Raw genomic sequence first — 57,671 nt, 5'->3', positions numbered from 1 at the left:
CTAGACTTGATGAGTTTGGTGTGGAGCAAATTTATAAAAAATGGCTGGAGCTTTTAAAACTTGGAGGTGTGAAGTGAAAATTCTTTTTGTCATCGCTGCGCTTAGAAACGGCGGAGCGGAGCGCGTGCTAAACGTGCTTGCAAATGAGCTTAGCAGGGACAATGAGATCACTATCGCCGTGCTTGAAGAGGATCTTGGGCTCTATAAATTTAGTGAAAAAATAAGCATCATAAATCTTAACGTCACTGGCTCAGGAGTCGCTTTAAAATTTAAGAAAATTTTCGTCCTTAGAGCGCTTTTTAAAAAGCAAAAAGCTGATCTAATAATGAGCTTTATCGACTGGACAAACGTCGCTTGCGTGATCGCAAATGCTGGACTAAAGAGCAAACTAATAGCAACCGAGCACCACGAGCATAGCTACTTAAAAAGCAAGGTCGCAAGTGCTATGCGTGATCTTGCCTATCGCTTTGTAGATGGCTTAAGCGTGCTAAGCAAAAGTGACTACGACTACTATAAATTTGCCAAAAATCGCGAGATCATTCACAATCCACTTTTTATCGACGTGCTTGAAATTTGCGAGAAGCAAAATGTCATCTTAAGTGTGGCAAGGCTGGAGGCGGTAAAGGGCTATGATATCTATTTTGAGGCACTTAGCAAGGTGGATAAGAGCTTGCTTAATGGCTGGGAGATAAAGATCGCAGGTAGTGGCAGGCAGGAGGCGCAGCTAAAGCAAATGGCATCAAATTTAGGGCTTAATATCAAATTTCTAGGTCACATGAGTGATGTTAGTAAGCTTTACAGCGAGGCAAAAATTTTTGTTCTAAGCTCAAGAAGCGAGGGTCTTTCAAACGTGCTAATCGAGTCAGGTGCCCTTAATTGCGCTAGGATAAGTAGCGACACTGTGGGCGCAAGAGAGCTTATAAATGACGGCTTAGACGGACTTATCTTTAAAAATGGCGACGCAAATGACCTAAAAGATAAGCTTGAGATGCTTCTAAAAGATGAAAATTTAAGGGCAAAACTAGCAAAAAACGCCAGTAAAAATGCAAATTTATTTAGCATAGAAAATATCAGCAAGCAGTGGCGAGAATTTATAAAAAAGGTTGTTGGTAAGTGAAAAAATTAGCCGTTTTCTTATACTCGATGGGGCCTGGTGGGGCTGAGCGAAACGTTTCAAATTTGCTGCCATTTTTAGTTAAGAGATATGAAGTTCACCTGGTACTCATGAGCAATGTCATCGCTTACGAGATACCAAGTGAGGTAAAAATTCACTTCATCGAAAACAGTGATCCTTATGAGAAAGTATTTAAAAAGCGAGTAAGGCTCTTTTTGTCATTGCCAATGCTTGCATTTAAATATAAAAAACTTTGTGAAAATTTAGGCATTGACGTGCAGTTTGTGCTAATGAATCGCCCTTGCTATATTGCAGGAGTTGCAAGAATTTTAGGGCTAAAAACTAGGCTAGTTATCAGCGAGCGAAGCTGTCCTTCAATTTTATATAAAAACGATTTAAGCGGTAGAGTTAATAAATTTTTACTCACTCATCTTTATAAAAAGGCCGATCTCATTTTGGCAAATGCAGCTGGCAACAAAGAGGATCTGGTGAGAAATTTTGGTATGAGCGAGGCAAAAACAAAGGTGCTTTATAACGCCCTTGATCTAAAAATTATAAATTTACTAAAAGATGAGCCGCTAGAGAGTGATTTTAAGCCATTTTTCATAAACATAGGCCGTCTTGATAGCGGTAAAAATCAAGCTATGCTAATAAAAATAATCTCTTCCATAAACGACCCTCGTGCTACGCTTGGAATTTTGGGTAAAGGGCCTTTAAAAGATGAACTTCAAAATTTGATAGATAGGCTCAATGTCGGCGAGCGTGTAAAGCTTCTTGGCACCGATAAAAATCCCTTCAAACACATAAAAAACGCCTCTTGCTTGCTTTGTGCCTCGCGCTTTGAGGGCTTTTCAAACGTCCTGCTTGAAGCGCTTGCCTGCGAGAAAACCATTATCTCGACAGAACATAAAAGCGGGGCAAAGGAGCTTTTGGGCGAGAGCGAGTTTGGCATTTTGGTGCCAGTTGACGATGAAAATGCGATGAAAGAAGCGATGATAAAGGTGCTCAATACGCCTAAAATAAGGCAAAATTTTGAAAATATTGCGTATAATCGGGCTAAATTTTTTGATAGCGAAAATATAGCGAGCGAGCTTATAAAATTTTTGGAAAATCCTAATGAATAGAAATTTATTTTTTAAAAATTACTCTTTATATTTGATGATATTTATTGCCGTAGTTTTTGGCATGGTTTGTAGGCTCTACTGGGTCTTTTGGGCGAGTGAATACCCAGTCTTTTTTTGGAATAACGAGCTAATGATCAGCACAAACGATGGCTACGCATTTGCCGAGGGTGCCAGAGATATGCTAGCTGGCTTTCACCAAGAAAATGACCTTAGCTACTACGGCTATCCACTCTCGACACTGACTTATTGGATCGTGAAATTTCTGGGCGTTAAGCTTGAGACAGCGATGATTTATATGAGCGTATTTTTCTCATCGCTTGTCGCTGTACCAGTCATTTTGATCGCAAATGAATATAAACTCAAATTTGCCGGCTTCATCGCCGCACTTCTTGCTGTCATAGCAAACAGCTACTACAACCGCACGATGGCAGGATATTACGACACCGACATGCTCATCATCCCACTTAGTGTATTTGTCGTTTGGGGCCTTATTAGGGTGCTTGAAAAAAAGGACGCAAATAGCCTAATAATCGCGCCTTTAAGCGCACTTATTTATATGTGGTGGTATTCAAGTGCTTTTTCGCTTATTAGTATTTTAACGGCGTTATTTTTGTTTTACACACTCATTTTTGATAGGAAAAATCCTCTTTTTTATCTTGAAATTTCGCTGCTTTTGCTTGCCATTTCAAATCTTGATCTAACACTTAAATTTGCCATAGTATTTGCATTTTACGTGCTTTGTCTCTTTAAAAAAGAGATAATAAATTTAAAATTTGCTCTTGGTGTTTTAACTATTGTTTTTGCTGTTTTTGCGATTCGTGGCGGACTAAATCCGATCATTTTTCAGCTTAAATTTTACGTCTTTAGAGGCAGGCCAGAGCTTGGTGGCACGAGCTTTCATTTTTTTAACGTCAATCAAACTATCCAAGAGTCAAGTATAGTTGATTTTACGCTATTTTGCGAGAGGATCAGCGCAAATATCATAACATTTCTGATCTCGCTTGTTGGTGTCGCTTTATTTTGCTTTAAAAATCGCTCGTTTACAGTATCACTTGGCATGTTGGCACTTGGGTTTTTGGCATTTAAAAGCGGTCTTAGATTTACTATTTACGCTGTGCCTATCATGGCTCTTGGTTTTGGGTATTTAGTAGAGTTTGTGCTTACAAATTTAAAGCTAAAAGGTATGTTTTTGGGCCTATTAAGAGCTGCTATAATAGCACTTGCTCTCACTCCAGCACTTATTCATATCTATGGCTACAAAGCTGAGCCAGTTTTTATGCATAAAGAGGTTGAAATTTTAAATAAGCTAAAAAGCATTGCAGATCGCGAAGACTACGTTCTAGCATGGTGGGATTATGGATATCCGATTAGATATTACAGCGATGTTAAGACGCTAATAGACGGCGGAAAACACCTTGGGCGTGAAAATTTTGCCGTGAGTTTCGCGCTTGGTAGCGATGAGATGAGCTCAGCAAATATGGCAAGGCTTGATGTGGAGTATAGGGAGCGACATTTTAAAGAGCGATTTAATGGCAACTTGGTTCAAATTTTAAAAGATAAAAATGTAAGCTTGGATCAACTCTTTAGCGATATAAAAGAGGCAAATTTTAGCTTGCCCGCAAAGACAAGAGATATTTATTACTACTTGCCAGATAGAATGCTTGGTATCTTTCCGACCATTTTGCAGTTTAGTAAGATTGATCTAAAAAGTGGCAAAAATTTAAACAATGGGCTTTTTATTGTCACAAGAGCGATCTCACAAAATGAAAAAGGCATCAGGCTAAGCGGTGGCTTTACGCTAACAGGTGATGTGACAAATTTGATCTATGAAAACAACATCTTACCGCTAAGATCTTTCATAGAGACTGATTATGACGAGTCTGGCAAACTAAATGTTAAAGAGTATAAAAATAACGAACTCTCAAACATTTCTGTCATTTTTATGAGGGATTACGGCAGATTTATCATCCTTGATGAGAGTATTTTAAAGAGCACTTATATACAGCTTTTTGTGCTTGAAAGGTACGATCCAAAAATTTTTGAGCCAGTCATACTTGACGGGGCGGCAAAAATTTATAAGTTAAAGAGGTAAAAATGGCAAGGATAGGATTTTTAAGCCACGCTGATATGAGCATACACTTTTTTAGACGGCCTATTATGCAGGCTTTAAAAGATATGGGGCACGAGGTCTTTGCTATCGCTCCAAAAGGTGACTTCACAGGCGAGCTTGCAAAGAGCTTTCACACCGTCACCTACGAGCTTGACAAGGCGAGCCTAAATCCGCTAACTGTTATAAATAACTCTAAAAAATTATCTCAAATTTTAGGTGAGCTAAATTTAGACCTTCTACAAACTGGCGCTCACAAGTCAAATGTCTTTGGCACATTTGCTGCCAAAAATGCTGGCATAAAGCATGTGATAAATTTAGTTGAAGGCCTTGGCAGCTTTTATATCGATGATGATCTTAAGACAAGAGCTGTGCGTTTTGTTATGGAGAGCCTTTATAAAATTTCATTTACAAAGGCCGATGCTTGCGTATTTGTAAATGACTCGGATGCTGATTATATGATCAGCCAAAATTTGATAGAAAATAGCAAGGTTTGCCGCATAAAAAGTGTCGGCGTGGATACTATTAAATTTGACCCAGCCATCACGCAGGCGGCTGATCTTGGTGAGAAAAAAGTGATCTTAATGATCGCAAGGGCGATGTGGCATAAGGGTGTGCGTGAATTTTACGAGGCAGCAGAAATTTTAAATGGCTACAAAAACTGCGAATTTGTCTTTGTTGGCGAGGGCTTTGCTGGCAATAAATCAACCGCAGACGAGGCCTTTTTAAAAGGTAGCAAAGTACGTTATCTTGGTGCTAGAAACGATATCCCGCAGCTTTTAAAGGCTTCTTACCTGCTAGCACTTCCTAGCTACAAAGAGGGCTTTCCAAGAACGGTTTTAGAGGCGATGAGTATGGCAAAAGCAGTCGTTGCTAGCGATGTTACAGGCTGTAATGAGGCTGTAAAAGAGGGCTACAACGGACTTTTATGTAAGGTAAAAGATGCAAGCGACCTTGCTGGTAAGATAAAAATTTTGCTTGATGATGAGGAGCTTTGCGTAAAGCTTGGGCAAAATGGTAGAAGCTGGGCGGTAAGCGAGTTTGACGAGCGAGTGATCGCGAAAAAATATATAGAAATTTATAGGAAATTTATAGATGTATAGAAATTTTTTAAAAAGGGTGATTGATATATTTGGCGCTTTGTTTTTGCTCATTTTAACCTCGCCTATCATCATAGCAACGGCGATCTTTATCTACTTTAAAGTAAGCCGCGACGTCATTTTTACGCAGGCAAGACCAGGTCTTAATGAGAAAATTTTTAAAATTTATAAATTTAAGACGATGAGTGACGAGCGTGATGCAAATGGAGAGCTCTTGCCAGATGAGCAAAGGCTTGGTAGATTTGGCAAACTGATCCGCTCTCTTAGCCTTGATGAACTACCACAGCTATTTAACGTACTAAAGGGCGACATGAGCTTTATTGGACCAAGGCCGCTTTTGGTCGAATATCTGCCTATTTATAACGAAACGCAAAAGCACCGCCACGACGTGCGTCCTGGTATTACAGGCCTAGCGCAGGTAAATGGCAGAAACGCCATAAGCTGGGAGAAAAAATTTGAATACGACGTCTATTACGCTAAAAATTTAAGCTTTATGCTTGACGTAAAAATAGCCTTGCAGACAATAGAAAAGGTGCTAAAACGAAGTGGTGTAAGCAAAGAGGGGCAGGCAACGACGGAGAAATTTAATGGCAAAAACTAAAAAAATTTACATCTACGGAGCGAGCGGTCACGGGCTTGTGGTTGCTGACATCGCTAGAAGTAGCGGCTATGATGAGATAGTTTTTTTAGATGATGCTAGTGAGTTTAAATTTGGCCCAGAGCTTGAAAAAGCGGACATCATAATAGCCATCGGCCAAAACAAAACTAGAGAGATGATAAGCAAAAGAGTCAAAGCTGCTGGCTTTGAGATAGTAAATTTGATCCACAAAAGCGCAGTTGTGAGCGAAAGTGCTGTGATAGAAAAAGGCGTAGTTGTCATGCCAAATGCCGTAATAAACGCAAAAGCTCATATAAAAGAGGGCGCTATCATAAACTCTGGCGTAGTGATCGAGCATGAGTGCGTGATAGGCAAATTTGCTCACATCAGCCCAAATGCAGCCCTTGCTGGAAATGTTAGAGTGGGCGAATTTACACATGTTGGTATTGGCTCAAGCGTCATTCAAGGTATAAGTATCGGCAGCAGCTGTATCATCGGCGCTGGAAGCGTGGTTGTTAGAGATATAAAAGGTGGCACAAAGGCGTACGGAGTGCCAGCGTGCGAGCATGGCAGGATATAAATTTAAAAATAAGTGCTAAAATCGCTAAAAAATCACGAAAGGTATGAACATGGATAGGGTTTTTTTATCTCCGCCAAATATGAGTGGAAAAGAGCAGGAATATATAAAAAAAGTTTTTGAAAGCAACTATATAGCGCCACTTGGTGAGTATGTAAATAAATTTGAAGAAAGTATAAAAAACTACACTGGAGCAAAAGATGCGCTAGCACTAAGTGCTGGAACGGCGGCGCTTCACCTAGCACTTCGCGTCCTTGGCGTGAAAGAGGGCGATTTTGTGTTGGCTTCTAGCTTTACATTTATGGCTTCAGTCTCGCCTATACTTTACGAAAAAGCAACTCCAGTCTTTATAGATAGCGACGAGAGCTGGAATTTAAGCCCAGAGCTACTTAAAAAAGCGATATCAAATTTACCTAAAAAGCCAAAGGCATTAGTCGTTACTCATCTTTACGGCCAAGCTTCAAAGATGAAAGAAATTTGCGAAATTTGCCAAAACGAGGGTATCGCTTTGGTCGAGGACGCAGCTGAGGCACTTGGTGGATTTTACGCTGGCAAGGCACTTGGCACGTTTGGCGTGATGGGTGCATATAGTTTTAATGGCAACAAGATCATCACCACTTCAGGCGGCGGTATGCTAGTTGGAGATAGCGAATTTGTGGAAAAAGCTAGATTTTACAGCACGCAAGCAAGAGAGCCGCTACTTCACTACGAGCACAAAGACTATGGCTACAACTACCGTTTAAGCAACGTTCTAGGCGCTATTGGCGTGGCACAGATGGAGGTTTTAGAAAAAAGAGTTGAACAAAAGAGAAAAGTATTTGAAATTTATGAAAAAGAGCTTGGCGGTATTTTAGAATTTATGCCAGAGCTAGCAAATTCTCGTGGCAACAGATGGCTCACAACTGGCGTTTTTGCTAAAAAAGATGCGCATTTAAAGGTCATAAAAGCACTAGCTGATCAAAATATCGAGAGTCGACCACTTTGGAAGCCTATGCACATGCAGCCAGTATTTAAGGGCGCGCTAAGCTTTATTGATGGTTGCAGTGAAGATCTATTTTTAAGAGGAATTTGCTTGCCAAGCGGTAGCGATATGAGTGAGGAGATACAAGCAAGAGTGATCAAATTAGTCAAGGAAAACGCCTAAATGTTTCATACAACAAAGTTAAAAAGGCTTATATTTTTCCTTATTGGCGATGTTTTTATATTTGCCTTTTCGATATATGCGGCCTATCTTTTAAGATTTAATGCAAATATCCCAGATATCTACATCCAAGGGCTTTTTGTAACGGCAGGATTTTTGATAGTTTTTAAACTCATTTTTCTGTGGATATTTAAAATTTACAAGGTTCCGTGGAGATTTTTTGGGCTAAATGAAGCTCGCAAAATTTTCTTAGTTCACGTTTGTTCGGCGATTTTATTTACACCTCTTTTCTTTGTATTGCAAGATATGTTTGCAATGTATCCAAGAAGTGTTATTTTGATAGATATGCTTGTGTCATGCTTGCTTATTGGAATGTTCAGAATTTCAAAGCGTATGGTGCTTGACTTTTCAAACAAACCCCACAAAGGCGAGCCCTGTGTGGTTATAGGTGCTACTTCAAAGGCACTTCATGTTTTGCGTGGCTTAAAACAAGGCTATCTCGACTATTACGCAGTTGGTGTGGTGGATGGCAGAAGTGATCTTATAGATACTTATTGTGATGGATTTTTGGTGCAAGATAAAAAAGAGATACCAAGTTTAGTAAAAGATTATGATGTAAAGACAGCTATTATTGCATTGGCACTCAACCAAGATGAGCTTCAAGCCTTAGTCGATGAGCTAACAGGATATGGCATAAGAGATATGAAGTTATTTTCACTTATCGAAAACGAGCCGATCAAGGATATCTCTATCGAAGATTTGCTCGCTAGAAAGCCAAAAGACCTAAATCCTGAAGCTATCTCAAATTTTTTAAAAGACAAAAAAGTGCTTGTTACTGGAGCTGGTGGTAGCATAGGAAGTGAAATTTGTAAGCAGTGCTTAAAATTTGGAGTGAGCGAGCTTGTAATGGTTGAGCACAGTGAGTTTAATCTCTATAAAATAGGCGAAGATACAAAAGATAAAAGGACTATCAGCAAGCTTGTAAATATCACAAATTTAAAGGACTTTGAAGAAGTTTTTGCTGACTTTAAACCAGAGATTGTTATCCACGCTGCAGCATATAAACACGTGCCGCTTTGTGAGCTAAACCCTCGCTCGGCTGTCGAAAACAATATCCTTGGCACAAAAAATGCTGTCGATCTTTCAAAAAAATATGGTGTTAAAAAATTTGTCATGATCTCATCAGACAAGGCCGTACGCCCAACAAATATAATGGGCACAACTAAGCGTGTTTGCGAACTTTATGCACTAAATTCAAATGAAGCAGGTGTTTGTGAGATAGTTTGCGTGCGCTTTGGAAATGTCCTTGGCTCAAGTGGCTCTGTTATACCGAAATTTAAAGCACAAATAGCTGCAAACAAGCCACTAAGTGTTACTCACCCAGAGATTACAAGGTATTTTATGCTCACATCTGAGGCGTGTCAGCTGGTACTTCAAGCTGCCTCTATTGCAGAAGGTGGTGAGCTTTTTGTGCTTGATATGGGCGAGCCAATCAAGATTGTCGATCTGGCTAAAAAGATGTTGCTTCTTTCAAACAAAGAGCATCTGGGTATCGAATTTGTAGGACTTAGGACGGGTGAGAAGCTTTATGAGGAGCTACTTATTAACAAAGACGACGTTCAAACCAAGTACGAGTCGATCTTTGTGACGCACTCGCAGCCTTATGATCTGACGCTTTTAAATTCGCAGATTAATGAGCTTTTGGAGCTAGAAGATGATAGTGAGATCGCACCTGCGCTTAAAAAGATCGTTCCAGAGTTCAATCACGCATTAAATTTAAAAGGTTAAATTTGGTTATAAAAGATATTAAGAGATTTAGTGATACGAGATATAAGGCAAGGGCGTATATTTGCTATTTATTTAGTAGGAATTTGCCAAATAGACTGCCTGGAGTTTGTTTAGAAAATATAAAAGCTGGCTTTGACAAGATCAGCCACGAGATAGAAAATTTTGATGCATTATATATCTTAGACGAAAATGGCGTGCAGATCGAAGACTCGATCAGTCTAAATGAGAAATATAAAATTCCAAAAGGCGAAAACCGTGCAAATAAGGCATACTACTATACTGCAGTGCGCGAGAAAAGGTGTGTTTTAAGTGATCCTTATCCATCAAGTTTAAATGGAAATTTATGCGTCACGGCAAGCGTGCCTATCTATAATGAAAAAAATGAGCTTAAATTTATTGCTTGCATCGATATAAGCCTAGAAAATATCCTAAAAATGGTCGATGGTGGCTTTGTTGAGGAGCACTTTGGTAGATTTTTAAAGACTGTTTACACACTATTTTGTGCCTCACTTTTTATGATCTGTGCATTTTTGTTTTGGCACGGTGTTAAGAGCTTTATATCAAAGAGTATCGAGCATATAAATGTCGAAGAAATTTTTGAATCAACTATTATTTTAACGCTAGCCCTCGCCATTTTTGACCTTGTGAAGACGATATTTGAAGAGGAAGTTTTAGGAAAAAATCACGACGAAAATAGTGTGATTTATAAAACGATGGTTAGATTTATTGGCTCTATTATCATCGCACTTGCGATAGAAGCGCTTATGCTTGTGTTTAAATTTGCTATAACCGCGCCTGAAAATATCATAAACGCTATCTATCTAATAGGCGGTGTTGCGGTACTGATGGCTGCACTTAGCTTTTATCTTTTTAGTGTAAAAAAGCAGGATGGTAAATGATCGCGATAGTTGATTATGGCGCTGGAAATATTAAAAGCGTGATAAATGCTTTTAATTTTCTTGACAAAAAATGCACATTAGTGGATAAACCAGAAAATTTAAAAGAGTATTCTCACATTGTATTGCCAGGCGTTGGAGCTTTTGGTGAAGCGATGAAAAAGCTAAAAAATAACGGCATGGATGAAGCGATAAAAGAGGCAGTAAAAAGCGGTAAGACGTTCATAGGAATTTGCCTTGGCATGCAGCTTTTATTTGACAAAGGTTTTGAATTTGGCGAACATGCCGGACTTGGGCTGATAGCTGGCGATGTCGTAAAATTTGACGAGAGTAGATTTGATAAACCACTAAAAATACCTCACATCGGTTGGAATACGCTTGAATTTAAACAAAAAAGCCCTTTAAATTTTGGGCTAAAAGAGCTTGAATATTTATATTTTGTTCACAGCTACCACGTGGTTTGTGACGATAAATTTGCGCTTGCAAAGACTACTTATGGCTATGAGTTTACAAGTGCGGTTTGGCATGAAAATGTCTTTGGCTTTCAGCCTCATCCAGAAAAAAGTCATGAGGTTGGACTTAAAATTTTGGAGAATTTTGCGAGGTTGTGATGGAAATTTTTCCAGCGATTGATTTGAAAGAAGGACAAGCGGTTAGGCTTAGCAAAGGTCTTATGCAAAGTGCTAAAATTTATAGCAATGAGCCAAGTGAGCTTGCCAAGAGGTTTGAAGATTATGGCGCAAAATGGCTTCATGTGGTTGATCTTGATGGAGCATTTGCTGGAGAAACTATAAATTTTAAAACGATAGAAAAAATTGTAAAAGCCACAAATTTAAAGGTACAAGCGGGTGGTGGCATAAGAGATGAAGATCGCATAAAACGTTATTTGGATTTAGGTGTTAGTAGAGTGATCCTTGGTTCAGTTGCCTTGCGTGATCCAGAATTTACAGCAAAAATGGCTAAAATTTATAGGGTCGTGGTTGGCATAGACGCAAAAGATGGCTATGTGGCTGTGCAAGGCTGGGGTGAGGTTTCAAATATAAAAGCAGTCGATCTTGCAAAAAAATTTGCAGATGTGGGTGTAGAAGCTGTGATTTGCACCGATATTAACAAAGATGGGATGCTTGGCGGAGTTAATGTTGATTTTAGCTTGCAAATAGCTAGAAGTAGTAAGCTTGAGACCATAGCGAGTGGCGGAGTAAGCGGACTAGATGATATATTGATGTTAAAATCTACAAATGAAATTAGCGGCGTTATTGTTGGCAAGGCTTACTATGAAGGACTACTTGATCTAAAAGAAGCCTTTAAGCTACTTAGTTAGCATTAAAGCTTTTATAAATTTTAAATTAGCTAGAATAGAGCAATTTTTACTAAAAGGATATTATGTGAAGATTTTGGTTGTAGACGATAGTTCAACAATGAGAAGAATTATAAAAAATACTTTACAAAGACTAGGACATCAAGAAATTCTAGAGGCTGAGCATGGGCTTGAAGCCTGGAATATCTTGACTCAAAACGAAGGTATAGAGGTTCTTATTACAGACTGGAATATGCCTGAAATGAATGGTCTTGAGCTTGTTAAAAAAGTAAGAGCAGAACAAAAGTATATTGATATGCCTATTATAATGGTAACAACAGAAGGCGGAAAAGCTGAAGTTATAACGGCTTTAAAAGCAGGTGTTAATAACTACATCGTAAAACCTTTTACGCCACAAGTTTTAAAAGAGAAGCTTGAAGACGTCCTTGGTTAATGAAAGATAAATTTTACGAATTAAGTATAAAAACATCAAATTTTTATGATGAAATTTTAGAGTTAATTTTCTCTTTTGGTGTCACTTGCGTTGAAGAGTTAGATCATGAGATCATTGTCAGGGAAGAATATGATCTAGGGGATATAGCTTGGGGTATAGGTGAGTACGCAAAAGGTCTTTCTGATGCTTTAGCAATTCCAAATGATTTAAAAATTTCTCTTAATCTCAAAGAAAATAAAGACTGGCTAGGTGAATACAAAAAGGCTGTTAAACCTATTTTGGTTGATAAAATTTATGTTAGACCTAGCTGGGAAGAACCGCTTAAGGATGTAACAAACATCATAATTGACCCAGCTCTAGCTTTTGGTTCAGGGCATCATGAAAGCACAAATTCTTGTCTTCTTCTTTTGCAAAAATATTCGAAAAGTGGAAAAGCCGCTCTAGATGTAGGTTGTGGAAGTGGAATATTAAGCATTGCTTTATCGAAGCTTGGTTGTATAGTAGATGCTTGCGATACGGACGAGCAGGCCACACAAAGCTCACTTAGCAACGCTAAGCTAAATGGGGTTGAATTTAATAAAATTTGGACAGGCTCTATCGCAAATTTAGAACAAAAATATGACATCGTAGTGGCAAATATCATTGCTGATGTTATTTTTATGCTCTCAAATGACTTGAAAAAATCGCTTAAAAAAGGCGGCTATTTAGTATTGTCAGGAATTTTGAACAAGTACGAAGATAGGATTAAAGATACTTTTAAGGATTTGGAGCTAATTGAGATAAAACAAAGTAACGATTGGAGTAGCTTTGTTTATAAGGAAATAGATGAATAACCAAAATAATAACCAAAATGATAGCAATAATAACGGTTTTTTTAATAAAAATCCTATTTTTATTTTTGCTATTTTCGCAATAGTTATAGTTTTAGCTTTTAGAAGCTTTAGTGGAGATGGACTGGGAGGTTCTTTTGGACTCAACGGTAATGCTCAGAGCAAAATGATAGCTTATTCTGAATTTAAAGATATGCTAAAAAGCAAGCAGCTAAATGAAGTTGCAATCTCTGAAACAACGATAAAAGGTGTTGGCGGTGATAAAATAATATATTTATCAAAACGCATAAATGATCCAACACTTATAAGTTTGCTTGAACAAAATGGTATAACCTATAGTGTTTATAGTGAAAATAACTGGTTTGGTGATCTTTTGTTTTCATGGATTATTCCTGTTTTTATATTTTTTGCTATTTGGATGTTTATTGCTGGTCGTATGCAAAAAAATATAGGTGGTGGCATACTTGGTATCGGAAGTGCGAAAAAACTTATAAATTCTGAAAAACCAAAAGTAAAATTTGATGATGTTGCAGGTGTTGAAGAGGCTAAAGAAGAAGTTCAGGAAATAGTTGACTATTTAAAAAGTCCTGATAAATATCTAAGACTTGGGGCAAAAATTCCAAAAGGAATTTTACTAGTTGGCCCTCCAGGTACAGGTAAAACACTTCTTGCAAGAGCAGTTGCTGGCGAGGCTAGTGTACCATTTTTCTCTATGTCAGCATCAAGCTTTATCGAGATGTTTGTCGGCGTTGGTGCAAGTAGGGTTAGGGATCTTTTTGAAAATGCTAAAAAAGAAGCTCCAGCAATCGTCTTTATAGATGAGATTGATGCAATTGGTAAAAGTAGAAATTCTAGCCCAATGGGTGGAAATGATGAGAGAGAGCAGACGCTAAATCAGCTTCTTTCTGAAATGGATGGCTTTGATGCAGATAAATCCCCAGTTATAGTTATAGCTGCTACAAATAGACCTGAGGTTTTAGATGCCGCGCTTTTAAGACCGGGTAGGTTTGATAGGCAAGTACTTGTGGATAAGCCTGACTTTAAAGGACGTTGTGATATTTTAAAAGTTCACATGAAAGATGTTAAGATTGACAAAGATGTAAGCATCGAAGATATAGCAAGGCTAACTACTGGTTTGGCCGGAGCTGATCTTGAAAATATCATAAACGAGGCTGCGCTTCTTGCAGGACGCAAGTCAAAGGTATTTGTTGAGCAGACTGATCTAGTTGAGGCTGTCGAGAGATCGATAGCTGGACTTGAGAAGAAGTCTCGCCGCGTAAATCCAAAAGAGAAAAAGATAGTTACATATCATGAGTGCGGACACGCCTTGATAGCTGAAGTGACAAAAGGTGCAAAGAGAGTTACAAAGGTTTCTGTCGTACCACGTGGCCTTGCAGCACTTGGTTATACTCTAAATACACCTGAAGAGAATAAATTTATGATGCAAAAGCACGAGCTTTTAGCTGAAGTGGATGTGCTTTTAGCTGGTAGAGCGGCTGAAGAGGTCTTTATAAAAGAAATTTCAACTGGGGCTAGCAATGACCTAGAGCGTGCAACTAATATCATAAAAGCTATGGTTAGCATGTATGGTATGAGCGATGTTGCAGGTCTTATGGTGCTTGAAAAGCAACGTGCGACATTTTTAAATGGCGGACAGAGTATAAAAGACTATAGTGATAAAATGGCTGAGAAAGTCGATGACTTTGTAAAAACATTGCTTCATGAAAGATATACAGCCGTACTTGGTTTGCTAGAAATTTATAAAGGTGCTATTGAAAATATGGTTTCAGCTCTTTATGAAGAAGAGACGATCGAAGGAAAAAGAGTTAGAGAGATCATTAGAAATTATGAAGAAGAAAATGGTCTTGAGAGCAGGCTTGTAGAGCACGAAGAAGACGAAAAAGGTAAAAAAGAGGAATAAAAATGAACGGTTATATCGCAAAAGCAGGGTATAAATATATATTTATCTTTTTGATTTTGTTTGTTTTGTCTTTGCTGTTTGGGATATTGCCGCTTATTTTTACATTCTTGTTTTTATTTTTTCTATATTTTTTTAGAGATCCTGAAAGGGAGCCGTTTACAGACGACAGGCTAGCTTTGCTTTCACCGATAGATGGCAAGATAAAAGAGATTAGTATTTCAAAATTTGATGATAATGAGGTCGCCAAGATAGTCATACAAAAGCCGTTTTTTGGTGTTGGTACACTAAGGGCGGTTAGTGACGCTAAGGTCACTGATATTAAAAGAAGACATGGACTATTTTTGTGTCAAGCAATGAAAATTTCAGAGATATTAAACGAAAGAGCGATTATTCGTTTTGAAAAAGAAAATATTAGATTTGCCATGAAAATTATAGCCGGAGTTTTTAGTAGAAGTTTAGAAATTTATAATGTAAGCACACTTAAGGCCTCTAGGAAATTTGGTTTTTTAGGAAGTGGCGAGATAGTTTTATACTTGCCAAGAGATACAAAAATTTGTGTTAGCGTTGGTGAGAGTGTGAAAGCTGCTTCACTTTTAGGATACTTTGAAGAGGAAAAATAAGATGAATAATATGCAAAAAATGCAATTAATGTATATCTTGCCAAATTTATTTACGGCCGCCAGTGCTTTTTTGGGCGTTATAAGCATCATTTCATCGATACAGGGAAACTACTTTAAGGCGATTATTTACATCGTTCTTTCGCTTATCCTAGACGGACTTGATGGCCGTGTGGCAAGACTTACAAAGACAACTAGTAAATTTGGTGTAGAGTTTGACAGCCTTGCCGATTTAGTCGCATTTGGTGTGGCTCCAGCTATCTTATTTTATCTAACTATCGGTAAAAATTTTGGTAAATTTGGAGCACTTATTGCCGCTATGTTTGTGGTTTTTGGAGCGATAAGACTAGCGCGTTTTAATGTCACCACCGGTACTTATGAGCCAAATGTTTTTATCGGACTCCCTATACCAACAGCTGCCATTGTTAGCGTACTTTGGGTTGGGGTTTATTTAGATTACACATTTTTGGCTGGATTTGAGTGGTGCTTAGTATTGCTAGAGGCTGTTTTAGCGGTATTAATGGTTAGTAATATCCGCTATCCAAGTTTTAAAAAAATAAATTTAAAACAAACCCATGTTATACGAATTTTAGTAGCTCTTGTAGTCGCATTTTCAATGCTTTATCTATATCCATTTGAAAGTGCAACTTTTGTAATGAGTGTTTATGTGCTTTATGGTATTGTAAGAGCCACTATAATGTTTAGTAAAAATTCCAAAAAAAAGGAGAGCGAATGAGTGAAAATGGCGTCATAAAGTCACGAAAATTTTTACCAAAAATCGAAATCAAAAACTCTCTACTGCTACTTTGGTAGCAAATTTCTCTCTATTTATCTCATCAAATTTAAAACAAATAAAACAAAAGGAAAAAATCATGGATAAGAATAAAATTATAATTTTTGATACGACATTAAGAGATGGTGAGCAAAGTCCTGGTGCATCGATGAATACAGCTGAAAAACTTCAGATAGCACTTCAGCTTGAAAGGCTAGGAGTCGATGTGATGGAAGCTGGATTTGCAGCGGCTAGCCCGGGAGACTTTGATGCAGTAAATCAAATAGCAAAACAGGCCTCAAATATCACGGTATGTTCGCTTGCTCGTGCGGTTGAGCGTGACATAAAGGCAGCTGGCGAGGCGGTGGCTCCAGCAAAAAATAAAAGAATTCACACCTTCATAGCAACAAGCCCGATCCACATGGAGTACAAGTTAAAAATGAGCCCAGACGAGGTGATAAGACATGCTGTTAAGGCGATACAATACGCAAAAACATTTTGTGATGATGTGGAGTTTAGCTGCGAGGACGCTGGTAGAAGCGAGATAAACTTTTTAAAAGAAATTTGCGATGCAGCAATAAATGCTGGTGCAAGGACTTTAAATTTGCCAGATACCGTGGGATACCGTCTGCCAAATGAGCTACTAGATATGATCTCGCAAATGGTTGAGTTTGTAAAAGATAGGGCTATTATTTCTGTGCACAACCACAACGATCTAGGCATGGCAACAGCAAATTCGCTAGCCGCTATAAAAGCTGGTGCTAGGCAGGTAGAGTGCACGATAAATGGTATAGGCGAGCGTGCCGGAAATGCTGCACTTGAGGAGATCGTGATGGCCATAAAAACACGCCAAGATATCTTTGCTCCGCTTTATACAAGCATTATCACAAAAGAAATTTATCCGACTTCAAGGCTGATAGCTAGTATCACAGGTATCGAGCCGCAACCAAACAAGGCGATAGTTGGCAAAAATGCATTTGCGCATGAGAGTGGCATACATCAAGATGGCGTGCTAAAACACAAAGAGACTTATGAGATCATCAGTGCTGAGAGTATCGGACTAGAGAAAAATTCACTCGTTCTTGGCAAGCACAGTGGACGCCATGCGTTTAAAGATAAGCTTGCTAGCCTTGGATTTGATCTTGATAGCGAGGCGCTCAATAAGGCTTTTGAGAAATTTAAAGACTTGGCGGATAAGAAAAAAGATATATTTGACGATGACATTAGGGCGCTTGTAGCTGAGGAGATCACTAAGATCCCACAAGCTTACGAGATCACGGCGCTTCTTCAAAGTAGCGGCGGTAGCCTTGCTAGTGCTTCGGTCAGCATAAAACACAATGGCGAGATCATCAGCGACTCAGCACTTGGAAATGGCACGATTGATGCAATATTTAAGGTGGTTGACCGCATAAGTGGCATAAATGGCACGCTCAAAGACTATAAGGTTACGGCCGTTTCGCAGGGCAAAGATGCCCTTGCGAAGGTTGACGTGAAGGTCGAGTTTGAGGGCAAAAGCGCTGTCATGGGACACGGACTTGACATCGACACGATGACAGCAAGTGCCAAAGCCTATGTTGGCGCACTAAATAGCTACCTGCGTATATACAAAAACTAAATTTTTTGCTGGCTGCTAAATTTGCAGCTGGCTACTTCAAATTTAACTCTCTTTGAATAAAGCTTAAAATTTACTAGGGGGTTTCTACCTGCATGCAGTGGGAAGCAAAATTCAGACCCCTTTGTCCCCTTTTCTATAAATTTAATATTATTGAGTAAATTTTAACATTCCATTCACTCGCAAGAGTTGACTACTAAAATTTGGCTTCGCTTATCACTTAGCTCAAATTTTAGAACCGAAATTACTCGTTCATGAAATTTTAAAATTTATAAGAGTTTTTTGTAAATTTATATGTTTTGAGCAAATTTTAAAATTTTACATACTCACCTTAGCAGACCACTAAATTTAAAACCGCGATAGCCAGCTCTAATTTCAAAATTTGTTATAAATTTAGACCTACTACCCAACTATCTTTTTAACAGCCAGTGAGGCGAGATTTAGTCCAAAAGATGCGGTTACGCCCATAAAGCTTCCAAGTGGCTTGCAAATGGGCTCTTCGGTAGAAAAAACTACGTCAAAATTTCCATTAAAGCCTGATCTTTTTAGCTCGTATCTATATTTTCTAGCTAGCGGATCGACCGATGTTTTCCATACTGAGGCCACTTTTATTTTGGTTGGATCGATCCTTTTTGCACCACCCATCGAGGCTATAAATTTGCCAGGATCTACTGCATTTGCAAGGGCGATCTTAGCTGTTATATCATCTATCGCATCGATCACCACGTCAAATTTGCTAAAGTCAAAGCTAGCAATAAATTCTGGCGTGATCAGCATCTGAATAGGCATTATGCAAGGATAAATTTTGGCAAATTCATCGACTTTTACACTGCCAACGTTTTCGCTGTAAATTTGGCGATTTTGATTTGTCACATCAAAGGTGTCTTTGTCGATTAATGTGATGTGTCCGACTCCACTTCTGGCAAGCGCGTCTACGCAAATTCCACCAACACCTCCAACCCCACAGACTAGCACTTTTGCATTTTGTAGCTTACTAAAACCATCATCACCAAAAAGCCATCTTATTCTTGTAAATCTATCATCTTGCATTAAAATTTCCCCTGCAGCGCAACTAGACTCTCATAGGAAGTCATGTCAAGTTTTATTGGCGTGAGCGTCGCAAAGCCCTCATTTACCTTGCTGATGTCGCTTGGCTCGCCACCCTCGTAGTCAAGTGCTGCGTTTCCAAGCCAGTAGTACTCGATCCCTCTTGGGTTGCGATTAAGCGTAGCATGCGTAGCATAGGTGCGTTTGCCAGCTGGTACGACGGTGTAGCCTTTGAAATTTTTGCTTGTTACGGCTGGGATGTTTACATTTAAAAACTCCCTATGATTTAGCAAAATTTCACCCTCTAGCACCTTTGATACGATAAATTTCACGACCTCTTTTGCTAGATTAAAGCCAAGTTCATTTAATGAGTTATTTGCATAAAACTGCGAAAATGCAATGCTTCTAATGCCCTGCAAAACCCCCTCCATCGCTGCTCCACACGTACCAGAATAGGTGATATCTTCACCTAAATTTGCTCCGTGGTTTATACCGCTTATTACAAGGTCTGGTTTTTTGTTATAAAGTGCGTGAAGTGCGAGATAGACGCAGTCACTTGGTGTGGCGTCGTCGAGTTTAAAAAAGTTATCATCAAGCTTGATAAATCTAAGCGGTCTTGTGAGAGTTAGCGAGTGAGCGCAGGCTGATTTTTCTGAGCTTGGAGCTACGATCGTGACATTTATGTCTTTTAATTCGCTTAAAGCTTCTTTTAGGGCAAGTAGTCCAGCTGCCTCAAATCCATCGTCATTTGTTATCAAAATTTCTTTCAAATTTTATCCTTTAAAGGCTTGGATTTTATCACAGCTTTCTTAAAATTTTAAAGAATTTTTGCGTATAATGCCCCTAAAAAAAGACCAACCGAAAGTATGAAAATGAAAATTTTAGTCTCCGCTCTTGAGCCATCGGCAAATTTGCATTTAAAAGAAATTTTGAAAAATTTCGAGGGCGAATTTGAACTAATGGGAATTTTTAGCGAAGAATTTGGCACGCCATATATGAAAAGCAGCGAGTTTTCTGCGATGGGCTTTGTTGAGGTTTTGCCGCTCATTTTAAAAGCAAAAAAGGCGATGAAGGTGATGAGCGAAATGGCAAAAGAGGCCGACGCAGTGCTACTTATCGATAGCCCAGCTTTTAACTTGCCTCTTGCAAAGGCGATAAAAGAGGCTGAGGTAAAGGCAGCCGTGACATATTACATCTTGCCTCAAGTTTGGGCGTGGAAGCCAAAGCGTGTGAGTGCGGTTGAGAAGTATTGTGACAACCTTGCTTCGATCCTGCCATTTGACTCCAAATTTTATAGCCGTTCAACATATGTTGGACATCCTTTGATGGATGAGATAAGGCTTAAAAAAACAAGCCTTAGTAGTAGCGGCAAAGTGGCGTTTTTGCCAGGATCAAGAAGGTCTGAAATTTCAAGACTTATGCCAGTTTATAGGGAGCTTGCTAAGAAGATAGAGGCTAGGAGGCTACTTGTCGTACCACCATTTTTGCTTGATAAAGTGGGTGAAATTTATGGTGATACAAGCGACTTTGAGACCATCACAAACACGCCTGAGGCTTTGTATGATAGCGATTTTGCCTTTATTTGCTCAGGCACAGCTACGCTTGAAGCAGCACTCATTGGCACGCCATTTGTGCTAGCATATAAAGCAAAAGCGATAGATGTTTTCATCGCTAGGAAATTTGTAAAGATCAAGCACGCAGGACTTGCAAATATAATGTTTGACTTCATGGGCAAAGAGCCACTTCATGAGGAGTTTATACAAGAATTTGCGACAGTTGATAATTTACTTAAAGCCTATGAGTGCTGTGATAGGCAGAAATTTTTAAAAGGCTGTGATGAATTGAGAGAGTATTTGTCACATGGCAGCAGCAAAAATGTAGTAAAAATTTTAAAGAATATGGAGTAAAAAATGAGTGAACCAATGACAATATACGGATATGAAAAAATAGAAGCTGAACTAAAGGATTTAAGGCTCGTGCAGCGTCCTCAAATCGTAACTGAGATAGATATCGCAAGAAGCCACGGCGACCTAAAAGAAAACGCCGAGTACCATGCTGCTAAAGAAAAGCAAGCTTTTATCGACGCTAGGATCGCAGAGCTTGGCTCACTTCTTGCAAATGCTGAAGTGATCGACCCAAGCAGCTATGAGCATGATAGAGTTAGGTTTGGCTCAAGTGTTACGATAATGGACGAGGAAACCGAAATAGAGCATACCTACACGATAGTTGGTATTAGTGAAAGCGACATAGATAAAGGCTATATCTCGATAAATTCGCCACTTGCAAAGCAACTTTTAGGCAAGGCTGAGGGCGATGAAGTGGTGCTAAATTTACCAAAGGGTAGAAGCGACGTCGAGATCGTAAAGATCTGCTACAAGCCTATAAAATTTAATTAAAAATATTAAAAAGCGATATCACTAGAGCCAAAATTTATGCTTTATAATAGCCAGTATGCAAGCTTTTGGCTCATAAATGGATTAAATTTATATCTTTTAGTTAAGGCCAAATTTGAGTGAATTTTTATACACACCCGTTATTAAAGATGGTGCGATTTTTATATCTGACGCACATGAAAATGTAAATAGGGACGGCTTTTTAAAATTTTTGCACGCCATTGATAGCGGAAAAATCCCAAAGCCACCACAAATTTTTTTACTAGGAGATATGTTTGATTTTTTAAGCGGTGAGAGTGAATACACTATAAATTTTTACGCCGAGCATTTGAGACTGATAAATAAAATTTCAGAAAAGATAGAGATCTTTTATTTTGAGGGCAATCACGACTTTAGACTTTCAAATTTATTTAATAAAACAAGAGATTTTTGGGATGGGCATGAGGTGCAAAGCTATAAAAATGTCAAAATCTATGACATTTCTGCACAGCCTGCAAATTTTAAGACGATCAATGAAGAGCGCGTCCAGATCGCACATGGTGATATATTTTTACCTTTTATAGATAAATACGCGCTTAGATTTTTACGTGTAAGATGGTTTTTAAAATTTATGAATGCTTTGGATAAAATTTTACATTTTAAAATATCAAAAGCGATACTAGCTAGACTTACCAAGAAAAATTTAGACTACAAAATTCCTAATTTTGAAGAGTTGATGAGCAGGCATTTACGTGGCTACAACGCTAATATAATAATAGAAGGGCATTATCATCAAGGTAGGCAATTTAATATTTATGATAGATTTTATATAAATTTACCTTGTTTTGCATGCGAGCAAAGTTATTTTGTTGTAGAATACGCCCAGCAAAAATTAAATTTGCTCAAAATGAGTTTGAAAGGACATTGATGTTTGGAGATAACGTACTAAAAACGGACTCAAACGAGATGGAACTTGTTGATTTTCGTATCTTTAAAAAGACCGAAAACAAAGTATATGAAGGAATATACGGAGTCAATGTCGCAAAGGTGCGGGAGATCATTAAGATGCCAAATCTTACAGAGCTTCCTGGCGTTCCCGAGTATATCGAGGGAATTTTTGATTTAAGGGGCGTGGTGATCCCTGTCATAAATTTGGCAAGATGGATGAATATTATCGAGCCAACCGAAGGCGTAGTTATAAAGCCACGTGTTATTATTGCTGAGTTTAGTGGTATTTTGATCGGTTTTATCGTTCATGAGGCAAAAAGGATCAGGCGTATAAGCTGGAAAGATATCGAGCCTGCAAATTTTGCTTCAGGTTCTGGGGCTTTAGATAAAGGCAAAATAACAGGCGTAACAAGAATAGAAAATGATGAAGTTTTGCTTATTCTTGATCTTGAAAGCATAGTAGAAGAGCTTGGAATTTACTCACCAAAGATCGAATTTGATGTAACAGACGATCAAAAATTAAAAGGTGTTTCTTTAGTTTTAGATGATAGCTCGACTGCTAGAAAACTAGTAAAAGATGCTCTTGAGAAAATGGGACTTAGCGTGGTTGAGGCCAAAAACGGCGTTGAGGGCTTGGAGAGAATGGAAGAGCTTTATCAAAGATACGGAGAGAACCTATCAAAAGAGCTTAGAGTTATCTTAAGCGATATCGAAATGCCACAGATGGACGGATACCGCTTTGCTTCAACTCTTAAAAATGATGAAAGATTTAAAGAGGTTCCAATAGTATTTAACTCCTCATTGAGTAATGATTTTAGCGAAATCAAGAGCAAAGAAGCTGGTGGTGCTGCGTATCTTACTAAATTTGATGCGAGTATATTTTATCAAGAAGTGCTAAAAGTTATTGAAGCACATTCTAAATCTGCAAAATGAGGTGAAACATGGATGATATGAAAGAAATAATGGAAGACTTTTTAATAGAAGCTTTCGAACTTATTGAGCAGATAGATCATGACCTTGTTGAGCTTGAGTCAAATCCTGAAGATTTAGAATTATTAAATAGAATTTTCCGTGTTGCTCACACAGTAAAAGGTAGTTCAAGCTTTTTAAATTTTGATGTTTTAACAGAGCTTACTCACCATATGGAGGATGTTTTAAATAAAGCTAGAAAAGGCGAGCTAAAGATCACTCCAGACATTATGGACGTAGTTCTTGAGTCAGTTGATATGATGAAGGGCTTGTTAAGTAGCATTAGAGATCATGGAAATGATACAGCTGCTGGTATTGATATTAAAAACATTTGTACAAGACTTACTCAAATTTCTGAAGGTGAGGCCCCAACAGCAGCTCCTGAAGCTCCTATCACACCAGTAGCTGAGCCAGTACCAGAACCGGTAAAAGAGCCAGAACTAGCTGCACCTACCGAAGAAGCACCAGAGATAAGTGATGCTGAACTTTCAAAACTAAGCGACTCTGAAGTAGAAGCCGAGATAGAGAGACTTTTAAAAGTTAGGAAAGCTGAAGATAAGGCTAGGCGTGCTTCAAAAGGCATAGCTCCAAAATCTCCTAGTGAGATAGCTCCGGTTGCAAGTAGCACTTCAGCTCCAGCTGCAAAAGCAGAAAGTAAAGAAAAGGATGGAGATAAAAAAGTCCCAGCAGCAAGTAGTGGTGCAGTAGCTCAGGAACAAACTATACGTGTTGAGGTAAAAAGGCTTGACCACTTAATGAACTTAATCGGCGAGCTTGTTCTTGGTAAAAACCGCTTATTAAAAATTTATGATGACGTGGAAGAGAGATACGAGGGAGAGAAATTTTTAGAAGAGCTAAATCAAGTAGTTTCAAGTCTAAGCTTAGTAACGACTGATATACAGCTTGCTGTTATGAAAACAAGAATGCTTCCAATAGCAAAAGTCTTTAATAAATTCCCGCGTATGATACGCGATCTTAGCCGCGACCTTGGTAAGCAAATCGATCTTGAAATTTCAGGTGAAGAGACTGAGCTTGATAAGTCAATCGTAGAAGAGATCGGCGATCCGCTAGTGCACATCATCAGAAATTCATGCGATCACGGCATCGAGGATCCTGAGACAAGAAAGGCAGCAGGCAAGCCTGAAAAAGGCCTTGTTCAGCTAAAAGCTTACAATGAAGGCAATCATATCGTTGTTGAGATAGTTGATGATGGTAAGGGTCTAGATGCGGATATGCTTAAATCTAAATCGATAGAAAAAGGCATCATCACCGAACGCGAAGCTGATGCGATGAGTGAAAAAGAGGCATTTGGCCTTATATTTAGACCAGGATTTTCAACTGCGGCAAAAGTCACAAACGTATCTGGCCGTGGTGTTGGTATGGACGTTGTTAAGACAAATATTGAAAAGCTAAATGGTATCATTGATATTGAAAGTGAAGTTGGAAAAGGCACGGTTATGAAGCTTAAAATTCCACTTACACTCGCGATTATTCAATCACTACTTGTTGGAACACAAGAAGAATTTTATGCTATTCCACTTGCTAGCGTTCTTGAGACTGTTCGTGTGCCTATTGACGATATATACACGATCGATGGCAAAAATGTACTAAGGCTAAGAGATGAAGTCTTATCTCTTGTTAGACTTTCTGATGTATTTGGTGTAGAAAAAGCATTTGATGGTGGAGAGCAAACCTATGTCGTAATAATCGGTGTCGCCGAAGCAAAACTAGGCATCATAGTTGATACTTTGGTTGGGCAAGAAGAGATTGTTATCAAATCAATGGGTGATTATCTACAAAATATTCCAGGTATTGCTGGTGCTACTATTAGAGGTGATGGCCGTGTGACCTTGATTATAGATGTTGGTGCTATGATGGAGATGGCAAAAGATATCAAGGTAGACATTAGAGCCGAAATAGAAGATAGTACAAAGGCAAAGGAAAAGCCAAGTGATTATAAAGTCTTGATAGTTGATGACTCCAAAATGGATAGGACTATCATGCAAAAAGCACTTGAACCAACCGGAGTAACAATAGTAGAAGCCACAAATGGTGTTGAGGCGTTAGGTGTTATAAAATCTGGTGAGCACTCTTTTGATGCGATTTTGATTGATATTGAAATGCCAAGAATGGATGGATATACACTAGCTGGTGAAATTAGAAAATATTCTAAATATCGTAATTTGCCACTTATTGCTGTTACATCAAGGACGTCAAAAACAGATAGATTACGTGGCGTAGAAGTTGGAATGACTGAGTATATTACAAAACCATATTCAGCCGAATACCTAGAAAATGTTGTTAGAAAGAATATAAAATTAGCTTAGGGGTAAAGGATGGACAATAAACTAAATCAAGTTTTAAATAAACAAAAACAGCAGATAAATGGAACCGAGCTAAAAAATAACGAGGACATAGTCCAGCTAGTAGGTTTTGTGGTCGGAGAGGAAGAATACGCAATACCTATTTTAAATATTCAAGAGATAATCAAGCCTATTGAATACACACGTGTGCCTAGCGTGCCTGATTATGTCCTTGGTGTATTTAACTTACGTGGCAACGTTATTCCTCTTATTGATTTAAGAAAACGTTTTTCGTTAAATGTTACAAAACAAAGTACAAACACAAGATATATTGTCATGAAAGACGGAGATAACATCGCGGGCTTTGTGATAGATCGCTTAACAGAAGCTATCAGAATAGACCGAAATAGAATCGATCCGCCACCAGAGACTTTGGTAAAAGACAAAGGCATGATCTATGGCATCGGTAAACGCGATCAAAATATCCTTACGATTTTAAAGGTTGAAAGCCTTTTAAAACGTGATTTTTAGGACTCATCTTGATAAAACTTTGTGTTTTTGATTTTGATTCTACGATAATGGACGGCGAGACGATAGACATTCTCGCCGCTGCCAACAATGCCAGCGATGAGGTGGCCAGCATAACAAAACGTTCGATGAACGGCGAACTTGATTTTTTTGAAAGCCTTACTAAAAGGGTAAAATTTTTAAAAGGCATGCCACTTTCAAAGGCTGATGAAATTTGTAAAAATTTACCTATAATGCCAGGAGCTAGCGAGCTAATCGCTACTTTAAAGCAAAAAGGTATCAAGGTCGTGGTTTTTAGTGGTGGATTTCACATAGCGACTGACATCATGCAAGAGAAGCTTAAATTTGATGCAAATTTCGCAAATATTTTGCATCATAAAGATGGAGTTTTGACTGGTGAAGTTGGTGGAGAAATGATGTTTGGTAGCTCAAAAGGTGATATGATAGATCGCTTAAAAGGGCTATTAAATTTAGAAAAAAGTGAGATTATGTGCGTTGGTGACGGAGCTAACGACGTGTCGATGTTTAGAAAATGTGATCTAAAGATCGCCTTTTGCGCAAAAGAAATTTTAAAAAAAGAGGCGACACATTGTGTAGATATCAAAGATTTGCGTGAAATTTTAAAATTTATAAGGTAAAAAATGTACGACAATGAAGCTAAATTTTCTCTTTGGTGTGACTTTATAGAAAGAGATTTTATACAAAACGAGTTTAGTGATATGCTAGAAAGTGGCATTATAAACGGAGCAACAAGCAATCCAGCTATCTTCAAAACAGCATTTACTTCGCCAGCTTATAAAAAGATTATAGAAAGTAGCAATAAACGTCATCCAAAAGACCTTTATGAAATTTTAGCGACACAAGATATAAAGATCGCTGCATGTAAAATGCTAAAGCACTATGCAAATGGAGATGATGGTTTTGTTAGCATTGAGGTTGATCCAAATTTATGTGAAGATACAGCTGCCACAATAGAAGAAGGCATGAGACTTCACAGCTTAATTTCGATGCCAAATGTCATGATAAAAATTCCAGCCACAAAAGAGGGCTATGAGGCAATGAGCGCACTTATGGCAAAGGGTATTAGTGTAAATGCAACGCTCATTTTTTCTCCAGATCAAGCAAAACAATGTCTTGAGGCTTTTAGCGAAGGTTCTAAAATTTACACGAGTCGCTTTGTAAATACAACTATGCCAAAAGGTGTAGTAAGTGTTTTTGTTAGTAGATTTGATAGAAAACTTGATGATGCAATGGCTGCAAAGAGTTTGCCTACTGGACAGGTTGGAATCATGAATGCTGCAAATATATATCACATGATTGAAGATTTTGGGCTAGAAAATGTAAGAACACTTTTTGCAAGTACAGGCGTAAAAGGTGGTAGCTTAAGAGGGGATTACTACGTTAGAGAACTAATGTATAAAAACTCCATCAATACAGCACCAATCGAAACTATAAAAGAATTTATCAAAGCAAAGTCAGAGATAAAAAATGTGCCTAGTAAAGAAAATATCTTAAGCTTTTTTCAAATTATAAAAAATAATGATATAGACATAAATATTATTTATAAAGAATTGTTAAATGATGGATTGAAACAGTTTGTATCAGCATTTGATGATATTATGAAATCCCTTTAAACAAAGAACTAAGATAATAATATAAATATAAAAAGCAATCATTCCCAAGTAAGCTTTATTTGAAATTTATAAAGTATTGGATAAAATCAGCACCTATTTTTTATGAAAGGAAAACGATGTTAGAAGGAATCGTTAGAGAGAGTATCGGTAAGAAGTCTGCAAAGGCTTTGAGAAGAGATGGTTATCTAATCGCCAACATTTATGGCAAGGGATTAGAGAATATTGCAGCTGCTTTTAAAGTAAATGACTTTATTAAAGAAGCACGCAAAAAAGAGAGCCTTGCTTTTGATGTAAAAGTAGGCGGAAAAGTTTATAATGTCGTTATTGTTGATTACCAAAGAGATGTTGTTACAAGCGATCTAAAACACGTAGATCTAAAAGTAGCACTTCCTGGTGTTTTATCAAAATATATGATCCCAGTTAAGCCAGTTGGAACACCTATTGGTCTTAAAAACAAGGGCGTTTTGATCCAGTCAAAAAGACGTCTTTGTGTAAAATGTACAGCTGAAAATTTACCAAATTCATTTGAAGTAAATGTAAGCAAGCTTGACATCGACGACACTATCCTAGTTCGCGATATCAAAGCTCCAGAAGGCGTCACTATCATTGATGCCGACCGTGTTGCGGTACTTGGAGTCATAAAAGCTAAATAAAAAGGGCCTTTGTGACACTAATAGCGGGGCTGGGAAATCCTGGCCCCAAATACGAAAACACTAGACACAATATAGGCTTTATGCTTATAGACCTCCTAAAAGACTCAAATTTTAAAGATGTTAGCTCAGCCAAATTTCAAGGCGAAGTTTTTAAATTTAACGACATTATCTTACTAAAGCCAACGACCTTTATGAATCTCTCAGGTCAAAGCGTAAAGGCAGTAAAAGACTTTTATAAGCCAGATAGGATCATTGTTATCCATGACGACCTTGATCTTAGTTTTGGTGCGGTTAAATTTAAAAAAGGCGGCAGTAGTGGCGGACACAACGGCATAAAATCAATTGATGGGCTAATTGGCAACGACTACGAAAGGGTGCGTGTTGGCATTGGGTACCTTGGGGATGCTAAAAATTTCGTCCTTGGTGAATTTAGCGGTGAAGAAAAAATGGCTTTAGATGAAATTTTAGCCTATACAAAAAATGCGGTTTGTGAGCTGTTGAAAAGTGATATAAACGAAATTTCACAAAAATTTACGGTAAAAAAAGGTCTTATCAAATGAAACTATATGCCAGATATGTTGGCTGGGTCTACATAAAATCTTTTCTTATTGTATTTTTAGCTTTAGAGCTTTTTTATGTTGGTATTGATCTACTGATAAATTTAAAAGATTTGCCGCTATCTGCAAACCTTCAGCTTCTTTATGTTGGTTTTACATCTCTAAGTGCCATTGGTTATATTTTGCCGCTTTCCCTCATTTTTGCACTCATTATCTTGCATGTAAATATGGTTCGTTCAAACGAACTAATTAGTCTTTATGCTCTTGGCATTAGTAAAAATGGATTGATTTTGACACCATTTTTTATCTCTCTTTTTATTATAATTATTTATGTCGGTTTGAATTTTACTCCATTTGCCTATGCGCATGATTATCAAAAAAGTATTGCTAAAAATACGGCTTTTTCAAAAAGCACAACTGATTCGTTTTTGAAATTTGAGGGGAAATTTATTTATATCAAGGAGTTAAATTCTGCCAAGCAAAGAGCAGATGATGTTAGAATTTTTGACATAAATGGAACAAATTTACTTTCTACTACTTTTGCAGATTATGCTAAATTTAAAGACAATGAGTGGGTTTTAGAGGATGTTAATCAAACCGTTTTGCCACAAATTTTAGAGCTTGGAGAAGCTGGGTTTATCAAAACTAAAATAGAGAGTTTGGATGCTTTAAAAGGCTTTAAGCCAAAAAGCATAGAAAGTGCTGCAAGTGTTGAAAATTCGAGGTTTAATATACCTGATGCGATAAATTTTATAAAGACATTTAAAAATGAGGGCATAGGTCTTGATAGTGCAAAAACGGCCTTATATAATCTTGCTATTGCTCCATTTTTTGCCCCATTTTTACTACTTATTTTTTACTATTATTTGCCAGTAACCGGTAGGTTTTTAAACATTGCCCTTTCAACATTTATCTTTGTTGTTATAACGCTTGTTGTTTGGGGACTACTCTTTGTCCTTGCAAAATTTGCTCAGGCTTCAGTTATCCTACCGGAAATTGGCATAGTCTTGCCAGTCATTTTGCTTTTTGCATACTCCATTTATCTCATAAAATCGCATCGTTAAGCCAAATTTTGGCAACTTTTTTGTAAAATCAAGCCATTTTAACAAAGGCTATTTTATGGATTTTAAAGAGCTTGCAAGTAGATATAAAACCCCACTTTATATTTATGATTTTAATCATATAAAAAACCGCTATGAAGCACTAAAAAACGCATTTCATGCTAGAAAATCTCTGGTTTGCTACGCTGTAAAAGCAAACTCAAATTTAAGCGTTTTGAAATTTCTAGCTGGTCTTGGGGCTGGTTTTGACTGCGTCAGCATTGGCGAGGTCAAAAGGGCGCTACTAGCAGGTGCTAAGAGATATCAAATCATATTTAGTGGTGTTGGCAAGAGCGATGAAGAGCTAAAAGAGGCTTTGGAAAATGAAATTTTACTAATAAATGTCGAGAGTTTTGCCGAACTTGTAAGACTTGAAGAAATTGCAAAAAGCCTAAATAAGAGAGCCAGGATAAGCATTAGAGTAAATCCAGGTGTTGATGCAAAAACACATCCTTACATCTCAACTGGGCTAAACGAAAATAAATTTGGTGTTGATGCAACGACGGCTAAGAGAATGTACATCCACGCTAAAAATTCAGACTTTCTTGAGCCAACTGGCATACATTTTCACATCGGCTCACAGCTAACTTCTCTAGGCCCGATAATTGACGCTGCAAATATCGTTAGCGAGCTTTTAAGAGAGCTAAAAGCACTTGAAATAGATATCAAATTCTTTGACGTTGGCGGCGGACTTGGCATCATCTATAACGACGAAAAAGAGATAAATTTATACGACTACGCACAAGGAATTTTGGGTGCACTAAAGGGTCAAGATGTAACTATCGTTTGCGAGCCAGGCCGCTTTATCGTGGGCAATGCTGGCTATTTTGTCACAAGTGTTTTATATGAGAAATTTAACGGCAAAAAGAGATTTATTATCACTGACGGCGCGATGAATGATCTCATTAGACCAAGCCTTTATGGTGCTCATCACGAAATTTTTGTCTACGGCAAGGACGAAAATTTAAGCCCATGCGACGTGGTTGGCCCAGTTTGTGAAAGCGGCGACTTTTTGGCAAAAGATATAAAACTGCCAGAGTGCAAGAGTGGCGATCTAGTCGTGGTTAAAGGGGCGGGCGCCTATGGATTTAGCATGAGCTCAAACTACAATACAAGAAATAGAGCCGCTGAAGTTTGCCTGCTTGACGGAGAAGATAGGCTGATAAGAAGACGCGAGAGCTTCGAAGATGTCGTGGCTTTGGAGAGAGATTTTCTGGAGAATGGCGATGCAAGAGCTAAATGAACTTAGAAAAGAGATCGATGCGATCGATGATCTCATTTTAAATAAGCTAAATGAGAGAATGGGACTAGTTGAGCAAATCGGCAAGCTAAAACAAACTACTGGGACGCCTATATATCGCCCTGAGCGTGAGCGAGCTATCATAAACCGCCTAACAAGCCTTAGCAAAGAAAAAGCTTTAAACAAGGCTGCGATCGAAGCTATCTATCTTGAAATTTTTGCCGTTAGTAGAAATTTGGAGATGCCGCAAAAGATCGTCTATCTCGGACCTGAGGGTACTTACACACATCAGGCAGCGCAGAGTAGATTTGGTGCGATGAGCTCTTATCTGCCGCTTGCGACTATCGAAGCTGTATTTTCAAAACTTGCTCACAAAGAGGCAAAATATGGCGTCGTGCCGATAGAAAATAACACAGAAGGTGCTGTAGGCGCTACACTTGACTGCTTGGGTAAATTTAACGATGTAAAAATCGTCGCCGAGCTCTATATCGACATCCACCACAGTTTTGTCAGCATAAATGAAGATTTAAAAGAGATAAAACGAATTTACTCGCATCCGCAAGGATACAACCAGTGCCGTAAATTTTTAGAAGATCACTTACTAAACGAAGTCGAATTTGTCCCAGCAAAATCAACCGCAGCAGCCGCATATATGGCCTCTATGGATAGAAATGCAGCCGCCATTTGCTCAAAGATCGCAGCTAAAATTTACAACGTGCCGATCATCTATGAGACGATCGAAGATAATATGGCAAATAGGACGAGATTTTTGATTTTAAGTGATTTTAAAAACGCAAGAGTTGAAAACTCAAAAACCTCAATACTTGCCAAGACCGATCACAGTCCAGGACGCCTTGCTGATCTGCTCCAAATTTTTAAAAATGAAAATATCAATATCACAAAACTTGAGTCACGTCCTATAAAACAGCGCGAGTTTAAGTCAATGTTTTATCTTGATTTTGAGGGGCACATAGACGATGAAAAGGTACAAAATGCCTTTGAACTTGCAAAAGAGAGCGGTGCTGAGATTACGTGGCTGGGAAGCTATTTAAACGGAGATGAGTGATGAAATTTAATGATTTTTTAGATGATCTAGTAAATTACGAGGCTGGAAAGCCAATTGAGCTTGTAGTTAGAGAATTTGGCATCGAGGCAAAAGATGTGATAAAACTAGCTAGCAACGAAAATCCATTTGGTACGAGTAAAATGGTAGAAGAGGCGCTAAAAGATGTTGCCAAAAACGCACATTTATATCCTGATGATAGCTATTTTGAGCTAAAAGAGGGGTTGGCTAAAAAATATGATGTTAGCAGTAAAAATTTAATAATCGGCTCTGGAAGCGACCAGATCATAGAGTATGCACTACACGCAAAAGCGAACAAACAAAGCGGCGTTTTGATGGCTGGTGTGACCTTTGCAATGTATGAAATTTATGCAAAGCAAACTGGAGCAAAAATTTATCGCACAAAGAGCATGGGACACGATCTAAATGAGTTTTTGGAAATTTACAACGCCAAAAAAGATGAAATTTCAGTCATTTTTCTATGTATGCCAAACAACCCTTTGGGTGAGTGTTTAGATGCTGAAGAGATATTTAAATTTATAGAAAAGATCGATGAAAATACACTTGTGGTGCTTGATTGTGCCTACAACGAATTTGCAAAATTTAAAGATAGCAAAAAAGAGATAAGACCAAGCGATGTGGCTAAGCTTAAAAATGTCATCTATCTTGGAACATTTTCAAAGGCTTACGCACTTGGTGGCATGCGCGTGGGATACGGCATAGCAAACGAGGAGATCATAGGTGCACTTTCGAAGTTAAGAGCACCCTTTAATATAACAACTCCTAGCCTAAAAGCCGCAATTGTGGCTCTTGGCGATGATGAGTTTGTGCAACAAACCATGCAAAATAACTTTGATCAAATGAAAAGATACGAAGAATTTGCAAAGCAAAACAACATAGAATTTATCCCAAGCTATACAAATTTCATAACATTTAAATTTAATGAGCCAAAATCAAGCCAGATATGCGAAAAGATGTTAAAAAAAGGTATAATTTTGCGAGATCTAAAAAGCTATGGCCTAAATGCAATAAGAATTACTATTGGACTTGGGTGGCAAAATGATAGAGTTTTTGAAGAATTAAAGCAGATTTTAAAGTAGGAATATGGATTTTAAGGCATTACTTCATCAAATAAGTCAAATTTACCAGAAGCTTTCATTAAAACAAAAGATTGTTGCGGCTAGCTCTATTGTCTTGGTAGTGGCATTTTTGGTCTTTCTGACGCTTTATAAAAATAAAAGCGAAAATTTTGCAGGCTACAGCATCCTTTTTGAAAATATCAGTCCGAGTGATTCAGCTTTAATAGTAGATCAGCTAAACAAAGATGGCGTTAAGTACAAGCTCGCAAATGAGGGTACTATCCTTGTGCCAACAGGAGATGTGTACAAAGAGAGGATTGCAGTTGCAACGCTTGGAATACCAAAAGAGAGCAAGATTGGCTTTGAAATTTTTGATAAGCAAGAATTTGGTGCAACCGATGCCGAGCAAAGGGTAAAATTTCAAAGAGCATTAGAAGGTGAGTTGGCTAGAACGATCGAGAGTCTCTCATCTATCCAAAAAGCGACCGTGCGTATCGCCATCCCTAAAGAGAGCGTCTTTACTGAGCGTCAAGCACTTCCAACAGCTTCTATCGTGGTTGAGTTAAAGCCAGGTGTTAGCCTAAACGCAAAGCAAATTTTTGGTATTAAAAATTTAGTCGCAGCTTCTGTTACAAACTTAAGTACTGAAAATGTAAAAATAGTAAATCAAGATGGTGTCGCACTTGGCGACGAAGATGGCGAGTTTGATAGTGACGCTATAGCTCAGCAGATCCGCTATAAGCGCGAGTTCGAAAACAACTATGAGCAAAAGATAGTAAATGTCTTGGCTCCGATAGTAGGCGGTGCTGATAAGGTCGTAGCGAAGGTAAATATTGACTTTGACTTTGACAAAAAAGATACAAAAAGCGAAGTTTACGACCCAAATAACGTTGTTAGAAGTGAAAGCAATATAGAAGAAAAACGCCAAGGATCATCTCCAAATGAAGTGGGTGGCGTACCAGGTGCAGTCAGCAATATTGGCCCAGTTCAAGGGCTAGATGACAGCACTTTAAAAGAGCAATATAATAAGAGCTCACAACAGACAAACTACGAAATTTCAAAGAAAGTTACAAATATAAAAGGGCAGTTTGCTAGCATCAATAGAGTAAGTGCGGCTGTCGTTATAGATGGGCTTTATCAGAGCAAAAAAGATAAAGATGGCAAGCCAACTGGGGAGCTAGAATTTACGCCACTTACAAAAGAGCAAAGAGAGTCAATCATAAATTTAATCAAGCAATCAATAGGCTATAGCCAGAGCAGGGGCGACGAGGTAAGTTTAGATAATTTCGAGTTTAAAACTGGCAAGGATGTAAGCACTGGCGAGAAGATGGATAGTTTTGTAAATAACTATGTAATGCCATTCTTACCGCTAGTAAAATATATTTTTGCAGCATTACTGCTTTATATTTTCTACAAAAAAGTCATTGTACCGTTTATGCAAAAGATGCTTGAAGAGACAAAAGAGGAAGAAGAACAAAATGAGAATGGCCTTGAAGATATTGAGGTAGATGCGGAAGATACGCTTGAGAAATTTAAAGCTGCTCGAAAGAAAGTCGAAGAGCAACTTGGACTTAGCGGTGAGTTTAACGAAGATGAATTAAAATATGAAGTATTGCTTGAAAAGATGAGAGCGGTCATTACAGAAAGAAGTGAAGAGATAGCAATGCTGCTTCAAGATATGGTAAAAAATGACAGCGATTTTAATATGCGTAAGGAAATTTGATGTCAATAAAGTTAAATGATAAGCAAAAAATGATTTATGATGATCTATCAATGCCTGAAAAGATCGCTATTTTGCTGATTCAACTTGGCGAAGAGGCCACAGCTCTTATATTTTCTCATATGGATGTTGATGTCATTACTGAAATTTCAGGATATATTGCAACTGCAAAAAATATAGATAAGCAAGTTGCCGGTGCCGTACTAGAAGAATTTTATGCTCTAATGCAGTCAAATCAATATATGAGAAGTGGTGGTTTAGAGTACGCAAAAGAAATTTTATACCGTACATTTGGTCCAGAGGCAGCTCAGAAAATTTTAGACAAGTTAGCAAAAAGTATGGAAAACTCAAAAAGCTTTGGTTATCTTGATAAGATAAAGCCACAACAGCTTGCAGACTTTATTATAAAAGAACACCCTCAAACCATTGCACTAATACTAGCTCATATGGATTCTACTAGTGCTGCTGAAACGCTTAGCTTCTTTTCTGACGAGCTAAGAAGCGAAGTTGTCATTAGAATGGCCAATCTTGGTGACATTAGCCCATCGGTTATTAAGCGTGTTTCAACCGTACTTGAGGGCAAACTCGAAAGCCTTACATCATACAAAGTCGAGGTTGGCGGCCCAAGAGCTGTTGCGGAAATGCTTAATAGACTCGGACAAAAAGCTAGCAAGAGTACGATTGAACGTATTGAACAAAGTGATGATAAGCTTGCTACTACGATTAAAGAGCTTATGTTTACATTTGAAGATATCATCAACCTTAATGCAACTGCGATTAGAGAAATTCTTAAAAATGTCGACAAAAAAGATCTTATGATCGCATTTAAAGGCTCTAGCGACGGTATAAAGGATAAATTTTTATCAAATATGTCTCAACGTGCAGCAGAAGCCTTTAAGGAGGAGATGCAATATCTCGGTGCTGTACGCGTAAAGGATGTTGAAGAGGCTCAAAGGCGCATAGTAGAGACAGTACAAACACTAGCTGATCAAGGTGTATTCCAGGTTGGCGAAGCAGATGAGATGATAGAATGAGAAGTAGCGTAATAACCAGTGAGACCTCCTCAACTCACTTTATAGAAAATTATAGATTTAAAGTGCTTGGAGCAGGAGAAAGAGCCATAGAAAATGCCCCTTCATCTATAGAAGGAAATAACCTCAGTGAAGAGTCAATTGAACAAAATTTAGCACAAAATGGTGAAAATTTTATTCCACAAGCTAGTCATCAAACGCAGCCAAATTCACAAAATCACTTTGCTTCTCAAGCCCAAAGTGCACAAATGCAGCAAGGAAGTGAGTCTAGTTTTGTTGAAGAGTTACTTAAGAAAACAGATGAGTTAAGTAGCAATATCATCAAGCTTCAAATGCAAATAGAAAATCAAGAGAATGAATTTGCTAAACGCCTTGAGGCTGAAATTTCTCGTGCTAAAGAAGATGGTAAAAACGAGGGAATAGCTCAGACAAATGCAGTAAATGAAGCAAGGATAAAAGAGCTTGAGATGAGATTTAACTCATCTGCAGCAAAGCTTGAAGAGCAATATGTTAAATTTGATGAGTTTTTAAATAAGACCGAAGGGGAGCTTGGCCAAACTGCTATAAAAATCGCAAAGGAAGTGATCGAAAAAGAGGTATCGACATCTTCGAGTCAGATCGCTCACAATCTAGCAAATTTGCTTATAAAAGAGCTAAGTAATGTTAAAAATATAGAAATTCGTGTAAATCCTGAAGATAGCGAATATATAAAAGAACAATTTAGAAAGAATGAACACGTCAAGATAAGCGCAGACGATGCTATAAGCAAAGGCGGCGTGATTATTATAAGTGATGGCGGAAATATCGATGCGACGATGCAAACTAGGCTAGAAAAGCTAAAAATGTTGGTAAATAATGAATAAAGACATAAAAAGCTTAAGCGTCGATGAGCTAAACATACTTTGCCACGACATCAGAGATAAAATTTTAGCCACCGTTAGCAAAAATGGTGGTCACCTTAGCTCAAATATCGGTGCGGTTGAGATCATCGTTGCGATGCATAAAATTTTTGACGTCACAAAAGATCCATTTATCTTTGACGTGAGCCACCAAAGCTATGCACATAAGCTGTTAACTGGGCGCTGGGAGAGTTTTGATACGCTTAGAAAATTTAATGGCATCAGCGGCTATACAAAGCCAAGCGAGAGTAAATTTGACTACTTTGTAGCAGGGCACAGCTCTACATCTATATCGCTAGCAGTAGGTGCAGCAAAGGCAATAAAACTCAAAAACGAAGATCGCTTGCCAGTGGCTGTCATAGGCGATGGCTCGCTAAGTGGCGGCATGGCCTACGAGGCGCTAAATGAGCTAGGCGATAGAAAATATCCTTGCGTCATCATCCTAAACGACAACGAGATGAGCATAAGTAAGCCAATAGGTGCGCTTAGCAAGTATCTAAGTCAGATGATGGCGGGTCAGTTTTATCAAAAATTTAAAGGCAGAGTCGAGAAATTTCTAAGCTATATGCCAGACTCTGCAGCATATATGGCTAGACGCATGGAGGAGGGTATTAGGTTAATTACTCCAGGCATGTTTTTTGAAGAGCTTGGACTTGAGTACATTGGCCCAGTTGATGGGCATGATTTGGCGGCACTTCTTAGCACCTTTGAGACAGCTAAAAGTATGAAAAAGCCAGTCATCGTGCACGTGCAGACACTAAAAGGCAAAGGGTATGAATTTGCTGAGGGTTACTATGAAAATTGGCACGGAGTTGGGCCATTTGATCTAAAAAGTGGCGAATTTATCAAAAGACAGTCAAGCAAATCAGCTACTGCGATCTTTAGCGAACAGCTTTTAAAAATGGCAAGAGAACATAGTGATATCGTAGGCGTCACAGCAGCTATGCCAACAGGTACTGGCATGGACGCCTTGATACAAGAATTTCCAGATCGCTTTTGGGATGTGGCGATAGCCGAGCAGCATGCAGTAACCTCTATGTCAGCCATGGCAAAAGAGGGTTTTAAACCATTTGTTGCAATATACTCGACATTCATGCAAAGAGCCTATGATCAAGTCATTCACGACGCTTCTATTTTAAATTTAAACATCACCTTTGCCATGGATAGGGCTGGCGTCGTAGGTGAGGATGGCGAAACTCATCAAGGCGCATTTGATATTAGCTTTTTAAACGCTGTGCCAAATATGGTTCTCTTTGCTCCAAGGTGTGAAGAGAGCATGAAAAATGTTATGGAATTTGCCTACTCTTACAAGGGCGTAAGCGCATTTAGATATCCGCGTGGAGCATTTATCTTAAGAGATGAATTTAAAGCCAAAAAGCTTGAGTTTGGCAAGGGTGAAATTTTAGCCGATGCAGAGTCTGATGTTGTATTTTTGGGCTATGGCAATGGTGTTGGCAGGGCAAATTTGGTCAGAAATTTACTAGCTGGCAAGCTTAATGTGGTATTAGTTGACCTTGTTTTTGCAAAGCCACTTGATAGTGAGCTTTTACTGGATCTTGCAAAACGTACTAAAAAGTGGTACATCTTTAGTGATAGTGCCAAAAAGGGTGGCATTGGTGAGATAGTGAGCTCGTTTTTGCAAGAACATAAAATCTCAAATATAAGTGTCATTAGCTTTGAGTATGAAGATAAATTTATCCCTCATGGATCAACCGCTGAGGTCGAAAAGTACCTTGGTATAAGTGCCGAGCAGATCACCAAAAATTTACTAGAGAATAATTAATATCATTTAATAAAGAAACGTTTAATATTTTTTTGCTAACATAAAGCAAAACTAAAACAAGGAACTTCATTATGCAATATGTATCATTGCTAAAACAATCTGGACTAAAAGTTACACCACAACGCCTTAGCGTTTTAAGAATTCTTGATCGTCATACGCACCCAACGATTGACGAGCTTTATGATGAAATTTTAAAAGAGAGCCCATCAGTTTCTCTTGCAACAGTTTATAAAAATTTAAATACGCTAAAAGATGAAGGTCTTGTGGTAGAAGTAAATATTGTTAATCAAAAGGCAAGATACGACATTTACGAGCATCCACATATCCACGTAGTTTGCGAAAGCTGTGGAAGCGTTGAGGACGTGAGCTATGATGATGCCGATCTTGGCAAATATCAAGAGGCACTTGAAAAAAAGATCGGAAACATTATAGAGCGCCTAAATATCGTTGCTAGCGTAAAAAGCTGTAAGCACTGTCGTTAAAAATTGAATTTATGTTGCGAATTTGCAGCATAAATTTCTCATCCAACCATATTTATTTTTACTTCCAATAAGCCCAAAATTAGCATTTTCTCATTATTTTAAGCACTAACTTGCTAAAATAAATAAAAAATTTTGGAGAAAAATGTGGGTTTGGAGATAGAGCGTAAATTTTTACTCAAAGATTCTCAAATTCTAGATTTTTTAAAAGAAGCCGGAGTAAGCTTCAAGCACCTTAAAATTTTACAGTTTTACACAAAGATCACGCAAAACCAAGAGATTCGCTATAGAAGCGAAGAAGATAAATTTATAAAAACGATTAAAATTGGTAATGGTCTAATCAGAGAAGAAAACGAAGAGTTTTGTGAAAAAGACGAATTTAAAAAAGCACTTAAAAACCGCATAGGCCAGGTCATTACAAAAGATAGATATATATTTAAGTTAAACAATAATCCATGCAATATTGATATTTTTAAAGAGAGCCTAAATGGGCTTTACACATTTGAAATAGAATTTAGTGATGAAAACGAGGCTGTCTATTTTAAACTTCCAACGTTTTTGGAGCAGTTTTGTCTAGAAGACGTAACTTGCGATAAAAGATATAAAAATAAATTTCTCTCTATCCACGCAAACGAAAATGAAAAAATTGATTATAAAAAAGCTTACCTTGTCTTTAAAAATAAAGAGATTCTGCCAAATTTTTCTCCAAATATAAAAAGTGGAGAAGCTTTAAGAGCTTTATTTGTAGGCATTTTTAAAGATATAAAAAGACTAAAAGATGAATATCTAAAAGATCAAAATGAAGAAACTTTACACAAGTTTCGAGTAAATTTAAGGAAAGCTAGATCGATCCTTAAAATTTTTAACGGTGTTTTTGATGAGAAAGTGACGCTTTACTTTGGCGAGAATTTTAAAATTTTGGCAAATTCTACAAATAAAAAACGAGATTTAGATGTATTTTTGAGCTTTTTAAGTGAGCAAAAGCACGCAGATGAGATAGCCTATTTTGTGCAAAAAGCTCTAAATTTAGAGTACGAAAATATAAAATCATATCTTAGTGATGATGAAAACTACGCATTTTTAAAAGAGTGGGAGATATTTTTAAACGAGGGAGAGTTTTATAAATCAAAGCTCTTTGATGTGAGCCTTTCACGCCTTGGCTCATTTAAGCTAAGAACGCTTTTGGTTATAGGGCAAAAGAGGCTAAAAAGTCTAAATCAAGACTGTCCAAACGAGACATTTCACAAGCTTAGGATCGAGCTTAAAAAGATAAGATACACATATGAATTTTTATGTGAAATTTTTTATTTTAATGGACTTAAAAAATACAATGAGCGACTAAAAGAGATGCAAGAAATTTTTGGCAATTTACAAGATTGTGATGTGTGGCTTAGTATCTTAGATAAGCTTCCAGAAATGCCAGTCAAAGAGAAGCTTGAGAGTAAAATTTACAAACAAATTTATAAAAATAGAGAAGAGATCCTAAAAATGCGGATTAAATTTATAAAAATTACTCGCAAGATCTCTAGGAATTTAAAAAATTACTATATATAAAGGGCAAAATTTATGCAAAAACAAGAAAAAATCGTTGATATGTTTAATCAAATCGCTCCGACTTATGACGTCGCAAATAGAGTGCTTAGTCTTGGCGTGGATGTGAGTTGGAGAAAATTTGCCTGCAGATATATGCTAGAAATTTTTAAAGATAAAAACATAAATGTCGTCGATGTTGCTTGCGGTACCGGCGATATGATGGGGCTTTGGAGTGAGCTAGCAAGAGAATTTAATGTAAATATAAATAGTCTAACCGGCATTGATCCATCAAGTGGCATGCTAAAAGAGGCAAAGCTAAAATTTCCAAATTTTAAATTTATAGAAGCCTACGCTGACAATACTACTCTTGCAAGTGGCGAAGCACAGATTCTAAGCATAAGCTATGGCATTAGAAATGTGGTCGAACGAAAGGCGGCACTTAGAGAATTTAATAGGGTTTTAGCTGCTGGTGGCTATGTCGTCGTACTAGAGTTTACAAAACGCCAAAAAAAGGGCATCGTAACTTCGCTAAGAGATTTTTATCTAAGTAAAATTTTGCCAAAAATTGGCGGATTTATCTCAAAAAATAAAGAAGCATACGAGTATCTGCCAAGTTCGATCGAAAATTTCTTGGATGCTAAGAGCTTTTGTGAAGAGCTTGTTGAAGCTGGCTTTGAGATAGAGCTATGCAAGGGTTTTAGCATGGATATCTCGACGCTATTTATCGCTAAAAAGGTAAGAGAAATTTAATGTTAAGCGTATCTGAGCTAAACGAAAAAGCAAAGGCACTGCTTGAAGCTACTCTTGACTACGTTGAAGTAAGCGGAGAAATTTCTCGCCTAACAAAACATGCTTCTGGACACTGGTACTTCACGCTAAAGGATGAAAAATCAAGCATCTCGGCTGTGATGTATCGCATGAATAATCAAAAGGTTAAGTTTTTGCCAAAAGATGGACTAAAAGTAAAAATTTATGGCAAAGTGACTATCTACTCGCCAAGTGGATCATATCAGTTGGTGGCTAGTACGATGCTGCCTGATGGCGAGGGCGAGCTTGAGCTTGCATTTAGGCAGCTTAAAGAAAAGCTCGAAAAAGAGGGACTTTTTGACATCGCTGTAAAAAAAGAGACACCAAATTTACCTAAAAAAATAGCCCTTGTCACAAGTGCCACATCAGCCGCACTTCAGGACATGCTAAAGGTGGTAAAGAGCCGCTGGAAGCTAAGTGAAATTTATATATTTGACGCATTAACTCAGGGCGAAAATGCCCCAAGTTCACTTATAAAAGCTTTGCGCAGAGCCGATAAATACGGCGTTGATGTCATAGTGCTAGCTCGTGGTGGCGGCAGTAAAGAGGATCTTTGGTGCTTTAACGATGAGTGCTTGGCTCGTGAAATTTATGCTACCAAAACGCCAGTCATTAGTGCCATAGGGCATGAAATAGATTATGTCATAAGTGACTTTGTGGCTGATCGTAGGTCGCTTACTCCAAGTGCTGCTATGCTTGATTTACTCCCTGATGAAGAGGCGTTTTTCCAGTATCTTGATAGGCTTAGCGACGATCTTGATGGTGCTTTAAATTTAAAGATCACTAAAAAACAAAATCTACTAAATGTTCTTCTAACTAAATTTTCATCAAATGCCCTAAAGGCTAGGATCGAGCTAAAATTTAGCGAAGTGATAAACAAGCAAAATGCCTTAGCGAATGCAGTACAAAGAAAAATTTTAGTCCTTGGCTCAGTCCTTGGCTCGCTAGAGAAGGCATATGAAATAAGAGAGCTCTTTTTTGAGAGTACAAAGGGGCTTATCGAGGTTAGAAAAAATGGTAACAAGATCGACCTAAGAGAGCTAAATTCAGGCGATGAGGTAGAGCTTATCTCGCAAAATACACATAAAAAAGCAATCATCAAGGAGTAAAAATGAGCAGAAAAATCAACTTTAGTGCAGGTCCAAGTGCGATACCCCTAAGTGTTTTAGAGCACGCGAAGGCCGAATTTACGGACTATAGAGGCGAAGGCTACTCGATCATGGAGATAAGCCACAGAAGCAAGACCTTTGAGGAAATCCATTTTGGTGCGATGGATAAGATAAGAAAACTCTATGATATCGGCGATGAGTATGAGATTTTATTTCTACAGGGCGGTGCGCATTTGCAGTTTAGCATGATACCGATGAATTTGTATCAAGGTGGCAAGGCTCAGTACGCAAACACAGGCGTTTGGACAAACAAGGCGATCAAAGAGGCTAAAGTACTTGGCGTAAATGTAGACGTCGTCGTAAGCAGTGAAGATGAAAATTTCTCTTATATCCCAGAGATAAAATTTAGTGATGATGCCGACTATGCCTACATCTGCTCAAACAACACTATCTACGGCACGCAGTATAAAACTGTGCCAAAGACCAAGTCACCGCTTGTGGTTGATGCATCGAGCGATTTTTTCGCTAGACCGCTTGATTTTAGCAGTATTGGCCTACTTTACGGCGGTGCTCAGAAAAATGCAGGTCCAAGTGGCGTTACGATCGTTATTATTAGAAAAGATCTGATAGGGCGTGTAAGTAGCCAAAACATCCCTATGTTTTTACGCTACAAAACGCACGCGGATGCGAGCTCGCTTTATAATACACCGCCAACATTTGGAATTTATCTTTTAAATTTAACCATGCAGTATTTGCTTGATCTTGGTGGGCTTGGCATGGTTGAGAAGATAAATGCCAAAAAAGCAAGCACGCTTTATGACATCATCGATAGTTCAAACGGCTTTTACATGGGACACGCAAAGGCCGGAAGTAGATCGGATATGAATGTTAGTTTTACTATCCCAAAAGATCACGCTCTTGAGCCGATTTTTGTAGAAGAGGCACTAAAAGAGGGCATGATAGGGCTAAAGGGCCATAGACATCTTGGTGGTATAAGAGCTTCTATCTATAATGCTGTTAGCCAAAGTGACGTTGATAAACTTGGCGAGTTTATGAGAGAATTTGCAAGAAAGCACGGTTGATGAACAAAGCGAAAAAAGCTTACGATGAAATTCCTTACTTCTCAGCCGCATTTAGTGACTGCTCGCCAGTTAGGATAGAGGCGGTTGCTAAATTTCTAGGGCTTAAAGCAGCTAGTCTAAAAGAGGCTAGGGTGCTTGAACTTGGCTCATCTTATGGTGGCAATATCTTGCCATTTGCACTTTCGCATAAAAATGCAAAAGTCGTTGGCATCGATATCTCAAGCCATCAGGTAAAAGAGGGTAACAGCATAGCCAAGCAGATGGGTTTAAAAAATTTCACACTTTTTGAGCGTGATTTTTTGCATATGAATGAAAATGACATCAAAGAGCTTGGCGAGTTCGACTATATCATTGCTCATGGCGTTTATAGTTGGGTGAGTCCAAATGTAAGAGATGCGCTCCTTGCTACGATAAAGGCACTACTTAGCAAAGATGGCATCGCTTATGTCTCTTATAATACGTATCCAGGCTGGAAAAGCCTTGATATATTAAGGGATTTTATGCTTTTTGTAAGTGCTGGCAAGGAGAGCAAAGAAGCCCTTTCTCATATCAAAGATGAGCTAAATTTTTTACAAGATTATTTAAAATTTAGCCTGCAAAGTCAAAGTGATGCCGTATACAAGGATAGTATGAAACTACTTTTAACACAGCTAAATTTCTTGCAAGGAATCATCGCAAAAGGCAATGATTACTATATTTTGCATGATTTTTTAGAAGCAAGCAATGAGCCAACCTACTTTCATAAATTTGCTAAACATATTGGCAAACACGGACTTTGCTACGTCATAGATGCCTCGCTAAATGATATTTTTGCAAGCTCGACTGGCATTTACCGCTTCGACGCGCATATAGAGCAAAGCTATCAAAGTCGCATCAAAAAAGAGCAATTAAACGACTTTTTATTTAATAGATCGTTTAGAAAGAGCCTCATTGCGCATAAAGAGAGGCTGGGTGGCTCTGATGACTTTGATGCAGTGCTTGGAGAGAGTGAGCTTGAGAAGATAAATTTTGTATATTTTAGTGAGCAGCCAAGGACGAAAACGCAAGAAATTTTAAGCAAAAGCTATCCACAAAGCTTAAATCTAAGCGAGTTAAAAATAGCACTTGGCGAGAATGCAAACGAAGCTTTTGTAGGACTGCTTGAAATTTTAAATGACGCAAATACAAAAATTTCTTCATCAAAGCTTTTAGCACTTGCTTATGAGCCTGATAAAACTAGACTAAAGCAGACAGCAGCGTCATATCTTGAGTATTTTTTAAATGCTAGTTCGCCAGTCATCTCTCTTGCAAATGAGCTAAACGGTAAGCTAAACTTAAGCCATGAAGAGATCAAAGCTGCTTTAAAATTTGATGGGAAAAACAGCCTTAAAGATATCGCAAAAAGCGTAAATTTAAGCAAAGATGAGTTAAATAAGCTTGCTTTCAAGATAAGCGAAGCTTATTTTTTTGAAGAAATTTAGCACAAGGCTGGTCTAACCCAGCCTTAAAAATTTTTACCACTTATCTAGTCAAACATTATATCTTTTAGTATTATGATTATCATCGTGATATAAAAGAGTAAAAACCACTTTTTAAGTGCTTTTTTGTCCATAGCTTGTGTTTTCTTGGTGCCAAAGTAGGCTCCTATTAATGAGCCAAGCCCTAGGAATGTACCCTCCAAATAAGAGATGTGGCCGTTTAAAGATAGTGAGATAAAGCCTGAAATGGCTGCAAACATCACGAAAAATACACCCATTGAAACGGCTTTTTTCATATCATATCGCAAAAAGCCAACTAAAATAGGAGCTATAAAAACCCCACCACCTATGCCTATACTGATGGCAAGTGCACCTATCAAAAAACCAACTAGAAATAGCAAAAACACTGAATTGTTCGCATTTGTGCCATCACTATTTGGCGTGAAATATAGCTTTATGAGTGAAAAGATAAAAGTTGCAAGCAAGAGCAGCTCGAGTAAGAGCTCAGGTGTATGAGATACGATTGTACCACTAAAGCTGGCTCCTACTAGGCCTCCAAGACCTAAAAATATACCGCGGTTTAGTTTTAAAAGCCCAGCTTTATAGTTTAGGTATGAGCCAAATGTTGCACTAAATATCATCTGCATGACGCTTATACCGATGGCTGTTTTTACATCATATCCAAAAGCGACCATGATAGGAACGACGACCGTGCCACCACCTATGCCAAAAAATCCAGCTATATAACCAACGCCGATTCCAATTATAAAAAGCTCAACAAAAAGCATGATTCTCCCTCGCAATGTACAAATTTTAGCTAAGCGGTGTTAAAAAAATAGTAAAAAGGTGAAATTTGGGCATAAATTTAAAAATTTAGTAAAAATTTTAAAAACTAAAAGCGATTTTTCTTTATAATCACCCAAAAATTAAAAAAGGGAAAAAATGCTTTTAGAACAGCCGCTTTTTTATTATGAAGCGATTAGAGAAAAATTTAAAAATAGCTATTTAGCTGAAGACAAGACACAGACGATAATCGGCATTGATTGCGATTATATAGATGAAAAGGATATGGATTTTTATGGACTTAGAAGCTACTTTGATACAAATAGCAACAAATCACTAGCTCCTTTTGCTGGACTTTTTGGAGTTTTTGCTTACAGCGGTGTGAGATATTTTGAATATATTGGCGAAGATAAGAGCAAAAAATATGAATTTCCAAAATTTATATATGCCGATGCTAAGGCATATCTGCACTTTGATAAGATAAGTAGAATTTATACATTTTATGGAGATAAGAAGAAGTATTATGACTTTTTGCTAAATCTAAAGGCAAAAGATGAGACTAAAAAAGAGTGCAACTTTAGTGTAAAAACTGATCTTATTGAAGAGAAAAAACATTTTGAAGATATGGTCGAAGTGGCAAAAGAGTACATAAGAAGTGGAGATGTTTTTCAAGTGGTGCTTGGTGAGATACTTGAAATTTCAACAAACATGAGTAGTTTGGACTTTTATAAAAAGCTAGCCATTGCAAATCCAAGCCCATATATGTTTCATTTTCCTACGCCTTATGGTGATGTGGTTGGCTCTTCTCCTGAGCTTGTTTTTGAGATTAAAAGTGGACAAATTTTTGTAGCACCGATAGCTGGAACAAGACCTAGAGGAAGTGATGCAAATGCTGATGCCAAACTTGAGCAAGAGCTTTTAAGTGATGAAAAAGAGCTAGCCGAACACAAAATGTTAATAGACCTTGCAAGAAATGACATCGGAAGAGTATCAGAAGCAAAGAGCGTGGTTGTAAAAAATGCGATGCATATTCAAACATACGAAAAAGTGATCCATATAGTAAGTGATGTTTATGGCAAATGTGCAAAGGGACTTGATCTTTTTGATGTGCTAGCCAGTATCTTTCCGGCCGGAACACTAAGTGGAGCTCCTAAAATAAGAGCTATGCAAATAATTAATGAGCTTGAAATTTGTGAGCGAAATATCTATGGTGGTGGCATCGGTTTTTTACATTTTAACGGTGACGCTCAGGTTGCTATTCTTATTCGTTCAGCTATCTTTGTACCAGGCAAAAGTGGCTTTAGTGACGTATTTATAGGAGCTGGAGCAGGTATAGTTTATGACTCGAAGAGTGAAAAAGAGTATGCTGAAATTTGTCATAAACGAGCAAGCGTACTAAATGTTTTTCAAAATAATGCAAAAGAGATCTAGGCATTAAATTTAATAAACTCGTAAGACTCTTTGGTATTGCTAGCTCCCATGGAGTCTATTTGCTCTCTTACAGTCGCTGCAAGGTCTGCTTTGGTGATATTTTCAGCTAGAATTTTTACAAAAGGAAAGTCGCTTTTTTCTTGCGTACCAAATATCAGCACTCTTGTGTCTGTTTTTTGACTTTGTCTTATCTCAAGTGCTGTTTTTACCAGTTCATTATAGTTGAAGTCTTCTGCGCTTTCATCTGCAAGAACAATGCCACAAGTTTTGGTTTTCATTTTTATTAGCAACTCACCAAAGCTATTTGCGGTTTCAAGCGTGTTGTAAAATTCTCCTAAAGCTGAACTAAATATTTTGTTTTCCATTGGTGATTTTTTAAATAAAATAATGTTTTCACTTTTTCTGAGAGAATTTTCACTTATTACAAGATCACTAAAATGTGGTAATAGATTTTTAAAAATTTGAGTTAGATCATCGCTGTTTATAGGCGTTTTTATATCGGCATCAAAATATTTTATTGCGTCATCTTTATCTATATTTGAAGTATTTGAAAGCATTAATATAAGTGGAATTTTGGTGCTTTGCATATCCATTTTTAAAATATCAAGATTTCTCTTAAGGCTATTTTTTTCATCTTCTAGAAATTTTGAACTGATAAAGATGAGGTCGAAGTTGACTTGTCTTATAGCTTGTCTTAGATCTTTCCTATTGCAAACTCCCACTACTTCGCAGTTAAATTTACTAAAGCCACTTGCTAGTATGTCTATATAAATTTCATTTGTATCATAGATCAAAAATTTTGGTTTATCATTTAGACTTTTTGTCACGATGTCAAAATCATCTACAGATAGCAGTCTTGCGATATTTGACGGAGTTAGTGGATCTTTTAAAATCAGTAGATTTTTGATATCTTGACTTTGTTTGTTTGTGCTTCGTAAAAATATAGCATCATAATTTTTAATAGTTGATATATTGATATTTGTTAGCATGTCTACTTGTAGCCCCAACTCTTTTACGGTTTGCTCAAAAGAGTCATTGTAGTCGATGTTTGCATCTTGTAAAAATGCTAATTTATGATCGCATTTTATATTAAAATCTTTGTTATTTTCAGTAGTTTTAAAAATGACTACAAATTTAAACTCGTTTCCGATGCCTTGAAGCGAACTAATCTCTAGTTTGCTTTCTAAATTTTTTAGATAAAACTGAGCTATTTTTAAATAAAACTCGCTCTCTTCATCGTTTAAACTCTCCTCATTGTCTGACAATATATCTGAAATTTGCTTTTCGCTCATGGCTGCTGAGTTGTTTTTTATACTAAAGCTTACAGTACAAAGTCCATTTCTGCCAAAATCTTTTTGTGCTTTTTTGATCTTAATAATAACGCTTTGATATTTTGCAGACATTGATAAAGATGCTAAAAAGATAGAATTAAATGCCGTTTTTAGCGAGTTTAGGTCGCCTTCTAACTCATTTGTTAGACTTGGGTCAAGATAGCTTATGAAATTTATCTTTTTATTTTGGGAGTAAATTATATTGGTTTGCAAAATTTCCTCAAAACTTTTTTGAGGGTCAAATACTTCACTGCTGTTATGATCGCTATTTTTTTTGACATTTGAAATATTTTTAGCAATGTTATAAAGTGATGTAATAACGCTTGTGTTTTTTTCTATTACCTCTAAAAAGGCTTGTTTTCTACTATTGTTTGTCTCTATTTTTAGTGCCGCGATAGATGCTAGAATTTCTTTATTTATAGACTCTATTTTTTTACTTATGGAGAGAATATATTTATCTTTTATCTGATAAAAGTTGCTATCTTTTGTATATGTATCTTTTATATCTTCATAAGCATTTATAAGTTTTGATATGGCGTTATTTGCATTGACTCCTTTTTGACTTAAGAGATTTCTTGATATATATTTTGATTTATTATCAAATACTTTTAAGGATTTTAATTTAGCAAAAATGACAAAGAAAGAAAAAATTAGCAAGCTACAAAGCGAAAATGCAAATAAAGTTTTTGTGCCAAGGATTAGCTTCTCTCTTGTGGTAAGCTCTAGTAGTTCTTTTTCTATATTTACGGTGCTGTTTAGCAAAAGGAGAAATTTATCATCTTCATATTGTTTTATCAACATGATGTCATTGATGCTTAATTTTGCAGAAAATGCTATTTTGGCTTTAACCTCTTTTATCTTTTTAACCTGATAACTGGCTTCAAATCTATTAAAATCATTATAAATATTTTCTTTTAGCTCACTTTTAGGAAGCAGATCAAGATCTGGCATCTCGTCTTGTATGGAGTAAATATTTTCCATTATGAGATTGTTTGTTGTTGATATTGATAGATCATTCATAAAGATATTCTTTATGTAATATTTTGTGTCATTTGCCAAAGATAGCTCACTATAAAATTGGCTTAATGTCGCAGTATAGCCTTTTATAACTAGCGGAAATTCTTGTTCTAAATACTGTTTAAAATCAGTATTTATCTCTCCACTTATATTTTGAAAAAAATCATAAAACAGATCATCAAATTTATCTTTTTGGTCTAAATTTGCCAATACTTCTTTTAGTTTATTTATATTGCGTATCTCACCAACGTCATCTTTTCTTACCGAGTTTATAAAATTTTGTGTGTTTTTTAATGTCTTATCTCGTAGTTTTTTTGTGTTCGCTTCACTTTTGCCTACGAGTGCATCGTGCTCTTCTATTATAGATTTTGCAGCTTGAAAAACCAGGGATTGTTTGTATAGTTTTTCGTTTAGATCTTTTAGATTTGTAAACTCTTTATAGCTTTTACTTCCAAGATATGCACAAAGTATGGCAGAGATTATTATCGGCGCTAACAATATATAAAATTTACTAGTTTTCATAAATATTCTTTTTGTTGTATTTTTTGACTATGTTTTCGATCTCGATCAATCTTCTAGAAAAAAGAGATATCTCTTTTCTTTTTTCGCTTTGATCATTATCTAAAAGAGCATCAAGCTCATTTGCAAAGTCGCTAAGTTTTAAATTTAGTGCAGCTTCTTTTATTTCATCCACATATTTTTTGAGCATTATTTCATCTTTTGCGATTATGGCTGATTGGATTTGAATGAGCTTTTCTCTTGCATTATGTGAAAAGATATTTAGATATGAAGCAAGATCTTTTTTTTGTAAATTTAGCATTTTAATCGATGTTTCAAACCAAGCATCATTTATCAGGCATTGTGTTTGCGTATCAAAAAGATATCTTGCACTCAGTTTAAAAACAGGCATCCTTAACGTAGGCTTTGCTTTTGTTGCTGCTATTGAATTTTGCTTATTTAGAGTTTCTTGTCTCTCTAAAAGTACTATAAAAAATTTCTCATCATTTTTTAAAGTAGCATTTTGCAGGCTTGCTTTTAGCAAGATAGCACCACCATCTTTTCTTTTTATATTTACTCTGGCACTATTATCTTGGGCACTTTGCAAAAATTCCAAGAAGCTATAATTTGGATTTTTTTGGCTCGTTATGACTAACTCGCTAAGATCATCGTGTTGCGATAAAAAGTCATCCAAGCTATCAAATCCTAATAGCTCAAGCGAATTTTGCGTTATTGCAGACATCTTTAAATTTTTATCGTATATTATCACTTCAAATTTCCTTCTTTGAGCGTTAAAAGCTTTGCTGCTACGCTTTTGTTTGTTATTTTTGCCACTTCATCTAAATTTGCTTCGCTGATTTTATCAAAACTTCCGTAAAAGCTGATTAATTTAGCAATGCTTCCCTCGGATACGCCAGCTTGTCTTAGCACTGATCTTTGCATGTCGTTTTTCTGCCTTGTTTTTCTGTGAAAACTGATGACAAATCTATGGCTCTCATCACGCATTTTTTGGAAAAACTGCAGCTTTTTATCACTCGTGCTTAGGCTAAAGCTACCATTTTTTGTATAAATTTTATCTTTCGCCTCTCCCTTTGCGCGGTGAGCTTTGGCGTCTATTTTTTCTTTTGAGATAGCGATTACATCGACATTTGCGCCACTACTTGCTAGGATTTCGTAGGCTAAATTTAAAAGTGCTTCGCCTCCGTCAATGACCCAAAGATCAGGCGGACTAAGCTTATCAAATCTAAGTGCTCTAGCAGTTAGGCTCTCTTTCATCTGATCGTAGTCGTTTTTAGAGCTTAAGTGCATGTGGCGGTAGTTTTGCTTCGCCCACTCGCCATGCTCGTAGCGCACCATCGCCCCCACACTTGCCTCGCCAAAAAGGTGCGAGTTGTCGTAGGCTTCGACCACATAAGGCGTGTGAGCTAGATTAAAATACTCTTTTATCTCGTTTGGTAGCTCATTATCGTGTGTTTTTATGTATTTTTCGATGCTGACTTCAGCATTTTTGGTGGCGATCTCGCAAATTTTACGCTTATCGCCTATCTTTGGGCATGTGATATTAAATTTACGTCCAAATCTCTCGTTTAAAATTTCTTCCACCAGCTTGCTATCTTCAAAGTCCTCGTGGACGTAAATTTTGGTGCTAATGATCGGTTGTCCAGCTATGAAGCTTTTTAAAATGGCCTGCTTATAGGCCTCGTTTATCTCGTCACTTTGAGCGTTTTTAGCCTGCGTGATATCGGTTTTTACGCCTGTTATCTTACCACTTTGCACGCTAAATCTCACCGCACAGATCATATCATGAACGCAAGCGACTGAGTATGCTTCAAAGTCCTCAAGTTTAGCTAGATCGACCTCGATCTTTGTCTGCATATTTTTAAGCGTTTGCATCTTATCTCTAGTCGCGGCTGCTTGCTCGTAGTCTTCGGCCTTGGCGTAGTTTAGCATGAGCTCTTCCAGGCGAGAGATGAGTAAATTTGGATTTTGAAGAGCAGTGATAGCATCGCTAACTATTTTGGTGTAGCTCTCTTTTGAAATTTTGCCTTCACACGGGGCATGACAGCGTTTTAGTTGGTGAAAAAGGCAGGCTTTTTTGCCTTTGATGCAGGACTTTTTCTGAACTAGATTAAAATTTAGATAAAGTGCCTCAAGTAGCTCGCTAGCTCCGCTAAAATATGGCCCAAAATAGCGTATATTTGAGCCTTTTACCACCTTTCTAGTGATCTCAAATCTTGGGAATTCATCATTTAAATTTATAAAGATGTAAGGGTAGGTCTTGTCGTCACGAAGCAAGATGTTGTATTTTGGTTTTAGCTGCTTGATAAATGAATTTTCAAGTATCAGTGCATCTGCTTCGCTTGGCGTGACGATGTATTCAAGGTGGACAGCCTCGCTTATCATCTTTGAAATTCTTGGGCTTAGTTTTTCAGCTGGCGCTAGGCTTGGGGTAAATTTAAAGTAGCTTTTGACCCTGTTTTTTAAAATTTTGGCCTTGCCGACATATAAAAGTCTGTTTTGAGTGTCAAAATATTGATATACGCCAGGCTCGTTCGGAAGCGTTCTGATCTCGTCTATTAGCATCTTGCCTGCTCATTTTTCTTAAGCAAAATTTCTCTTAGCTCTTCAAATTTTTGATATATCTGCTCGTCTTTTGCTAAATTTTTAAACTCACCCTTACTTACCGGCATGGTGAAATTTGATCTTTGTGGGGCTTGTGGAGTAAAAAATTTTAAAAATTTACTGACAATAAATCTTATATTTTCCTCTTTTTTATTTTTAATATAGTTGATTTCATTAAGTGGTTTTGGCTCAATTACACTAGCAAAAATACTATCTTTTTTAGCCTTGCAAAATGTTTTTAATAACCCTTTTATCTCATTTATACTACTATCACGCCTAAGCTCTAAAAGCCCTGATGGATGAGTAAGGACAAAGGTCAAGATACCTTCTCTAACGTAGCAAAATGCTATGTAAAACCGCTTCGATTTTCCCATTAGGCGCAAAAGCTCTTGGCACTCGCTTGCCATGCTTAATTTTTCTTTATACAAAGGATTTTCGTGGATAGTATCTATCAAAAATTTGGCATTTTTCATAAGCTTATCTTATCATCTTTTATTTTAATTTTTGCTCTTTTTGCATTTTGTGGCTGTGGCTACAAGGATGATCCATTTTACGGAGATGCTCCAGTAAAAGAGAAGAAAACTGACAAGATAAATAAAATTTAGTAAATTTTTGTAGCTAAATAAAAATGTAATATAAGCTTAATAATTTTTACTAACCTAATTTTTAGGCTCATTTAAGTAACATACCAAGATTTTTATTTTACAAGGAGAGTATAATGAGGTTTTTTGGACTTCTAGGCTTGTTTTTCGCGATGGCTTTTGGTGCTAATGGAGAAGCCACGGCTGTTGACTTAACTACTACATGGGCAGGAATTTTATCGCTTATAATTTTTGTTGTTGGGTATTTTTTCATAGCAGCGGAAGAAAATTTCCACATTGACAAGGCAAAACCTGCTATCTTTATCGGTACGTTCATGTTCCTACTTATCGGTGTTTACATGCTTATAAACGGCATGGATGTGCATTCGCTTGAACACGAGGTAAATCATCTGATCTTAGAAATTTCTCAGATCGTATTTTTCTTAATGGTGGCGATGACATTTATCGAAGCGCTTATAGAAAGAGATGTCTTTAATACACTTAAATATAACCTTGTGTCAAAAGGCTACACTTACAGAAGGTTATTTTGGCTAACTGGTGTTTTAGCATTTTTTATAAGTCCAGTGGCCGATAACCTAACGACAGCGCTTATCCTATCGACTGTGCTTTTAACGATAGATAGAAATAATACAAATTTCTTGGTAGCAGGCGCGATAAATATCGTAGTGGCCGCAAACGCAGGTGGGGCGTGGAGCCCATTTGGCGATATTACTACGCTTATGGCTTGGGCTGCAGGCAAGGCACCATTTATTGACTTTTTCGCACTTTTCCCAGCATCTATCATAGGTTGGTTTGTAACAGCTATTTTACTTTCTCGTATAGTTCCAGCTGGCAGCCCACACTTTGACCCGGCTACTGAGCCAAAAGTGGTTATGAAAAAAGGCGGCAAAGCAACTATTATTATTGGTGTATTTACTATCTTTTGTGCTGTCATGATGCATCAGCTTTTCCACTTACCAGCTATGTGGGGTATGATGTTTGGCTTTTCTATACTTAGTCTTTACACTTACTATTTTAAAAAAGCGCACAAAAACGAAGAGCCTATGCACGTTTTTCACTATATGTCAAAGATTGAGAATAACACGTTATTTTTCTTCTTTGGAATTTTAGGTGCAGTTGGCGCACTTCACTATGTTGGTTTTTTAAATTACGCTGTGTCACTTTATGATAAATTTGGCTCAACAGCCGTAAATATCGGAGTTGGTTTCCTTTCAGCGATCGTTGATAACGTGCCAGTTATGTCAGCTGTCCTAAAAGCAAACCCTATAATGGGTCCAGATGCTGGCGAGAGCTTGAGCCAGTGGCTGCTAGTGACGCTAACAGCTGGTATCGGTGGTTCGATGATCAGCTTTGGTTCAGCAGCTGGCGTTGGAGTAATGGGTAAATTAAAAGGAATTTATACCTTTGGTGCACATATGAAATACTCTTGGATGGTGGTTCTAGGATATATCGTATCAATCATTGTTTGGTATGTGCAGTTTGAAATTTTTCATCTCTATTTTTAAAAGGTTATAAATGAACAATACGATTATAGTTTTGGACTTTGGTTCGCAGTACACTCAGCTAATAGCTAGAAGGCTAAGAGAAGAAGGCGTCTATACTGAAATTTTGCCATTTAATGCAAAGCTTAGCGAGATAAAAGCGAAAGAGCCAAAAGGTATCATTTTAAGTGGTGGCCCAGCTAGTGTTTATGCTAAAGATGCCTACTTTTGTGATAAGGGTGTTTTTGAGCTAAATATCCCAATCCTTGGCGTTTGCTACGGCATGCAGCTACTTGCTCACACACATGGTGCTGAGGTTTTAGCGGCTGATCAAAAAGAGTACGGCAAGGCTGAACTAAACGTCATAAAAGAGCACAAACTATTTCAAGGTACACCTTCAAAACAAATCGTATGGATGAGTCATAGTGACTATGTAAAAGACCTGCCAGATGGCTTTGAAGCGATCGCAGTTAGTGAAAATTCGCCTTATTGTGCTTTTGGTGATGATAAGCGTAAATTTTATGCGATCCAGTTTCACGCTGAGGTGCAACACAGCGAGTATGGCACACAAATTTTAAAGAATTTTGCTAAATATATCTGCGGCTGCGAGAGCACATGGAACATGGGAAGCTTCGCTAAAAATAAGATAGATGAGATAAGAAAAACAGTAGGCACCCACAAGGTACTTTGCGCAGTTAGTGGCGGTGTAGATAGCTCTGTGACTGCTGCACTTTTAGCAGCTGCTGTGCCTGAAAATTTGATCCTTGTCTTTGTTGATAACGGACTTCTTAGAACAAGCGAAAGAGAGCAGGTTGAGGCTACATTTAGAACAAAGCTTGGCGTTGAGCTAGTTAGCATAGACGCAAGCGAGACCTTCCTTGGTCGCTTGGCTGGTGTAGTAGATCCTGAGAAAAAACGCAAGATCATAGGCGAGACATTTATAGAAATTTTTGAGCAAGAGGCTAAGAAGCATGGTGATGTGAAATTTCTAGCTCAAGGCACTCTTTATACTGATATCATCGAAAGCTCAGTCGTTGGCTCAAGCAAGACGATAAAGAGTCACCACAACGTTGGAGGCTTGCCTGATTGGATGACATTTGAGCTGATAGAGCCGCTAAGAGAAATTTTTAAAGACGAGGTTAGAAAGCTAGGCCTTGAGCTTGGACTAAGCCGCGATCTAGTCTTCCGCCACCCTTTCCCAGGACCGGGCCTTGCGATCCGCATAATGGGCGAGGTAAATAAACCAAGCCTAGAGCTACTTCGCAAAGCCGACGTGATCTTGCGCGATGAGCTAAAAAGCACTGGCTGGTATAACAAAACTTGGCAGGCGTTCTGCGTGCTCTTAAATGTAAATTCTGTCGGCGTAATGGGCGATAACCGCACCTATGAAAACGCTGTTTGCGTGCGTGTGGTTGACGCGAGTGATGGCATGACTGCAAGTTTTTCAAGGCTTCCTTATGATCTACTTGAAAACGTAAGCCGCCGCATTATAAACGAGGTAAACGGCATAAACCGCGTAGTTTACGATATCTCTAGCAAGCCGCCTGCAACTATAGAGTGGGAGTAATAATAAATATATTCTTGTGTATAAAATTATTGAAAACACAGCATTTTATCAATTTGCAGGTATAAAATTTTTGACTAGTAATATAAAAATCGCAAAAGTAGGTTTAAAATGCATTTGTTGAATTTGGTTAAAAGGTTTAGAGTCTAGAAAGTCTTCCATAATTTCTACGGGAGACTTTCTAGAAATAGCTATAATTTCCGGTATTATGTAGCAACCGCACAAGACTTTCATTATAAAATCCGCTAAAATTCGGTCTATTATAGCATATCGCAAAGGATTTTATATGGCTGAAACTCACGTAATATCGGCTCTCGTTAGTAAGCACTCAGAGCTTCAAGGAAGTATCAAATATTATCAAGATATAGTTTTAAAGCTAAAATCCGAGCTTGAAACGATAGATAAGGCTATCGCGATATTCGACCCTAGTTATAAAACTACGTTCATTCGGGCTAAAAGAGTTAGCAATGCTTCGTATTTTCCTCACGGTGAGCTAAATCGTAGAATTATAGAGTGTTTAAAATTAAAACCTAGCAGTATAAATGAAATAGCCGAGTATGTTTTTAAAGATGAGGAAGTAGATGACGCTCTTATAGCCAAGTATAGGCAAAACATATCCTCTTTAATTTCAAAGCTCATAAAAAGAGGAACTATCTCGTTATTTACCGACAACGGAGTAAAATTTTATAAGATAGTTTCCTAAGCTCCGAGTCTTTCAGCCACCCTGTGATTGCCTTGCCAATATCCGCAGAACTCGTTAGATATTGAGTTGTCGGCTAGGCATCTCGATAAAATATCGTCCATTATAGCCTTATTATCAAGTCTTCTAGTGTCTTCTCTATATGCTATCTCGTTTGCATAGTTTGATAAGTAAAGCGTTCCTAGCTTATGGCATTGACCGTATTGTAGCCTTCTAAATCTAGCGTTAAAGCTTTCGCTTTGGTTATTATTCTCTCCGTTTAGTCCCGAATACTCTATTTGGTGATTTACTCTTTTTAAAT

The 57,671-nt window shown here is 37.6% G+C and carries 55 protein-coding genes (1 of these 55 running past the window's edge); 47 read left to right on the top strand and 8 right to left on the bottom strand.

The features are described from left to right. The 18 genes from ACTTKV_RS05840 to ACTTKV_RS05755 all read left to right on the top strand — a co-directional run. A protein-coding gene (locus tag ACTTKV_RS05840; protein ID WP_442549684.1) for a glycosyltransferase crosses the window boundary here: on the top strand, positions 1–77 show its 3' end. 982 nt of this gene lie to the left of the window's left edge; only the last 77 of its 1,059 coding nucleotides appear in the window; its start codon lies beyond the left edge, outside the window; it ends in the stop codon at positions 75–77. Beyond that, positions 74–1,117, top strand: a complete 1,044-nt coding sequence (locus ACTTKV_RS05835) for a glycosyltransferase (protein ID WP_442549683.1) — start codon at positions 74–76, stop codon at positions 1,115–1,117. Before ACTTKV_RS05840 ends, ACTTKV_RS05835 begins: the two co-directional genes overlap by 4 nt. Continuing rightward, positions 1,114–2,238: an N-acetylgalactosamine-N,N'-diacetylbacillosaminyl-diphospho-undecaprenol 4-alpha-N-acetylgalactosaminyltransferase gene (pglJ, locus tag ACTTKV_RS05830; RefSeq protein WP_442549682.1), complete on the top strand. Its 1,125-nt coding sequence runs from the start codon at positions 1,114–1,116 to the stop codon at positions 2,236–2,238. The genes ACTTKV_RS05835 and pglJ overlap by 4 nt, the downstream gene beginning before the upstream one ends. After that, positions 2,231–4,330, top strand: a complete 2,100-nt coding sequence (locus tag ACTTKV_RS05825; protein ID WP_442549681.1) for an STT3 domain-containing protein — start codon at positions 2,231–2,233, stop codon at positions 4,328–4,330. Before pglJ ends, ACTTKV_RS05825 begins: the two co-directional genes overlap by 8 nt. Before the next feature lie 2 nt (positions 4,331–4,332). Beyond that, positions 4,333–5,448, top strand: a complete 1,116-nt coding sequence (pglA, locus tag ACTTKV_RS05820) for a N,N'-diacetylbacillosaminyl-diphospho-undecaprenol alpha-1,3-N-acetylgalactosaminyltransferase (protein ID WP_442549680.1) — start codon at positions 4,333–4,335, stop codon at positions 5,446–5,448. Continuing rightward, positions 5,441–6,046 (top strand): undecaprenyl phosphate N,N'-diacetylbacillosamine 1-phosphate transferase, encoded by a 606-nt coding sequence (gene pglC, locus ACTTKV_RS05815; protein WP_442549679.1) that lies wholly within the window; start codon positions 5,441–5,443, stop codon positions 6,044–6,046. The genes pglA and pglC overlap by 8 nt, the downstream gene beginning before the upstream one ends. Then, on the top strand, positions 6,033–6,623 hold the full coding sequence (gene pglD, locus ACTTKV_RS05810) for a UDP-N-acetylbacillosamine N-acetyltransferase (RefSeq protein WP_442549678.1): 591 nt from the start codon (positions 6,033–6,035) through the stop codon (positions 6,621–6,623). The genes pglC and pglD overlap by 14 nt, the downstream gene beginning before the upstream one ends. Before the next feature lie 49 nt (positions 6,624–6,672). Then, positions 6,673–7,764: a UDP-N-acetylbacillosamine transaminase gene (pglE, locus tag ACTTKV_RS05805; protein WP_442549677.1), complete on the top strand. Its 1,092-nt coding sequence runs from the start codon at positions 6,673–6,675 to the stop codon at positions 7,762–7,764. Continuing rightward, on the top strand, positions 7,765–9,549 hold the full coding sequence (pglF, locus tag ACTTKV_RS05800) for a UDP-N-acetylglucosamine 4,6-dehydratase (configuration-retaining) (RefSeq protein WP_442549676.1): 1,785 nt from the start codon (positions 7,765–7,767) through the stop codon (positions 9,547–9,549). 2 nt (positions 9,550–9,551) lie between these two features. Further along, a complete protein-coding gene (locus ACTTKV_RS05795; RefSeq protein ID WP_442549675.1) occupies positions 9,552–10,448 on the top strand; it encodes a PDC sensor domain-containing protein in 897 nt (298 codons plus the stop codon). Then, complete coding sequence (gene hisH, locus ACTTKV_RS05790; protein ID WP_442549674.1) at positions 10,445–11,056, top strand: imidazole glycerol phosphate synthase subunit HisH; 612 nt, start codon at positions 10,445–10,447, stop codon at positions 11,054–11,056. Before ACTTKV_RS05795 ends, hisH begins: the two co-directional genes overlap by 4 nt. After that, on the top strand, positions 11,056–11,766 hold the full coding sequence (gene hisA, locus ACTTKV_RS05785) for a 1-(5-phosphoribosyl)-5-[(5-phosphoribosylamino)methylideneamino]imidazole-4-carboxamide isomerase (protein WP_442549673.1): 711 nt from the start codon (positions 11,056–11,058) through the stop codon (positions 11,764–11,766). The genes hisH and hisA overlap by 1 nt, the downstream gene beginning before the upstream one ends. A 64-nt stretch (positions 11,767–11,830) precedes the next feature. Beyond that, positions 11,831–12,196: a chemotaxis response regulator CheY gene (locus ACTTKV_RS05780; protein ID WP_103588417.1), complete on the top strand. Its 366-nt coding sequence runs from the start codon at positions 11,831–11,833 to the stop codon at positions 12,194–12,196. Further along, a complete protein-coding gene (locus ACTTKV_RS05775; protein WP_442549672.1) occupies positions 12,196–13,029 on the top strand; it encodes a 50S ribosomal protein L11 methyltransferase in 834 nt (277 codons plus the stop codon). Before ACTTKV_RS05780 ends, ACTTKV_RS05775 begins: the two co-directional genes overlap by 1 nt. After that, the gene (gene ftsH, locus ACTTKV_RS05770) at positions 13,022–14,947 is read left to right on the top strand and encodes an ATP-dependent zinc metalloprotease FtsH (RefSeq protein WP_442549671.1); all 1,926 of its coding nucleotides are present in this window, start codon (positions 13,022–13,024) and stop codon (positions 14,945–14,947) included. The genes ACTTKV_RS05775 and ftsH overlap by 8 nt, the downstream gene beginning before the upstream one ends. 2 nt (positions 14,948–14,949) lie before the next feature. After that, positions 14,950–15,567 (top strand): phosphatidylserine decarboxylase, encoded by a 618-nt coding sequence (locus ACTTKV_RS05765; RefSeq protein ID WP_442549670.1) that lies wholly within the window; start codon positions 14,950–14,952, stop codon positions 15,565–15,567. A 1-nt stretch (position 15,568) separates the two neighbouring features. Continuing rightward, complete coding sequence (gene pssA / locus ACTTKV_RS05760; protein WP_442549669.1) at positions 15,569–16,300, top strand: CDP-diacylglycerol--serine O-phosphatidyltransferase; 732 nt, start codon at positions 15,569–15,571, stop codon at positions 16,298–16,300. Positions 16,301–16,436: 136 nt separating this feature from the next. Then, positions 16,437–17,951 carry a 2-isopropylmalate synthase gene (locus ACTTKV_RS05755; protein ID WP_442549668.1) on the top strand — a complete coding sequence of 505 codons (1,515 nt, stop codon included), beginning with the start codon at positions 16,437–16,439 and terminating at the stop codon, positions 17,949–17,951. 399 nt (positions 17,952–18,350) lie between these two features. On the opposite strand, the gene ACTTKV_RS05750 is transcribed toward ACTTKV_RS05755, so the two are convergent. Further along, positions 18,351–18,998 (bottom strand): tRNA threonylcarbamoyladenosine dehydratase, encoded by a 648-nt coding sequence (locus tag ACTTKV_RS05750; protein WP_442549667.1) that lies wholly within the window; start codon positions 18,996–18,998, stop codon positions 18,351–18,353. Next, a complete protein-coding gene (gene surE, locus ACTTKV_RS05745) occupies positions 18,998–19,765 on the bottom strand; it encodes a 5'/3'-nucleotidase SurE (protein ID WP_442549666.1) in 768 nt (255 codons plus the stop codon). Before surE ends, ACTTKV_RS05750 begins: the two co-directional genes overlap by 1 nt. A gap of 102 nt (positions 19,766–19,867) precedes the next feature. On the opposite strand from surE, the gene lpxB reads away from it, so the two are divergent. The 24 genes from lpxB (at position 19,868) to ACTTKV_RS05625 (ending at position 45,344) form a co-directional block, all read left to right on the top strand. After that, positions 19,868–20,902: a lipid-A-disaccharide synthase gene (gene lpxB / locus ACTTKV_RS05740; protein WP_442549665.1), complete on the top strand. Its 1,035-nt coding sequence runs from the start codon at positions 19,868–19,870 to the stop codon at positions 20,900–20,902. A 3-nt stretch (positions 20,903–20,905) separates the two neighbouring features. After that, positions 20,906–21,391 carry a transcription elongation factor GreA gene (gene greA, locus ACTTKV_RS05735; RefSeq protein ID WP_087577567.1) on the top strand — a complete coding sequence of 162 codons (486 nt, stop codon included), beginning with the start codon at positions 20,906–20,908 and terminating at the stop codon, positions 21,389–21,391. Between the two features lie 112 nt (positions 21,392–21,503). Further along, on the top strand, positions 21,504–22,295 hold the full coding sequence (locus tag ACTTKV_RS05730; protein WP_442549664.1) for a UDP-2,3-diacylglucosamine diphosphatase: 792 nt from the start codon (positions 21,504–21,506) through the stop codon (positions 22,293–22,295). Beyond that, the gene (locus ACTTKV_RS05725; protein ID WP_442549663.1) at positions 22,295–23,248 is read left to right on the top strand and encodes a chemotaxis protein; all 954 of its coding nucleotides are present in this window, start codon (positions 22,295–22,297) and stop codon (positions 23,246–23,248) included. The genes ACTTKV_RS05730 and ACTTKV_RS05725 overlap by 1 nt, the downstream gene beginning before the upstream one ends. An 8-nt stretch (positions 23,249–23,256) precedes the next feature. After that, positions 23,257–25,611, top strand: a complete 2,355-nt coding sequence (locus ACTTKV_RS05720) for a chemotaxis protein CheW (protein ID WP_442549662.1) — start codon at positions 23,257–23,259, stop codon at positions 25,609–25,611. 9 nt (positions 25,612–25,620) lie between these two features. Beyond that, entirely contained in the window at positions 25,621–26,118 is a 498-nt protein-coding gene (locus ACTTKV_RS05715; RefSeq protein ID WP_442549661.1) for a chemotaxis protein CheW, read from the top strand. An 8-nt stretch (positions 26,119–26,126) separates the two neighbouring features. Then, positions 26,127–26,753 (top strand): phosphoserine phosphatase SerB, encoded by a 627-nt coding sequence (gene serB, locus ACTTKV_RS05710; protein WP_442549660.1) that lies wholly within the window; start codon positions 26,127–26,129, stop codon positions 26,751–26,753. Between the two features lie 3 nt (positions 26,754–26,756). Then, the gene (locus tag ACTTKV_RS05705; protein ID WP_442549659.1) at positions 26,757–27,749 is read left to right on the top strand and encodes a transaldolase; all 993 of its coding nucleotides are present in this window, start codon (positions 26,757–26,759) and stop codon (positions 27,747–27,749) included. Between the two features lie 116 nt (positions 27,750–27,865). Next, a complete protein-coding gene (locus ACTTKV_RS05700; protein WP_442549658.1) occupies positions 27,866–28,402 on the top strand; it encodes a 50S ribosomal protein L25/general stress protein Ctc in 537 nt (178 codons plus the stop codon). An 11-nt stretch (positions 28,403–28,413) separates the two neighbouring features. After that, complete coding sequence (pth, locus tag ACTTKV_RS05695; protein ID WP_442549657.1) at positions 28,414–28,962, top strand: aminoacyl-tRNA hydrolase; 549 nt, start codon at positions 28,414–28,416, stop codon at positions 28,960–28,962. Further along, on the top strand, positions 28,959–30,023 hold the full coding sequence (locus ACTTKV_RS05690; RefSeq protein ID WP_442549656.1) for an LptF/LptG family permease: 1,065 nt from the start codon (positions 28,959–28,961) through the stop codon (positions 30,021–30,023). Before pth ends, ACTTKV_RS05690 begins: the two co-directional genes overlap by 4 nt. Before the next feature lie 55 nt (positions 30,024–30,078). After that, positions 30,079–31,302: a diaminopimelate decarboxylase gene (gene lysA / locus ACTTKV_RS05685; protein ID WP_442549655.1), complete on the top strand. Its 1,224-nt coding sequence runs from the start codon at positions 30,079–30,081 to the stop codon at positions 31,300–31,302. Beyond that, entirely contained in the window at positions 31,286–32,365 is a 1,080-nt protein-coding gene (pheA, locus tag ACTTKV_RS05680) for a prephenate dehydratase (RefSeq protein ID WP_442549654.1), read from the top strand. The genes lysA and pheA overlap by 17 nt, the downstream gene beginning before the upstream one ends. Then, positions 32,365–33,462: a histidinol-phosphate transaminase gene (gene hisC / locus ACTTKV_RS05675; RefSeq protein WP_442549653.1), complete on the top strand. Its 1,098-nt coding sequence runs from the start codon at positions 32,365–32,367 to the stop codon at positions 33,460–33,462. The genes pheA and hisC overlap by 1 nt, the downstream gene beginning before the upstream one ends. Positions 33,463–33,466: 4 nt before the next feature. Then, positions 33,467–35,164 carry a flagellar basal-body MS-ring/collar protein FliF gene (gene fliF / locus ACTTKV_RS05670; RefSeq protein ID WP_442549652.1) on the top strand — a complete coding sequence of 566 codons (1,698 nt, stop codon included), beginning with the start codon at positions 33,467–33,469 and terminating at the stop codon, positions 35,162–35,164. After that, entirely contained in the window at positions 35,164–36,195 is a 1,032-nt protein-coding gene (gene fliG / locus ACTTKV_RS05665; RefSeq protein WP_442549651.1) for a flagellar motor switch protein FliG, read from the top strand. Before fliF ends, fliG begins: the two co-directional genes overlap by 1 nt. After that, positions 36,192–37,055, top strand: a complete 864-nt coding sequence (gene fliH / locus ACTTKV_RS05660) for a flagellar assembly protein FliH (protein ID WP_442549650.1) — start codon at positions 36,192–36,194, stop codon at positions 37,053–37,055. The genes fliG and fliH overlap by 4 nt, the downstream gene beginning before the upstream one ends. Next, positions 37,048–38,874 (top strand): 1-deoxy-D-xylulose-5-phosphate synthase, encoded by a 1,827-nt coding sequence (gene dxs, locus ACTTKV_RS05655; protein WP_442549649.1) that lies wholly within the window; start codon positions 37,048–37,050, stop codon positions 38,872–38,874. Before fliH ends, dxs begins: the two co-directional genes overlap by 8 nt. A 71-nt stretch (positions 38,875–38,945) precedes the next feature. Beyond that, positions 38,946–39,356 (top strand): Fur family transcriptional regulator, encoded by a 411-nt coding sequence (locus ACTTKV_RS05650; protein WP_442549648.1) that lies wholly within the window; start codon positions 38,946–38,948, stop codon positions 39,354–39,356. A gap of 144 nt (positions 39,357–39,500) precedes the next feature. Further along, positions 39,501–40,907: a CYTH and CHAD domain-containing protein gene (locus ACTTKV_RS05645; RefSeq protein WP_442549647.1), complete on the top strand. Its 1,407-nt coding sequence runs from the start codon at positions 39,501–39,503 to the stop codon at positions 40,905–40,907. A 12-nt stretch (positions 40,908–40,919) separates the two neighbouring features. Next, on the top strand, positions 40,920–41,636 hold the full coding sequence (gene ubiE, locus ACTTKV_RS05640; protein WP_442549646.1) for a bifunctional demethylmenaquinone methyltransferase/2-methoxy-6-polyprenyl-1,4-benzoquinol methylase UbiE: 717 nt from the start codon (positions 40,920–40,922) through the stop codon (positions 41,634–41,636). Next, a complete protein-coding gene (gene xseA / locus ACTTKV_RS05635; RefSeq protein WP_442549645.1) occupies positions 41,636–42,802 on the top strand; it encodes an exodeoxyribonuclease VII large subunit in 1,167 nt (388 codons plus the stop codon). Before ubiE ends, xseA begins: the two co-directional genes overlap by 1 nt. A gap of 2 nt (positions 42,803–42,804) precedes the next feature. Beyond that, on the top strand, positions 42,805–43,884 hold the full coding sequence (serC, locus tag ACTTKV_RS05630) for a phosphoserine transaminase (protein ID WP_442549644.1): 1,080 nt from the start codon (positions 42,805–42,807) through the stop codon (positions 43,882–43,884). Next, positions 43,884–45,344 carry a methyltransferase regulatory domain-containing protein gene (locus ACTTKV_RS05625; protein WP_442549643.1) on the top strand — a complete coding sequence of 487 codons (1,461 nt, stop codon included), beginning with the start codon at positions 43,884–43,886 and terminating at the stop codon, positions 45,342–45,344. Before serC ends, ACTTKV_RS05625 begins: the two co-directional genes overlap by 1 nt. A 44-nt stretch (positions 45,345–45,388) precedes the next feature. Here the strand turns inward: ACTTKV_RS05625 and ACTTKV_RS05620 are convergent, their stop codons facing one another. Next, on the bottom strand, positions 45,389–46,129 hold the full coding sequence (locus ACTTKV_RS05620) for a sulfite exporter TauE/SafE family protein (protein ID WP_442549642.1): 741 nt from the start codon (positions 46,127–46,129) through the stop codon (positions 45,389–45,391). 154 nt (positions 46,130–46,283) lie between these two features. Here ACTTKV_RS05620 and ACTTKV_RS05615 point away from each other — a divergent pair, with 154 nt between their 5' ends. After that, complete coding sequence (locus ACTTKV_RS05615; RefSeq protein WP_442549641.1) at positions 46,284–47,555, top strand: anthranilate synthase component I family protein; 1,272 nt, start codon at positions 46,284–46,286, stop codon at positions 47,553–47,555. Here the strand turns inward: ACTTKV_RS05615 and ACTTKV_RS05610 are convergent. The 4 genes from ACTTKV_RS05610 to ACTTKV_RS05595 are packed head-to-tail and all read right to left on the bottom strand — an operon-like array spanning position 47,552 to position 53,430. After that, complete coding sequence (locus tag ACTTKV_RS05610; RefSeq protein WP_442549640.1) at positions 47,552–50,425, bottom strand: hypothetical protein; 2,874 nt, start codon at positions 50,423–50,425, stop codon at positions 47,552–47,554. The genes ACTTKV_RS05615 and ACTTKV_RS05610 overlap by 4 nt on opposite strands. Next, positions 50,415–51,170, bottom strand: coding sequence for a hypothetical protein (locus ACTTKV_RS05605; protein WP_442549639.1), 756 nt, complete (start codon positions 51,168–51,170; stop codon positions 50,415–50,417). Before ACTTKV_RS05605 ends, ACTTKV_RS05610 begins: the two co-directional genes overlap by 11 nt. After that, a complete protein-coding gene (gene uvrC, locus ACTTKV_RS05600) occupies positions 51,167–52,984 on the bottom strand; it encodes an excinuclease ABC subunit UvrC (RefSeq protein WP_442549638.1) in 1,818 nt (605 codons plus the stop codon). The genes ACTTKV_RS05605 and uvrC overlap by 4 nt, the downstream gene beginning before the upstream one ends. Next, on the bottom strand, positions 52,978–53,430 hold the full coding sequence (locus tag ACTTKV_RS05595; RefSeq protein WP_442549637.1) for a hypothetical protein: 453 nt from the start codon (positions 53,428–53,430) through the stop codon (positions 52,978–52,980). The genes uvrC and ACTTKV_RS05595 overlap by 7 nt, the downstream gene beginning before the upstream one ends. Before the next feature lie 30 nt (positions 53,431–53,460). Here ACTTKV_RS05595 and ACTTKV_RS05590 point away from each other — a divergent pair, with 30 nt between their 5' ends. The 4 genes from ACTTKV_RS05590 to ACTTKV_RS05575 all read left to right on the top strand — a co-directional run bounded on the left by ACTTKV_RS05590 (position 53,461) and on the right by ACTTKV_RS05575 (position 57,373). Continuing rightward, positions 53,461–53,628, top strand: a complete 168-nt coding sequence (locus ACTTKV_RS05590; RefSeq protein ID WP_442549636.1) for a hypothetical protein — start codon at positions 53,461–53,463, stop codon at positions 53,626–53,628. Positions 53,629–53,741: 113 nt separating this feature from the next. Further along, entirely contained in the window at positions 53,742–55,130 is a 1,389-nt protein-coding gene (nhaD, locus tag ACTTKV_RS05585) for a sodium:proton antiporter NhaD (RefSeq protein WP_442549635.1), read from the top strand. Between the two features lie 10 nt (positions 55,131–55,140). Next, positions 55,141–56,673: a glutamine-hydrolyzing GMP synthase gene (gene guaA / locus ACTTKV_RS05580; RefSeq protein ID WP_442549634.1), complete on the top strand. Its 1,533-nt coding sequence runs from the start codon at positions 55,141–55,143 to the stop codon at positions 56,671–56,673. Between the two features lie 283 nt (positions 56,674–56,956). Continuing rightward, positions 56,957–57,373, top strand: coding sequence for a hypothetical protein (locus ACTTKV_RS05575; protein ID WP_442549633.1), 417 nt, complete (start codon positions 56,957–56,959; stop codon positions 57,371–57,373). Here ACTTKV_RS05575 and ACTTKV_RS05570 read toward each other — a convergent pair. After that, a partial coding sequence (locus tag ACTTKV_RS05570) for a transposase (RefSeq protein WP_442549632.1) occupies positions 57,370–57,671 on the bottom strand: 302 nt, incomplete at its 5' end. The genes ACTTKV_RS05575 and ACTTKV_RS05570 overlap by 4 nt on opposite strands.

This window comes from Campylobacter sp. (assembly GCF_052169515.1).
Taxonomy (GTDB): domain Bacteria; phylum Campylobacterota; class Campylobacteria; order Campylobacterales; family Campylobacteraceae; genus Campylobacter_A.
Note: the sequence above shows the minus strand (reverse complement) of the source record. Positions and strands in the feature narration are given on the sequence as shown.

What these genes read in the sequence shown, in the direction of transcription:
- ACTTKV_RS05825 (WP_442549681.1), top strand. Translation starts at nt 2,231, where the DNA reads ATGAATAGAAATTTATTTTTTAAAAATTACTCTTTATATTTGATGATA.
- pglA (WP_442549680.1), top strand. Translation starts at nt 4,333, where the DNA reads ATGGCAAGGATAGGATTTTTAAGCCACGCTGATATGAGCATACACTTT.
- pglC (WP_442549679.1), top strand. Translation starts at nt 5,441, where the DNA reads ATGTATAGAAATTTTTTAAAAAGGGTGATTGATATATTTGGCGCTTTG.
- pglD (WP_442549678.1), top strand. Translation starts at nt 6,033, where the DNA reads ATGGCAAAAACTAAAAAAATTTACATCTACGGAGCGAGCGGTCACGGG.
- pglE (WP_442549677.1), top strand. Translation starts at nt 6,673, where the DNA reads ATGGATAGGGTTTTTTTATCTCCGCCAAATATGAGTGGAAAAGAGCAG.
- pglF (WP_442549676.1), top strand. Translation starts at nt 7,765, where the DNA reads ATGTTTCATACAACAAAGTTAAAAAGGCTTATATTTTTCCTTATTGGC.
- hisH (WP_442549674.1), top strand. Translation starts at nt 10,445, where the DNA reads ATGATCGCGATAGTTGATTATGGCGCTGGAAATATTAAAAGCGTGATA.
- hisA (WP_442549673.1), top strand. Translation starts at nt 11,056, where the DNA reads ATGGAAATTTTTCCAGCGATTGATTTGAAAGAAGGACAAGCGGTTAGG.
- ACTTKV_RS05775 (WP_442549672.1), top strand. Translation starts at nt 12,196, where the DNA reads ATGAAAGATAAATTTTACGAATTAAGTATAAAAACATCAAATTTTTAT.
- ftsH (WP_442549671.1), top strand. Translation starts at nt 13,022, where the DNA reads ATGAATAACCAAAATAATAACCAAAATGATAGCAATAATAACGGTTTT.
- ACTTKV_RS05765 (WP_442549670.1), top strand. Translation starts at nt 14,950, where the DNA reads ATGAACGGTTATATCGCAAAAGCAGGGTATAAATATATATTTATCTTT.
- pssA (WP_442549669.1), top strand. Translation starts at nt 15,569, where the DNA reads ATGAATAATATGCAAAAAATGCAATTAATGTATATCTTGCCAAATTTA.
- ACTTKV_RS05755 (WP_442549668.1), top strand. Translation starts at nt 16,437, where the DNA reads ATGGATAAGAATAAAATTATAATTTTTGATACGACATTAAGAGATGGT.
- ACTTKV_RS05750 (WP_442549667.1), bottom strand. Translation starts at nt 18,998, where the DNA reads ATGCAAGATGATAGATTTACAAGAATAAGATGGCTTTTTGGTGATGAT.
- lpxB (WP_442549665.1), top strand. Translation starts at nt 19,868, where the DNA reads ATGAAAATTTTAGTCTCCGCTCTTGAGCCATCGGCAAATTTGCATTTA.
- greA (WP_087577567.1), top strand. Translation starts at nt 20,906, where the DNA reads ATGAGTGAACCAATGACAATATACGGATATGAAAAAATAGAAGCTGAA.
- ACTTKV_RS05725 (WP_442549663.1), top strand. Translation starts at nt 22,295, where the DNA reads ATGTTTGGAGATAACGTACTAAAAACGGACTCAAACGAGATGGAACTT.
- ACTTKV_RS05720 (WP_442549662.1), top strand. Translation starts at nt 23,257, where the DNA reads ATGGATGATATGAAAGAAATAATGGAAGACTTTTTAATAGAAGCTTTC.
- ACTTKV_RS05715 (WP_442549661.1), top strand. Translation starts at nt 25,621, where the DNA reads ATGGACAATAAACTAAATCAAGTTTTAAATAAACAAAAACAGCAGATA.
- ACTTKV_RS05705 (WP_442549659.1), top strand. Translation starts at nt 26,757, where the DNA reads ATGTACGACAATGAAGCTAAATTTTCTCTTTGGTGTGACTTTATAGAA.
- ACTTKV_RS05700 (WP_442549658.1), top strand. Translation starts at nt 27,866, where the DNA reads ATGTTAGAAGGAATCGTTAGAGAGAGTATCGGTAAGAAGTCTGCAAAG.
- ACTTKV_RS05690 (WP_442549656.1), top strand. Translation starts at nt 28,959, where the DNA reads ATGAAACTATATGCCAGATATGTTGGCTGGGTCTACATAAAATCTTTT.
- lysA (WP_442549655.1), top strand. Translation starts at nt 30,079, where the DNA reads ATGGATTTTAAAGAGCTTGCAAGTAGATATAAAACCCCACTTTATATT.
- pheA (WP_442549654.1), top strand. Translation starts at nt 31,286, where the DNA reads ATGCAAGAGCTAAATGAACTTAGAAAAGAGATCGATGCGATCGATGAT.
- hisC (WP_442549653.1), top strand. Translation starts at nt 32,365, where the DNA reads ATGAAATTTAATGATTTTTTAGATGATCTAGTAAATTACGAGGCTGGA.
- fliF (WP_442549652.1), top strand. Translation starts at nt 33,467, where the DNA reads ATGGATTTTAAGGCATTACTTCATCAAATAAGTCAAATTTACCAGAAG.
- fliG (WP_442549651.1), top strand. Translation starts at nt 35,164, where the DNA reads ATGTCAATAAAGTTAAATGATAAGCAAAAAATGATTTATGATGATCTA.
- fliH (WP_442549650.1), top strand. Translation starts at nt 36,192, where the DNA reads ATGAGAAGTAGCGTAATAACCAGTGAGACCTCCTCAACTCACTTTATA.
- dxs (WP_442549649.1), top strand. Translation starts at nt 37,048, where the DNA reads ATGAATAAAGACATAAAAAGCTTAAGCGTCGATGAGCTAAACATACTT.
- ACTTKV_RS05650 (WP_442549648.1), top strand. Translation starts at nt 38,946, where the DNA reads ATGCAATATGTATCATTGCTAAAACAATCTGGACTAAAAGTTACACCA.
- ubiE (WP_442549646.1), top strand. Translation starts at nt 40,920, where the DNA reads ATGCAAAAACAAGAAAAAATCGTTGATATGTTTAATCAAATCGCTCCG.
- xseA (WP_442549645.1), top strand. Translation starts at nt 41,636, where the DNA reads ATGTTAAGCGTATCTGAGCTAAACGAAAAAGCAAAGGCACTGCTTGAA.
- serC (WP_442549644.1), top strand. Translation starts at nt 42,805, where the DNA reads ATGAGCAGAAAAATCAACTTTAGTGCAGGTCCAAGTGCGATACCCCTA.
- ACTTKV_RS05625 (WP_442549643.1), top strand. Translation starts at nt 43,884, where the DNA reads ATGAACAAAGCGAAAAAAGCTTACGATGAAATTCCTTACTTCTCAGCC.
- ACTTKV_RS05620 (WP_442549642.1), bottom strand. Translation starts at nt 46,129, where the DNA reads ATGCTTTTTGTTGAGCTTTTTATAATTGGAATCGGCGTTGGTTATATA.
- ACTTKV_RS05615 (WP_442549641.1), top strand. Translation starts at nt 46,284, where the DNA reads ATGCTTTTAGAACAGCCGCTTTTTTATTATGAAGCGATTAGAGAAAAA.
- ACTTKV_RS05610 (WP_442549640.1), bottom strand. Translation starts at nt 50,425, where the DNA reads ATGAAAACTAGTAAATTTTATATATTGTTAGCGCCGATAATAATCTCT.
- uvrC (WP_442549638.1), bottom strand. Translation starts at nt 52,984, where the DNA reads ATGCTAATAGACGAGATCAGAACGCTTCCGAACGAGCCTGGCGTATAT.
- ACTTKV_RS05595 (WP_442549637.1), bottom strand. Translation starts at nt 53,430, where the DNA reads ATGGCAAGCGAGTGCCAAGAGCTTTTGCGCCTAATGGGAAAATCGAAG.
- nhaD (WP_442549635.1), top strand. Translation starts at nt 53,742, where the DNA reads ATGAGGTTTTTTGGACTTCTAGGCTTGTTTTTCGCGATGGCTTTTGGT.
- guaA (WP_442549634.1), top strand. Translation starts at nt 55,141, where the DNA reads ATGAACAATACGATTATAGTTTTGGACTTTGGTTCGCAGTACACTCAG.
- ACTTKV_RS05575 (WP_442549633.1), top strand. Translation starts at nt 56,957, where the DNA reads ATGGCTGAAACTCACGTAATATCGGCTCTCGTTAGTAAGCACTCAGAG.